Genomic DNA, 57,671 nt, shown 5'->3' on the forward strand with positions numbered 1-57,671 from the left:
TCGTCGGGGCCCGAGCTGTTCGACGCGCTGCTGGTCGCCGGCTACACCCGGGTGTCGCTTGGCATGCAGTCGATCGCCCGTCACGTCCTCACGGTGCTCGACCGGCTGCACTCACCGGGGCGGGCGCTGGCAGCCGCGGGCGAGGCGCGCGCGGCCGGATTCGGCCACGTCAACCTCGACCTCATCTACGGGACGCCGGGGGAGACCGACGACGACCTGCGCCGGTCGGTCGACGCCGCCGTCGGGGCCGGGGTCGATCACGTGTCGGCCTACGCGCTGGTGGTCGAGGACGGGACCGCGCTGGCGCGTCGGGTGCGCCGCGGTGAGGTGGCCGCACCCGACGACGACGTGCTGGCGGCGCGCTACGAACTGCTCGACGCGCGGCTGGCGGAGGCCGGGTTCGGCTGGTACGAGGTGTCGAATTGGGCGCGGCCCGGCGGGGAGTGCCGCCACAATCTCGGCTACTGGGCCGGTGGTGAATGGTGGGGTGTCGGACCGGGCGCGCACGGGTTCCTCGGCGACACCCGGTGGTGGAACGTCAAGCACCCCAACACCTATGCGGCCGTACTGGCCGAGAACTCGCTGCCCGTCGCCGATTTCGAGGTGCTCGACCGAGCCACCCGGCACACGGAGGACGTGATGCTGCGGGTGCGGCTGCGCAGCGGGCTGCCGTTGGAGATGCTCACCGCCGACGAGCGAGGCCGCGTCGGCACCGTCGTCGCCGACGGTCTCGCTGTGGTTGCCGGGGCCCGGCTGATCCTCACCGAGCGCGGACGGCTGCTGGCCGACGGGGTGGTGCGCACGCTGCTCGCCGATTAGACCCGAAGGTGGATCACCCCGGATCGGGCCGGCTGTGCGAATATTGTCCGCATGTCGACTGAGTTAGGCAAGGCTAACCAGACACCCGGCCCCGAGCCTGTCGCCATCGTCGGCATCGGCTGCCGCCTGGCCGGTGACATCACCACCCCCGCAGACTTCTGGACGTTCCTGCTCGACGGCGGCAGCCATGTGCGCGAGGTGCCTGCCGAGCGCTGGGAGCCGTACCTGCGGCGCGACCCGCGCAACGCCGCGGTACTGCGTGAGACGACGCCGTGGGGCACCTTCCTCGACGACCTCCCCGGATTCGACGCAGAGTTCTTCGGCGTCTCACCGCGCGAAGCGGAACTGATGGATCCGCAGCAGCGGCTGGCCCTCGAAGTGTCCTGGGAGGCACTCGAACACGCCGGCGTGCCGCCGCGGTCGCTTGCCGGCAGCGACACCGCGGTGCTGATGGGCGTGAACTCCGACGATTACGGCAAGTTGATCATGGAGGACCTCCCGGGCATCGAGGCATGGACCGGGATCGGCACCGCGCTGTGCGGGATCGCCAACCGCGTCTCACACCTGCTCGATCTGCGCGGCCCGAGCGTCGCGTTGGACGCGGCGTGTGCAGCCTCGCTGGTGGCCGTCCATCACGCGTGCCAACTGCTGCGGGCGGGGGAGACGTCGCTGGCGCTGGCCGGGGGCGTCAGCGCACTGATCGGGCCCGGGCTGACCAGGGTCCTCGACCAGGCCGGCGCCACCGCACCCGACGGCCGCTGCAAGAGCTTCGACGCGGAGGCCGACGGCTACGGGCGCGGGGAGGGTGCCGCGGTCGTGGTGCTCAAACGCCTCGCCGACGCCCTGCGCGACGGCGACCGTGTGATCGCCGTCGTGCGCGGCGGCGCGGTGGCACAGGACGGGCGCACGGTGGGCATCATGTCTCCCAACGGCACCGCCCAGGCGGACCTGTTCCGGCACACCTGCGAGATCTCCGGAATACCTCCCGCCACAGTGGAATTCGTCGAGGCGCACGGCACAGGGACGCCGACCGGTGATCCGGTCGAGCTCAACGCGCTGGCCGCCGTCTACGGTGCGGACCGCGCCGGCGGCCAGGCGTGCCGCGTCGGATCGGTCAAGCCCAACACCGGTCATCTCGAGGGCGGCGCCGGGGTGGTGGGGCTGATCAAGGCGGCGATGGCGCTGCAGCACGAGGTCATCCCGCCCACCGCCGGTATCCGTGCGCTCACCCCCGCCGTGGACTGGCCGACCAGCGGACTGCGGGTGCCGACGCAGATCGAGGCATGGCCCCGTCGCGATGACAGCCCGCGGCGCGCAGCGGTGTGCAGCTACGGCTACGGCGGCACCATCGCGCACGTCCTGCTCGAAGAGGCGCCCTCCCGTGACCGTGCCGAGCATGCGGACGGGCCGGCGCCGTCGGTGATCCCGCTGTCCGCGCGGTCGTCGGCGCGTCTGGCCCGTCAAGCCAGTGTACTCGCCGATCACGTTCGGACATCGGCACATTCGATGGACGAGGTGGCTGCGACACTGTGGGCGCGACGCTCACACGAGCCCGTGCGGGCCGCGGTCGTCGCGGCCGACGGCGACGAACTCGTGGCCGGACTCGAGGCGCTCGCCGACGAGCGCCGCAGCCCGTCGGTGGTCACCGGTTCCGTACTGGCCGGCGCGGCCGACGGCGCGGTGTGGGTGTTCTCCGGACACGGGTCCCACTGGTCCGGGATGGGCCGCGAACTGCTCACCGCGGAGCCGGCGTTCGCCGCGGTCATCGATGCGGTCGAACCGGTGTTCACCGCCGAACTCGGGTTCTCGCCGCGGGAGGCGCTGCGCACCGGCGAACTCGGCGGCACCGACCGGGTACAGGCGCTGACGTTCGCGATGCAGGTCGGCCTGGCCGCGGTGTTGCGCGAACACGGTGTGCGTCCGGCCGCCGTGATCGGCCACTCCGTCGGCGAGGTGGCCGCCAACGTCGTCGCCGGCGTCTTCGACCTCGCCCACGGCGCCGCGGTGGCCTGCTACCGCGCGCGTGGCTTCCGGTCGGTGGCGGGCGCGGGGGCGATGGCCCTGGTCCGGCTGCCGTTCGCGGAGGCCGAGGAGCGCCTGGGGGAGCGCACCGATGTGGTGGCGGCCATCAGCGCGTCACCGGAGTCGACGGTGATCTCGGGCAGCGTCGCGGCGGTGGAGGACATGTCGGCGCGCTGGACCGACGAGGGTCTGATGGTGCGCCGGGTGAACACCGACGTGGCGTTCCACAGCCCGGCAATGGACACGCTGACCGCCGAACTCGCCCGTCTCACCGCAGGATTGGGGCCGTCACGGCCCGCCGCTGTGCCGCTGTACACCACCGCGCTGACCGATCCTCGGTCGGACGCACCGCGCGATCAGCACTACTGGGTGGCCAACCTGCGCGGGCGGGTGCGCTTCGCCGAAGCCGTCACCGCCGTCGCCGAGGACGGACACCGGTTGTTCCTCGAGGTGTCGGCACACCCCGTGGTGGCACACTCCGTCGTGGAGACGTTGAGTCACATCGGGATCGGCGACCACGCGGTGGTCCCCGTCCTGCGCCGCGGCCAACCGGAGCTGCCCGCCGTCGCCGCCGCCGTCGGATCGCTGTACTGCCATGGCGCTCCGGTGGCGCACGGGTTCACCGCCATACTTCCGTGGGCGGCAGACCTTCCCGGGACACAGTGGGCGCACCGGCGGCACTGGCGCACACCCACCGCACCGCCGGGCGGTCGGGGTGTGCACGAGCCGGACACCCACACGCTGCTCGGCGGTCCGATGGAGGTGACCGGAGCCGTCCCCGCCCGGGTGTGGCAGACGCGACTGGACTTCTCGACGCGGCCCTATCCCGGTGACCATCCCGTGCAGGGCACCGAGATCGTCCCCGCGGCGGTGCTGCTCAACACGTTTCTCACCGCCGCCGGAACCGATCTGGCCGACGTGCGGCTGCGCACGCCCGTACCGCCGGGCCGCGCCCGCGACATCCAGGTGGTGTCCCAGGACCGCTCGCTTGCCCTGGCGTCCCGGCTGGTCGACGACGACGATGCGGCCGAGGGCGGTTGGCTGACCCACTGCACCGCGCTGGCCGCGCCCGGCGGGGAACCGGCGCTCACCGTGCTCGACGAGGACGACATCCGCTCGCGCTGCACCGAAGCGCTGCCGTCCACCCGCGTCGTGGACACGCTGGCGACACTCGGTGTGGCCGCGATGGGCTTCGGCTGGCAGGTGCTCGAACTGCACCGCGGCGACGGTGAACTCTTCGCGCGCGTGGCGGCCGACGCCGACGGTTCGACGCCGGCGACCTGGGCTGGGCTGCTCGACGCGGCGACGTCGGCGGCTTCGACGATCTTCGACGGCCCGCCGCGGTTGCGGATGCCGGCCCGGATCGAGCGGGTGCACGTCCACGACAAACCCCCCGCCGTTGCGCTGCTGCACGTGCGGCGCCGCGCCGCCGGCACCGTCACCGACGTGGTACTCGCCGAGGAGTCCGGCGCGGTCTCGGTGTCGTTGACGGGCATGGCATTCGAGGAACTCGAGAACCCCAGCGGCCGCGACACCGTGCGTCTGCTGCACCACGTGGTGTGGCAGCCGGTCGAGTGGCCGGACAGCGATCCGCCCGGCGAGGTCGCGCTCGTCGGCGGTGACGCGACGACGCTGGACTTCGTGACCCGCGATCTCGCAGAAGCCGGCGTCCCGCATCGGAACATCAGCGACCCAACGGATCTCGGTGAGCTCGCAGCGGGTTCGGTGGTGCTCGTGCTGCCCCGCGCCGACGAAACGCCGCAGGCGTCGGCCGAAACCGTGCTGCACACCCTGCAGCATCTCGACGCGTCGGGAAGCCGGGCCCGGATGTGGGTGCTGACCTCCCAGGTGCACGAGGGTGACAACCCGGCCCACGCACCGCTGTGGGGGATGGCCCGGGTGGCCGCCGCCGAACATCCGCAGCTGTGGGGCGGCGTGCTCGACGTGGCTGGAGACCGGTTGCCGGTGCGGGCCCTGACCGCGCTGGCCGGGCACGGCGTGGTGGTGGTGCGTGACGGTGTCGCGTACGCCGCCCGGCTGGCCAACGCCGCTGCGGGCGAGGCGGCGCCGATGCAGTGCTCCCCGGGGGGCACCTACGTGATCACCGGTGGCACCGGGGCACTGGGCCTGCGGCTGGCGCAGCGCCTGGCCGACCTGGGAGCACGGCGGCTGGTGCTGGTGTCGCGGTCCGGTATCCCCGAGCGCAGCACCTGGCGTGCCAACAGCGACCGCGAGGCCGTCGCGGTGGTCTCCGCACTCGAACAGCGGGGTGTGACGGTGCGGGTGGCGGCCGTCGACGTCAGCGCGCCCGGCGCGGCCGCGGCACTGCGCGCGACGCTGGCCGACCTGCCGCCGGTGCGCGGGGTCATCCACGCCGCCGGGGTGGAAGCCGGTGCGCTGCTGATCAATACGACACCGGCAGACCTCGGCGCGGCGATGCGGCCCAAGGTCGACGGGATGTCCACACTTCACGAGCTGTTCCCGCCGGGTGAGCTCGACTGGATGGTGCTGTTCTCATCGTGCGGTTACCTCGCGGGTTTCCCGGGCCAGGGCGCGTATGCCTGCGGCAACGCCTATCTGGACGCATTCGCCCGCTATCGGCGCCGTCTCGGTGACCGGACCACGAGCGTGGCGTGGACGGCGTGGCGCGGTATGGGCATGGGGTCGGCCTCCGGTTTCGTCGCCGCCCAACTCGACGCGCTTGGTATGGGCACCGTCGGCGTCGATGATGCGATGCGGGCACTGGACTCCGCACTGCGCGACGACGACGCCAATGTCGTGGTGCTGCCGGTGCTGCCTGCGGCGGCCGCGGTGCCGATCCTCGCCGACGTCGCACCCACCGATTCCGGTGAGGCGCCCACTGAGGTCGAGGACCGCGGCGATGTGGACGTCGCGGTCTGGGCGGCGCGGCAGGTGCTCACCGCGGTGGCGGCCGAACTGGGTTGCGCCACAGATGGTGTCGACACCCGTCTCCCGCTGGTGGAGATCGGCGTCGACTCCATCATGACCGTCTCCCTGCGGAGGCAACTGGAGAAGCAGACCGGGCTCGCCCTGCCGCCGACGCTGCTGTGGGAATACCCCACCGCGGCGGCGGTGACCGAGCGGATCGCAGAATTGCTCGCTCTCGCAGACGAATCTGCCGCCTGACCGGAAGGGTGGTTGGTCGAAGTCATGTCGGTGACGTCAGAGGCCGTTTCAGATGACGACAGACAGATCCACCCTGTCGATATCGCATTGCCACTAAAGGGTTTCAGACCGGCTTGACATCTTGCTGCGGTCCACCCACCTGCGGTCTAGTTGGACCTTGACGGCGCCGTAGGACTCTGCACGTCTGCGTCGCGCGGCGGCAGTGCAGCGGGGGAACTCACCCGTCGCGAAGTCATGCGGTGCGGGTGTGGTGTCGAGGATGTGCGGCGGTCAGGCCGCCCGAGTTTCCGGGGGTGCAGGGCCGCCGGGTTCACCGGCGTTGTCTGTGGACTGGGTCGGTGAGCTCGGTTCTGCAGGGCGGTTCCCGTCGCCGTCGGCTAGTGATGTGGTCGCCTGCTCCAAGCGGACCGTCTCGTGGACCCCGTCGGCCACAGAGGCGGCGACCGTCACGTGGCCGGTCTCCTCAACGTCGGCAGCCAGCTCAGCGTTCAGTTCCGTGTCGTCGATGTCGATGTCGATGTCGTTGGCGTCAGCCGGCTCCGTTGAGGCAACCGGTTCGCCGCCGATGTCCGGGTCATTCGGCGGGCGTAGTAGCCGTTCGGGGCGGTGGTAGTGGTTGAGTCGGGCTTGGCCGGTATCCAACTGTGCCGGCGGTATCCATTCGACCTCGCAGTGGTCGTTCATGCGGGTGGTCCAGCCGTCGTCCTGGTCGACGCTGCGGTTGTCGGGCCCGCAGGCGAGGCCGTTTTCGTCGACGTTGGTGTTGCCGCCGTCGCCCCAGTCGGCCGATGCGTGATGCACCTGGCAGCCGTAGGCGCCGACGGTGCAGCCGGGTTTGGTGCATCCGCCGTCGCGTGCGGTGAGCATGATCCGCTGCGCCGGGGAGGCGATCCGTTTGGCGCGGAACAGATTCAGAGCCGATCCGGTGGCACCGTCGAACACCGCCAGGTAGTGGTTGGCGTGGCTGGCCATCCGGATCGCATCGGCGATCGGCACGACCGTGCCTCCACCGGTGACACCGACCCCGGCGCGGGACTCCAGGTCTTGCAGGGTGGTGCGGATGATGATCGACACCGGCAGCCCGTTGAGCTTCCCGAGTTCACCGCTCATCAGGGCGATGCGCCCGACGGCGACCATGGCGTCGTGTTGACGCTGGGCGAGGCTGCGGTGGTCATTGTCGATCCGAGCCTGAGACGGCGTCCCCGAGGTGCAGGGTTCGGGATCGTCGGGATTGCACATCCCGGGCGCGGCGTACTTGGCGAAGAGCACCTCCCACACCGCCCACCCTTCGGGAGTCAACGTTGCGCTCAGATCGGCCATTCCGTCACCGCGTTGCTTGTGCTTGCTGACGCCGCGCTTGCGCGCCCGTTCGGTGTCGTCGGGCTCGGGCCCGTCCTGATCGAGCAGGAACAAAGTCAGGTCAGCCGCGTCTTTGAGTTCCTTCGGACCGACACCGACTGCCGTGCGGACGAGGTTGACCTCGAACTGCTCACGGGTGACCGCGTCCACGAAACCCGGTAACTTGTCGACGGCCTTGCGAATGACCTCGGCGTGCTCACCGTTGATCAGCCCGTGGGCTTGGGCGGCGGCGGTGGCGGGCAGCACCGGCGGCAGCGACGGTCCGGTCAACGCCTGACGCGGCGCCAACAACGCGGCTTCGGTCAACCGGCGGTTGGCTTCAGAGGTGGATATCCGCCAGCGGATCGACAGCACGTCCTTCCACGATTTGGCGCCCATTTCTTTCGGTGTGGCCTCGTTCTGCAGGCGGGCCAGCAGGCGGTGACTGATCGTGGGCAGCTGGCACCCAAGGGTTTCGAGTTCATCGAGGGCTTCGACAAGGTCGGACCGGGCCAGCAAGTCGACATTGCAGGCGGCCACCTCGTCGAAGGCGGCACGCAAAGCCGCCACCGCGGCCTGCAGGTCGTTTCCCGACATAATTCGAACATACATTCGACCACCGACAACTTCGGTCCACCCGCCAGGGTGTGATGGCCTGACACATCACAGCTGCCCGCATCGACTCGCTTGACTGCGTCGAATGGGCTGTCCGGTGTTTCACCGAGAAAGCGCGCGTGGGGAGCTCAGCCGGCGATGTTCACCGGGGGGTCGGCGAAGTTGGGATCCGCAGGCGGCCGGCCGGGGCCCATCAGCTGGCAGTTCCTCGCGGGCACAAGGTAGGAACTGGCGCCGCGAGGAATCAGCTGAGCGACTGTGACGCACCGTTCCCAGGTGCCGTCCGGCTGGATCGGTCCGTCGCACTTGCCGAGGACGGGCCCGCCGTACACGCAACCGGCGCCGGCCGGCGGCGCCAGGGCGATCACCGGCGCAGCCATCAGCAGGGCAGCCAATCCTCCGACGATGCAGCGCTTCATGGTCGTCTCCCGCCCAGCTCGTGAGGCAGACGCTACCGCTTGTGGCCCGGGTCCATGGCGCGTTTGGCTCAGGATGTCAGCTGCGCGACGATCTTCTTCTTGTCCACCTTGCCGACCGCGGTCAGCGGCAGCGCGGGTATCGGCACCACCACGTCGGGCCGGGCGTGCGTGGACGCCCCGCGCTCGTCGAGGAACGCGTTCAGTTCGGCCAGCGTAACCGGCTTGCCGCGGAAAACCACTGCCGCACAGATCTTCTCGCCCAGATAATCGTCGGGCAGCGCGACCGCCGCGGCCGAGTAGACGCCGGGGTGGGCGAGGAGGTGGTCCTCCAGGTCGGTGGCCGAGACCGTCTCACCGCCACGGTGGATGACGTCCTTGATGCGCCCGGTCACCTCGACGTTGCCGGCCAGCGGACCATCGGCGAAGATCCGGACCCGGTCACCGGTGCGGTAGAAACCGTCGGGGCTGAAGGAGCGGGCGTTGGCCTCGTCGGCCCGGTAGTACCCGTTGAGCGTGTAGGGCCCGCGCACGAGCAGTTCACCTTCTTCACCCGGGCCGACCTCGACGCCGGACTCGTCGACCACCCGCATCTCGTCGTGCGGCGACACCGGCCGGCCCTGGGTGTGCACGACGACGTCGACCGGGTCTCCCGGCCGGGTGAAGTTCAGCATGCCTTCGGCCATCCCGAAGATCTGCGACAGGCCGGGGGTCAGGCGGTCGAGGATGAACCGCGCCTCCTCCGGGCTCATCCGTGACCCGCCCACCTGCACCAGGCGCAGCGACGTGGGCAGCACGGGTTCCCATTCACACGCCTGCGCCCACAGTTTGCCCAGCGCGTTGACCAGTCCGGTGACGGTGACCGTGTGTTCGTCGATGAGCGCGAACGCCGCCTCCGGGCTGGGATCGGCGGTGAACACCGTCGTCGCCGCCACGGTCATCGCTCCCAGCATGCCGGGACAGGCCAGCGGGAAATTGTGACCGGCAGGCAACGCCACCAGGTAGACGTCGTCTGAGGTGAAGTGACATGCCTGCGCGCTCGACACCGCGGTGTAGACGTAGTCGTCGTGAGTGCGCGGGATCAGCTTGGGCAGCCCGGTCGTACCGCCGGACACCAGCAGTAGCGCGGGCAGCGAGGTGTCGACGGGTCCGCGCTGCGGCGTCCGGCCGCCGCCGTCGGCCAGTGCCGTCCAGGACAGGAACGGCCCCGGATCGCCGTCGACGATGACGTGCCGCAGCGCCGGACGGTCCGCCACGAGTTGAGCGGCCATCTCGCGGTAGTCGAATCCGCCCACTTCGTCGGGGATCACCAGGGCCACCGCGCCGCTGACCTCGGCGAAGTGCCCGAGTTCGGCCGTGCGGTGGCCCGGCAGGCACATCACCGGAACCGCACCCGCCCGGAGCAGACCGAAGAACGCGACGGCGAACCGCACGGAGTTGGGCAGCTGCAACAACACTCGGTCCCCGGGGCGGATACCCAGTCCGGCCAGCGCCGCCGCGGCCGTGTCGGCGCGGGCCACCAACTCGGCGTAGGTGAGCGAGTCGTCGACGTCGACGACCGCGGGGTGGTCGGGTCGCTGCACGGCCGCGTCGATCAGCAGGGACTCCAGGGGGCGTCCCGTCCAGTAGCCCGCCTGCCGGTACTGCTCGGCGCGGTCTTCGGGAAATGGCACGAAACCCTCGGTGAGGTCATTCGGCACATGCTGGAATCCGGTGCTCATAGCGCGGAAAGGCCCCTCTGGGTAGGAGTGTTCGGCTCCTTGAATATAGGATAGCCTTCACGAAGTTAGGGCAGCCTACGTTGACTTGGAGGAAACGCGGTGGAGGCCGTTGTGACGAGTTCACAGTCCGTACGCGCCGAGGTTGCCGAGCTTCTCGGAGTCGACGAGTCCGAACTCGATCCGAACGCCGACCTCATCGCCACCGGGCTCGACTCCATCCGCATGATGTCACTGTCCGGACGCTGGCGGAAGCAGGGCATCGATGTGCGTTTCGCGGCGATGGCGGCGAACCCGACCGTGGCCGCGTGGGCGCAGCTCGTCGGCGAACACACCGTCACCGAAGAACGCGTCGCCGAAGAACCCGTCGCGCAGCAGCCGCGTGACGCCGGCGACCCCGATGCGCCTTTCCCGCTCGCACCGATGCAGCACGCACTGTGGGTGGGCCGCAACGAACTGACCGAACTCGGCGGGGTGGCCGCACACCTCTACGTCGAATTCGACGGCTCCGGCGTCGACCCCGAACGGCTGGGCACCGCGGCCGCCGCACTGGCTGCGCGCCACCCGATGCTGCGGGTCGACATCCTCGGCGACGGGATGCAGCGGATCAGCGACCGCGGCCTGCCCGTCAAGGTGACCGACCTGCGCGAGCTCGACGACACCGCCGCCGCCGCGCAGCTCGAGATCATTCGCGACGCCAAATCCCATCAGCTCCTCGAGGGGGAGATGCTCGAGCTGGCGCTCACGCTGCTGCCGCACGGGCGCACCCGGCTGCACGTCGACCTCGACATGCAGGCCGCCGACGCGGTCAGCTACCGCAATTTCATGGCCGATCTCGCCGCTCTCTACCGCGGCGCGCAGCTGCCCGAACTGCAGTACACCTATCGCGAATACCGCAGTGCGCTCACCGCCACACCCCCGCCCGCGGCCGACGAAGACCGCCGCTGGTGGTCCGAGCGCATCCCGGAACTGCCCGAACCTCCCGCGCTGCCGCTGGTTCCGCGCGCCGAGCAGCGCAACCCCCGGCGCGGCACCCGGCGCTGGCAGTTCCTCGACGCCCGCACCCGCGACCGGCTGTTCGCCGCGGCCCGTAAACGCGGCATCACCCCGGCGATGGCGTTCGCCGCGTCTTACGCCGGAACGCTGGCCCGGTGGTCGACGAGCCGGCACTTCCTGCTCAACCTGCCGATGTTCGGCCGGGAGCCGTTCCACTCCGATGTCGACAGACTGGTCGGCGACTTCTCGTCGTCGCTGATGCTCGACGTCGACTTCACCGACGCGCACACACCGGCGCAGCGGGCGCGGGTGATGCAGGAGGCGCTGCACACCTCCGCCGGCCACGCGACCTATTCGGGTCTGTCGGTACTGCGCGATCTCAGCCGCCACCACTGCACGCCGACGCTGGCGCCGTTCGTGTTCACCAGCGCGCTGGGGCTCGGCGATCTGTTCGCCGGCGACGTCACCGACCAGTTCGGTACGCCGGTGTGGCACATCTCCCAGGGGCCGCAGGTGCTGCTGGACTCGCAGGTGACGCCGTTCGACGGCGGCCTGCTGGTCAACTGGGACGTGCGCGAGGAGGCGTTCCGCCCCGGGGTCATCGATGCGATGTTCGCCTATCAGCTCGCCGAACTCGACCGGCTCGCCACCGACGACGCGGCGTGGGACGCCGTCGATCCGCCCGCGGCGCCGGCCGCGCAACTGGCAGTGCGCGCCGCGCTCGGGACCGGTGCCGAGCGCAGTGCGGAAGCCCTGCACGACGGCTTCTTCCGCAGCGCCGCAACGACTCCCGACGCGACCGCGATGGTGAGTTCGACGGGAACACTCACCTACGCCGAACTGCGCGAGCGGGTGCTCGCCGTCACCGGTGCGCTGCAGGTGGCCGGCATCAAACCGGGCGACACGGTCGCGGTGATGGGACCCAAGTGCGCCGATCAGGTGACCGCGCTACTGGCGATCCACGCCGCCGGTGCGGTGTACGTGCCGGTCGGCGCCGACCAGCCCGCCGACCGCGCGGAGAGCATCCTGCACACCGCCGGCGTGCGCATGGCCCTGGCGTGCGGTGACGGACCGCCGACGTTCCTGCCCGCGTTGACGATCGCCGAGGCCGTCCGCGTCGGATCGCGGGCGCCCGAGGTCACTCCCGCGACCATCGCTCCCGACGAGGTCGCCTACGTCCTGTTCACGTCGGGCTCGACCGGTGCGCCCAAGGGGGTCGAGGTCACCCACGCCGCCGCCATGAACACCCTCGAATTCATCAACGGCCACTTCGCAATCGGGCCCGCCGACCGGTGCCTGGCGCTCTCCACGCTCGAAGGCGATCTGTCTGTGCTCGACATCTTCGGCATGCTGCGCGCCGGCGGATCGCTCGTGGTGGTGGACGAAGAGCAGCGCCGCGACCCCGACAGCTGGGTGCGGATGATCAACGAGCACGGGGTGAGCGTGCTGCACTTCATGCCGGGGTGGCTGGAGATGCTGCTCCAGGTGGGTGGTTCGCTGCCCTCGGTGCGCGTGGTCCCCACCGGCGGCGACTGGGTGCGCACCGAGATGGTGCGCGAATTGCGCAGGGCGGCACCGCACGTGCAGTTCGCCGGATTGGGCGGCGCCACCGAGACCGCGATCCACAACACCATCTGTGAACCGGGCGAGCTGCCGGCGGAGTGGTCGGCCGTTCCCTTCGGCCGTCCGCTGCCCAACAACGCCTGCCGCGTCGTCGCGGCCGACGGTACGGACTGTCCCGACTGGGTGCCCGGCGAGTTGTGGGTGGGCGGCCGCGGCATCGCCCGCGGATACCGCGGCCGTCCCGACCTGACCGCCGAACGCTTCGTCGTCCACGACGGGCGCACCTGGTATCGCACCGGCGACCTCGTCCGCTATCTGCCCGACGGGCAGATCGACTTCGTCGGCCGCGCCGATCACCGCGTGAAAATCAGCGGCTATCGGATCGAACTCGGTGAGGTCGAAGCCGCGCTGCGGCGCATCGCCGGTGTCGACGCCGCCGTGGCCTCGGTGCTGGCCGCGCCCGGCGACGGGCGAACCGAACAGCTGGCCGCCATCGTGCGGGCCGCGAATGACCGGCTGACCCTGCACGACATGACCCGAGGGATGGCCGAACTCGTTCCGCCGCACATGGTTCCGAGCCACATCGCGTTCGTCGAGGCCATTCCGTTCACGGTGGGTGGCAAGATCGACCGCAGGGCGGTCGCCGCGGCGTTGACCCGGAGCATGGCCGAGCGGGCCCAGGGTCAGGCGCCCACGTACCGTGCACCGGCCACGGCACTGGAGCGGGCGCTGGCCGACATCGTCGCCACCGTCCTGGACCGCGACAGCGTCGGCGCCGACGACGACTTCTTCGAGCTGGGCGGTGATTCCGTGCTGGCCACCCAGACCGTGGCGCGGATCCGCGAGTGGCTCGACGCGCCGGGTGTCATGGTCACCGACATCTTCGCCGCGCGCAGCGTCGGCGCACTGGCGCGCCGGCTCGCCGACCACGAGTCCGGCAGCGACCGGCTCGAGGGCGTCGCCGAGCTCTACCTCGAAGTCGCCGACATGAATTCCGCCGACGTGGCATCCGCACTCGATTCGGCCCAGGCGCGATGACCACCCAGCAGCTCGAATTCGCCCCCTGGGTCAAACACTTCCCTGCGGCGGGTGGTTCGACGGCTGTCGTGTTCCCGCACGCCGGTGGCGCCGCCGCGGCGTACCGCAGGCTGGCGAAAACGTTCGCCGACAAGGGGATCGACACCTACATCGTGCAGTATCCGCAGCGTGCGGACCGGCTGCGGCACCCCGCGGCTGCCAGCATCGGTGACCTGGCCACCCAGTTGTTCGAGGCCGGTCCGTGGGACCGCGTCGGCCCGCTCGACCTGTTCGGCCACTGCATGGGCGCGGTGGTGGCCTTCGAGTTCGCGCGCGTCGCCGAGCGTCACGGCGTTCCGGTGCGCACGCTGTGGGCGTCGGCCGGCCAGGCGCCGTCGACGGTCGCGGAATCGTCACCGCTGCCCAGCACCGACCGCGACGTCCTCGCCGACATGGTCGACCTCGGCGGCACCGACCCGCGACTGCTCGACGACGAGGACTTCGTCGAACTGCTCGTCATGGCGGTGCGGGCCGACTACCGCGCGCTGAGCGGATACACCTGCGGGCGCGACGAGCGCATCACCGCCGACATCCACGCCCTGCGCGGCGACCGCGACCACCGGATCAGCCGGGAGTGGTCGCAGCGCTGGGCCTCCCATACCGCGGGCCGGTTCACGCTGTCGACTCTGCCGGGCGGTCACTTCTACCTCGATGAGCACCTGGACGCGGTAGCTGCGCTGGTGAACGGCGGATGACCCGCGGGGACCGTGTCGTCGCCGACGAGGACCCCGTCGTCATCGTCGGTATGGCGGTGGAGGCACCTGGCGGGATCGACACGGCCGAGGACTACTGGACACTGCTCTGCGAAGAGCGGGAGGCGCTGAGCCCTTTTCCCACCGACCGTGGCTGGTCGCTGCGGGAGTTGTTCTCCGGATCGCGGCGCGAGGGGTTCACACCGATCCAGGACCTCGGCGGGTTCCTCAGCAGCGCTGCGCATTTCGACCCGGAATTCTTCGGCATCTCTCCCCGCGAGGCGGTGGCGATGGACCCCCAGCAGCGGGTGGCCCTGCGGCTGGCGTGGCGTGCGCTGGAGAACAGCGGCATCAACCCCGACGACCTGGCCGGCCACGACGTCGGCTGCTACCTCGGCGCCTCGGCCCTGGAGTACGGCCCCGCGCTGAGCGAATTCTCCCACCACAGCGGCCATCTGATCACCGGTACCTCACTCGGTGTCATCTCCGGGCGCATCGCTTACACGCTCGACCTGGCCGGCCCGGCCGTCACGGTCGACACTTCCTGCTCCTCGGCGTTGTCCGCGTTCCACCTCGCGGTGCAGGCGCTGCGGTCGGGCGACTGCGACATCGCACTGGCCGGTGGCGTATGCGTGATGGGGTCACCGGGCTATTTCGTCGAATTCTCCACACAGCACGCGCTGTCCGACGACGGGCACTGCCGGCCCTACAGCGCGCACGCCGGCGGCACCGTGTGGGCCGAGGGCGCGGGACTGTTCGTGCTGCAACGCACGTCACGTGCGGTGCGCGACGGCCGCGACATCCTCGCCGAGGTGCGCGCCAGCTGCGTCAACTCCGACGGCCGCACCGTCGGCCTCACCGCCCCGAGCGAGCGGGCCCAGACCCGACTGTTCGCACGGGCGATGGAACAGTCCGGGGTGACCCCCGAAGACGTCGGCATGGTCGAAGGTCACGGCACCGGAACACGACTCGGCGACCGGACCGAATTGCACTCGCTCGCGGCCACCTACGGCGCCGCCACCCCGAGCCGCGGGCCACTGCTCGGGTCGGTGAAATCCAACATCGGGCACACCCAGGCCGCCGCAGGCGCCCTCGGGCTGGCCAAGGTGCTCGTGTCCGCCGACCGCGCCGCCGTCCCACCGACCCTGCACGTCGACGAGCCGAGTCGCGAGATCGACTGGGAGACCAGCGCTCTGCGGTTGGCGAACAAGCTCACACCGTGGCAGGCACGCAACGGCGAACGCGTGGGCGCGGTGTCGGCGTTCGGGATGAGCGGCACCAACACCCACCTCGTCGTCGCGGTGCCGGACCGGCCCCGGGAAGCGAAGTGAACCGGTCGAACCGGTGGCCCGACGGTCGCATCCCGGTGCCGCTGAGCGCCCATGCCGGTGATCTGCTCGCCGACGACGCGCGTGCGGTGCTGAGCTACCTGGACCGCAACCCGGCGGCGTCGGTGGCTGAGGTGGCCGGGCAGCTGGTGACCACCCGCCGGGTGCGGCGGCACCGCGCGGTGATCCGGGCGGGTGGCCGCGACGAACTGGCCGACGGTCTGCGGGCGGTCGCCGACGGTGCCGACCATCCGCTCGTCGCCCGCAGCGCCGACGGTTCCGCAGCGCGCATCGCGTTCGTCTTCCCCGGGCAGGGCACCCAGTGGCCGTCGATGGGCGCAGAGGCCTACCGGGAGCTCGACGAGTACCGGGCGGCGGTCGACGCGTGCGCCGCGGCGTTCGTCGCGGCGGGGGCGGCGTCCCCGGTCCGCTACCTGACGGGGTCCGACGCCGTGAACACCTTCTCGGAAACCGAGATCGAGGGCGCGCAGTTCACCCACGCCGTCGCGCTGGCCCACGTCTGGCGGTCGTTCGGGGTGCTGCCCGACGTCACCGTCGGCCACAGTCTCGGTGAGATCGGCGCGGCCTACATCGCCGGTGCGATGACGCTCCCGGATGCGGTGTCGGTGGTGATCGCCCGCGCCGGCGTCGTGGACCGATTGCCCGGTGACCACGCCGTCGCCGTCCTGGGGGTCGATCCCGACGCCGCACAGCAGGTCATCGCCGCCACCCCGGGCTGGCTCGAGCTGGCCGTGGTCAACGCCCCGACCTCGGTAGCGGTCTCCGGTGACCGGGACGCGGTCTCGGCTGCGGTCGCACTGGTGCGCGAGCAGGGCCGGTTCGCACGGGAGATCACCGTCGGCTTCCCGGTGCACACCAGCATCCTCGAACCGCTGCGCGACGATCTGCTGCGCCGGCTCCCGCAGCAGGTGTTCGCCGAAACCCCGGTGCGGTTCATCGGCGGCGCCACCGGTGACGTCGTTCCCGCGGGCACCGCATTCGGTGACTACTGGTACGGAAACCTGCGGAACATGGTGCGCTTCGACCGCGCCTTCCAAGCCGCGTTGCGTTGTGGTGCAACGACCTTCGTCGAGCTGTCGGCGCATCCGCAACTACTGTTCGCGATGGGCGACATCCTCGGCGACGCCGCCGCCACGCTTGTCGGATCGGGCCGGCGCGACGAGCCGATCACCGAGGCCCTCTCGGCGCACCTGTCCGCTGCCGTCGTCGCCGACCCCGGCTACGGCTGGCGCGACGCCGTCGGTCACCCCGCGAATCGGCTGCGCGGATTCCCGAACGCCCCCATGCGGGCCACTCCCATGTGGGCGCGTCCGGAACCGCTGCCCGAAACGGCGAACCTGACTGTCGCGCAAGAGGTATGGCAACCGGTCACGGGTGTGCGGACGAATCACGCCGCGCCCGTCGCGGTGGCCGTGACCGACCTCGGTGCCGCCGGTGCCCTCTTCGAGCGGGTGCGCGCTGCCGCCGAACGCCACCCCGGTGTGACACTGACGGCGCCGGACACCGCGGAGCTGATGGTCGTCGTCGCACCGCAGCCCGATGCCGCCGACGCCGACACCGCGGTCGCGGCGCTCACCGACCTGGTCGGTGCCGGGGCCTTGCGTTACCCCGCAGCGGCCGGCCCGCGGTGCCGGGACGTATGGCTGATCACCGCCGCCGGCGAGCAGGTGCGGACCGGTGAGACGGTGGCGTTCACCGCGGCCGCACTCGCGGCGATGCACCGCAGCCTCGGCCTGGAGAACCCCGAACTCGGCTTCCACCATCTCGACGTCTCCGCCGACACCTCGATTGACCCGGCGCTGATCGACCCGGCTCTGATCGACACGCTCCTGACCGGTGCGGGGGAGTTGGCCCTCCGTGACTCCGGGTCCGAACCGACGCTGTACCGGCGCACCATGCTCGACGCGCCTGTCGCGCAGCCGTTGTCGCTGCAGTCGGGGGTGCTCGACAACGTGGTGATCACCGGTGGTGCGGGCGCGATCGGTCAGCACTATGCGCGCTACCTCGCCGACCGCGGCGCCCGACGCATCGTCCTGCTCAGCCGCCGCGCCGTCGAACCCGCGGTGCTGGCAGAACTGGCGCGACCACACGGCGCCGAGGTGCTCTCGGTACCGTGCGACCTCACCGATCGGGAGAGCGTCGCCGCCGCAGCTGCCCGGGCGGACGGTGCGTCGATGCTGATCCACGCCGCGGGTGCCGCCACCTTCGCCGGCGGTGACCGCCTCGACGCGGCGGACGCGGCGAACACGTTGGGCGCCAAAGTCACCGGACTCGCCCACCTGGCCGCACTGTGGCCGCTGCGCCCGGACGCCCGCATCCTGCTGTGCTCGTCGGTGTCCGGACTGTGGGGTGGCACCGGCCACGCCGTGTACTCGGCCGCCAACCGGATGCTCGACGCGATGGCCCAGCAGCTGCGCGCCGACGGCCGCCGTGCCGTGGCGATCCGGTGGGGGCTGTGGCAATCCGAGGGCGGCGCCGGCATCGTCGACGCCGCCGAAACCGCCCGCATCGAACGGTCCGGGCTACGGCCGATGGCCCCGGAACCGGCGATCGAGGCCAGCCTGTGCGAGCACACGGTCGACCCACTGGTGCTCTCGGCGGATATGCACCGGATGCGGATGTTCTTCGGCAGCGCTGAGCCCGAGCGGGGGCACGATGGGCCGGCGACACTCGCCGCCGCGGTGGACACCGTCCACGCCGTCCGCGGGGAACTCGCGGCCGTTCTCAGCATCACCGACCCCGGCGCGATCGACCTCGACGCGTCGCTGTTCGACCTCGGGGTCGATTCGCTGCTCGCCCTTGATCTCCGTAAGAGATTCAGACGTGTCATCGGCCGAACCGTCCCGCTCGCCACCCTGCTGGGCGGCATCACCGGCGGCGAACTGGTCGCCGAGCTCGACGAGAAAGTAGATATCCCGCGTGACTGACACCACCGAATCAAGGCTTGCCGGCCCGGATGACACAGCACGCCTGGAACTGCTGCGCCGCAGGCTCAGCGAGCGCGGGCTTTCCTCGCAGCACGCCACAGCCGGCGAGGCGGCTCCCCGCGAACTGTCCGACGGTCAGCTGCGGATGTGGTTCGTGCAAGCCGCCGACCCGTCCGGCGCGCTGCTCAATGTCTGCCTCTCCTACCGCATCAGCGGTGACATCGACCTCCCCGCCCTGCGCAGTGCCCTCGACGCCGTCGCACGCAGACATCCCGTGCTGCGGACCACCTACGCCGCCGGCGACACCGGCGAACCGCGCCCCACCGTGCACGCCGACCTGCGTCCCGCGTGGTCCGAACACGACCTGACCGTCGCGAGCCAGTCCGAGCAGGCGCAGCGGCTGCGCCTCGAAGTCCTCGCGCAGCGGGAGTTCGCCGCGCCGTTCGACCTGTCAAGCGACGCTCCGCTGCGAATCACCATGGTGCGCACCGGTGCTCAGGAGTACGTCATGCTGCTGGTCGCCCACCACATCGCGTGGGACGACGGCTCGTGGGAGGTGTTCTTCGCCGACCTCACCCGCGCCTACACCGGCGCCGACCTGGGGGAGGACCTCACCCCGCACGTACCCGCCGGTCCCCGGGACGCCGAGGCCGACCTCGCGTACTGGCGCACGGTCATGGCCGATCCGCCGGAGCCGCTCGAACTTCCGGGGCCGACCGGTTCGGCGGTGCCGACGACCTGGCGCTCGGCGCGCAGCAGCGTGGCGCTGGGCGCCGACACCACACGCCGCGTGGCCGATCTGGCGCGCGAGACCGGATGCACCCCATACGCGGTTTTGCTCGCCGTGTTCGGCACCCTGATCCACCGCTACACCCACGCCGACGATCTCCTGGTGGCCACCCCGGTGCTCAACCGCGGCACCGGCACAGAGGACCGGATCGGCTACTACGGGAACACCGTCGCGATGCGGTTGAAGCCGGGACCGTCGATGTCGTTCCGCGACATGCTGATCCACGCCCGCGACACCGCGCTCGGCGCATTCGCCCACCAGGGCGTCAACCTCGATTTGGTGGTCCGCGAGCTCAACCCGGACCGCCGCCACGGCACTGAGCGGATGACCAGGGTCAGCTTCGGATTCCGCGGTCCCGACCGATTCGGGTTCACCCCGCCGGGTGTGCGCTGCGAACGCGCCGAGCTGCGCAGCCACATCACCCAGCTGCCGTTGGGCATCATGGTCGAATTCGACGCCGATCGGTCCGGCGGGGGCGCGCGGGTCGAGATCGAGCACCTGGTCGAGATCATCGAACCGGCACTGGCCCACCAGCTTCTCGACCACTTCGTCGTCCTACTTCACAGCGCACTGGACCGTCCCGACACACCGCTGTCGCGCCTCGACCTGATGGATGCGGCCGACGCCGCCTGGCTGCACGACGTCGCCTGCGGGGAGCGGTTCGACACCCCACCCAGCACACTGCCCGACGTGATCGCCGCGCAGGTGGCCCGGACACCGGACGCCGTCGCGGTCGTCTACGAGGGCAGGCACTACTCGTACCGCGAGATCAACGCGGCCGCCAATCGGGTGGCCCACTGGCTGATCAACCAGGGCATCGGCACCGAGGACCGCGTCGCGGTGCTGCTCGACAAGTCGCCGGAGCTGATCATCACCGCGCTGGGGGTGGTGAAGGCCGGTGCGGTGTACGTACCGATCGATCCCACCTACCCCGAGGACCGGCTGGCGTTCATCCTGGGCGACTGCGACGCGAAAGTGGTTCTGCGCGAACCGCTCGCCGGTATCGACGGGCTGCCCGCCGATGACCCCACCGACACCGACCGGGTGCGGCCGCTGCTGCCCGACAACACCGCGTACCTGATCTACACCTCAGGCACCACCGGCCTGCCCAAAGGTGTGCCCGTACCGCACCGCCCGGTCGCGGAGTACTTCGTCTGGTTCAAGAACGACTACCAGGTCGACGGGAACGACCGAATGCTGCAGGTCGCCTCGCCCAGTTTCGACGTGTCGATCGCCGAGATCTTCGGCATGCTGGCATGCGGCGCGCGCGTGGTCATCCACCGGCCGGGCGGACTCAACGACATCGGCTACCTCACCGACCTGCTGCGCGACGAAGGCATCACCGCCATGCATTTCGTGCCGTCACTGCTGGGTCTGTTCCTGTCGCTACCCGGGGTCAGCCAGTGGCGCACCCTGCAACGCGTGCCGATCGGCGGCGAACCCCTGCCGGGCGAGGTGGCCGACAAGTTCCACGCCACCTTCGACGCGCTGCTGCACAACTTCTACGGACCGACCGAAACGGTGATCAACGCCAGCCGCTACAAGGTGGAAGGCAAGCAGGGCACCCGCATCGTGCCGATCGGCCGCCCGAAGATCAACACGCAGATGCATCTGCTCGACGATGCGCTGCAACCGGTGCCCGTCGGCGTCATCGGCGAGATCTACATCGGCGGAACACATGTCGCCCACGGCTACCACCGCAGACCCGGCCTGACCGCGGAGCGCTTCGTCGCCGATCCGTTCACGCCGGGCGGGCGGTTGTACCGGTCGGGTGACCTCGCCCGCCGCAACGCCGACGGTGACATCGAGTTCGTCGGGCGCGCCGACGAACAGGTGAAGATCCGCGGGTTCCGCATCGAACTCGGTGACGTGGCGGCCGCGATCTCGGTGGACCCGAGCGTCGGTCAGGCCGTCGTCATGGTCGACGATCTGCCGGGGGTCGGCAAGAGCCTGGTGGGCTACCTGACCCCGGTGAGCGGTGAGGACCGGGAGTCGGTCGCCGTCGACCGCATCCGCGCGCGGGTGGCCGCGGCGCTGCCCGAGTACATGGTGCCCGCCGCGTACGTCGTCATCGACGAGGTCCCGATCACCACCCACGGCAAGATCAACCGTGCCGCGCTGCCGCAACCGGAGCTGAGTTCGACGATCGAGTTCCGTGAACCCGCGACCGACACCGAGCGTGAGATCGCGCGACTGTTCGGCGATCTGCTGGGCCGGGACGGGGACATCGGCGCCGACGATTCCTTCTTCGACCTCGGTGGGCATTCGCTGCTGGCGACGAAACTGGTTGCCGCCGTGCGGACCTCGTGCGGTGTCGACATCGGCGTGCAAGAGGTCTTCGAGCTGGCGACCGTCTCGCAGATCGCCGGACACGTCGACACCCTGCGCGCCGGTGGCGGCGGACCGGTGCGACCGCGCCTGGTCCCGCTGCACCTCGACGGGCCTGCGCCGCTGTCGTCGGCACAGCTGCGGTCGTGGTTCGCCTACCGGGTCGACGGGCCCAGCGTGGTCAACAACATCCCGTTCGCCGCGCGTCTGCGTGGGCCGTGTGACGTCGATGCTCTGGTCACCGCGATCGGTGACGTGATCGACCGCCACGAGATCCTGCGCACCGTCTACCGCGAGATCGACGGCGTGCCCTACCAGGTCGTCCTTCCGCCCGAACCGGTGACGGTGCGCCGTGCCCGCGGGGACGGCGACGAGTGGCTGCGCGCAGAACTCGACCGGGAACGCACCCACGTGTTCGACCTCGAAGGCGACCGGCCGATCCGCCCGGCGATCCTGAGCGTGCAGGACGGCCACGTGCTGTCGGTGGTGATGCACCACATCGCCGGTGACCACTGGTCGGCCACCGTGCTGTTCGCCGATCTGCTGACCGCCTACCGGGCCCGGACCGCGGGCGAGGCGCCGGCCTGGGCGCCGCTGCCCGTGCAGTACGCCGACTACGGCGCCTGGCAGGCGGCACTGCTCGCTGACGACACCGGTATCGCCGGGCCCCAGCGCGCCTACTGGACCGAACAACTCGCCGGTCTGCCCGAGGAGACCGGGCTGCGACCCGACTTCGCGCGCCCACCCGTGCCCAGCGGGCTCGCCGAGGCGGTCGAATTCCACATCGATGGCGCCACCCGGGACAAGCTGGCGGTGCTGTGCCGCGAACTCGGAGTCACCGAGTTCATGCTGCTGCAGGCGGCGGTCGCCGTCGTGCTGCACAAGGCGGGCGCCGGCGCCGACATCCCGCTCGGCACCCCGGTGGCCGGCCGGTCCGAGCCGGAACTCGACCAGCTGGTCGGCTTCTTCATCAACATCCTGGTGCTGCGTAACGACCTTCGCGGCAACCCCACCCTGCGGGAGGTGTGCCGCCGCGCCCGTGAGATGGCGCTCGCGGCCTACGCCCACCAGGACCTACCGTTCGATCAGGTCGTCGACGCGGTCAGCCCGGTCCGCACGCTGGCGCGCAACCCGCTGTTCAGCGTCGTGGTGCACGTCCGCGAACAGCTCCCCGAGAATCGGGTGATCGGCCACGGCCCCGACGGCGACACCACCGTCACGGTGCTGGAGCCGACCTTCGACGCCGCGCATGCCGACCTGTCGCTGAACTTCTTCGCCCACGAGGACGGTGGTGGGTACCGCGGACACGTCATCTACCGACCCGAGCTCTACAGCCGCGAGACCGCGCAGCGGTTCGTCGGCTGGCTCGGCCGCGTCGTGACGGCATTCGCCGAGCAGCCCGACCTCACGGTCCGCGACCTCGAGATCGGTGCGCCCGGCGAGCGGCGGCGCATCCTCGAACAGTGGGGTGGCGGAAGCCTATTCGTCCTCGACCAGGCGTTGCAGCCGGCGCCGGTCGGCGTGGTCGGCGACGTGTACACCGCGGGCGGACCACTCGCCGCCGCCCACTGGAACGGGGCAGGCCTGACCGCGACCCGGCTCGTCGCCCACCCCTACGGGGCGCAGCCGGGGGCGCGGTTGCACCGCACCGGTGACCAGGCCCGGTGGAGCGCCGACGGTGTGCTCGAACTCGTCGGCTCGGACTCGCGTGCCGCCGAACCGGCCACCCGCGCGGCGGGTCGGACCGGTGAGCCACCCACCACCGACACCGAACGCGCCCTGGCAGCACTGCTCGGCGAGGTACTCGACGTCGAGGTCACCGGCCGGTACGACGATTTCTTCAGCCTCGGCGGGGACAGCATCCTCGCCGTGCAGCTGGCCGCCCGCGCCCGCGATGCGGGGCTCACGCTGACCGCGCGGATGGTGTTCGAACAGCCCACCCTGCAGGAGCTCGCCGCCGCCGTCGACGACAAGGCCGCTGCCGCCGGCGCCGACGATGAGGCCGACACCAGCCACGCACCGATGAGCGCCTCGGGTCTGTCCCCGGACGAACTCGCCGCACTGACGGCGTCGTGGGGTGCATCGCGGGGGGATGCGCCGTGACACAGACCGAGGCCGCAGACGCCGCCAACGCCGTCGAGGACGTGATGGCGTTGAGCCCCCTGCAGCAGGGGCTCTACTCGATGACGATGCTCACCGGCCCGGAGCACACGGACGGCGATCCCTACGTGATCGCGATGGCCGCCGACGTCACCGGAACTCTGGACACCGACCTGCTGCGCCGGTGCGCGGCGGCGATGCTGACCCGGCATCCCAACCTGCGGGCCAGCTTCTTCCGCGGCGACCTGCCCCGCCCCGTCCAGGTCATCCCCGCCCGCGTCGACGTGCCGTGGCGCCACGTCACCGCGCAGACCGCCGAGGAGGCCGCGGAGCTCGAGCACCGCGAGCGCACGCGCCCCTTCGACCTCGGACACGGACCGGTGATCCGTTTCCTGCTGATCGACATGCCCGGTCCGCGATGGCGGTTCGCGATCGTCGCCCATCACATCGTCATCGACGGCTGGTCGCTCCCGCTGTTCGTCGGCGAACTGATGACGCTCTACCGTGCGGGCGGGGAGCTGGGTGCGCTCGGCGGCCCGCCGCGGCCCTACCGGGACTACATCGGCTGGCTGGCCGGCCGCGACCAGGACGCCGGCCGGGCACTGTGGACCGAACACCTAGCCGGCCTCGACGGCCCGACGCTGCTGACTCCAGCGCTGTCGGCCGTCGAACCCGCGCCTGGACTGCCGCGGCGCACCGAGGTGAGGCTGGACGCCGCCGCCACCCACCGGCTGACCGAGGCGGCCCGCTCGCGCAGCGTCACCGTCAACACCCTGGTGCAGATGGCCTGGGCGGCAATGCTCTCGGTGTTCACCGACCGCCGCGACGTCACCTTCGGGATGACGGTCTCAGGACGCCCCGGTGAACTCGCCGGCGTCGAGACCATGGTCGGTCTGTTCATCAACACCGTGCCGTTGCGGGTACGGCTCGACCCGGTGAACACCGTTGCACGTCAGTGTCTTTCGCTGCAGCGCACCGCTGCCGCGCTGCGTGACCACAGCTATCTCGCGCACGCCGAGCTGCGCTCCCTTGCCGGTGTCGGTGAGATCTTCGACTCGCTCCTGGTGTACGAGAATTTCCCGCCGGGTGGGATCGTCGGCGGTGACCACCGGTTCGAGGCCGACGGCGCCACCTTCATCCCCGCGGCGCTGGAGAGCCTGTCGCACTTCCCGGTCACCATCGCCGCACACATGGCCGACGAGCAGTTGACCGTGCTGGTGGAGACCCTCGACGGCGCCCTGGGCGCCCTCACCCCGCAGGGCGTCGGACAGACCCTGCTGGACACCGTGCAGCGGCTGATCACGCTGTGGGACCGGCCGTTACGCGAGGTGCGCATCTCCGACGACGGCCCGGACCAGGTCGAGGCGCCCGCTGCGCCGGCCCACGGGTCCGGTGTGCACACCGCATTCACCGAGGCCGCGCGCAGGACGCCGGACGCGATCGCGATCAGCTGGGAGGGTGGCGCGCTCAGCTATCACGAGGTCGATACCGCCGCCGATCGGCTGGCCGCGACACTGACCGTTCAGGGCGTGAAGTCGGAAACCCCGGTGGCCGTCCGGCTTTCGCGCGGTCCCGACTACGTCATCGCCATGCTCGGGGTGCTCAAGGCGGGCGGCATGATCGTCCCGCTCGACCCCGCGATGGCCGGTGAGCGCATCAGCGAGATCCTGCGCCAGACCGCGGCCCCCGTCGTCGTCGACGATGCGCTGCTGGCCACCGTCGGAGCACCCGACGAGTCGTGGTCACCGGCAGCGGTCGCCCCTGGACAGGCCGCCTACGCGGTGTTCACCTCCGGCACCACGGGGCTACCCAAGGGCGTCCTCGGCACCCACGACGCGGTGCTGGCCTACGGCGACGACCACGCTCGGCATGTGCTGCGCCCGGCCGCCGCCCGCCTCGGCCGACCGCTGCGCATCGCGCACGCCTGGTCGTTCACCTTCGACGCCGCGTGGCAGCCGCTGGTCGCGCTGTTCGAGGGCCATTCGGTGCACATCATCGGCGACGACGTTCAACGCGACGCCGAGGCGCTGGTCGACACCATCGACCGGCACGGCATCGACATGATCGACACGACCCCGTCGATGTTCGCTCAGCTCAAGGCTTTCGGATTGCTGACACGGGTGCCGCTGACGGTGCTGGCCCTCGGCGGCGAAGCGGTGGGCAGCGGTACGTGGCGGTTCATCCGCGACGAATGCGCACGCACCGGTATGACCGCGTACAACTGCTACGGGCCCACCGAGACGACCGTGGAGGCCGTCGTCGCCGCGTTCCCACAGCATCCGCATTCGGTGATCGGTCTGCCGACCCGTCACACCCGCGCCTACGTACTCGACGCGTGGCTGCGTCCGGTGCCCGACGGGGTGGCGGGGGAGTTGTACCTGTCCGGGGCCCAGCTCACCCGCGGCTACCTGAACCGCTCAGGCGAGACGTCCGGTCGGTTCGTCGCCGATCCGCTCCAGCCCGGACACCGGATGTACCGCACCGGCGACGTGGTGCGACGCAACGCCGACGGCGCCCTGCAGTATCTGGGCCGCAGCGACGATCAGGTCAAGATCCGCGGTTTCCGCGTCGAACCGGGCGAGGTGAGCGCGGTGCTGCAGACCCACCCCGCCGTGCGCGCCGCGCACGTCGCCGTCCGCACCCATTCCAGCGGACCGAGGCTGATGGCGTACGCGGCCACCGCGGGCACCGCCGTGGAGGTCGCCGAGCTGCGCCGCCTGCTCAGTACCCGGCTTCCGCGCTACCTCGTCCCACACCACATCGCGGTCGTCGACGAACTGCCGCTGACAGCTCACGGCAAGATCGACGACGCGGCCCTGGCGGCCCACGACGCCGCCGCGACGGGACCGGCGGCCGCACCCGAGACCCCCACCGAGACGGCACTGGCCGAGGCGGTCGCCGAACTGCTCGGGACCGCGGCGGTGGACGTGAGCGCCGACCTGCTCACCCTCGGGATGGACAGCATCGTGGCGCTCTCGGTCGTGCAGGCCGCCCGTCGCCGCGGCGTCGCGCTGCGCGCCCGGCTGATGTTGGAATGCGGCTCGATCCGCGAACTCGCCGCCGCGATCGACGCGGAGGCGGGCGCGGAACCCGCATCGGACGCACCCGAAGTGGCCGGGCTGGAGCCGGTTCCGGTGCTGCCCAACGTGCACTGGCTCTACGAGTACGGCGACCCGCGCCGGCTGGCGCAGACCGAGGCGATTCCGCTGCCCGACGGCATCACCGCCGACGCGCTGCGCGCCCTGTTCGGCACCGTCCTCGACTGTCACGAAGTGCTGCGCGCGCGATTCGACCGCACCACCATGACGCTTGTGCCACAAGCGGATACGTCCGCCGACGAGCTGTTCTCGGAGGTCGCGGTGGGCGGTGACCTCGCCGCCGCGGTGGGCGAGCACACCGAGAACGCCGTGCAGACACTGGATCCCGAACGCGGCCGGATGTGGTCGGCGGTGTGGCTGCGCCCGGAGCGGGGCGCGGGTGTGCTCGTGCTGACCGCGCACGTGCTGGCGATCGATCCGGCGTCGTGGCGGGTCGTCCTCGGTGAGCTCGACGCCGCCTGGCACTCGCTTCGGGCGGGGCGCGCGCCCGTGCCGACGCGTGAACACACCACCTACCGCCGGTGGTCGGCGCTCCTGCACGAGCGGGCCCACCGCCTCGACACCGCCGACTTCTGGGCGGCACAACTCGACGGCGCCGACCCGGAGCTCGGAGCGCGCCGTATACGGCCGGACACCGACCGCGCCTGCGATCTCGCGGTCAGCGTCGCGATCACCGACCCCGACCTCACCGCGCGGCTGATCGCCTCAGCGGAAGCCATGCCGGCGCTGCTGGCCACGGCGGCGGCGCGCACGGTGACCGCCTGGCGCCGGCGACGCGGACAACCCACCCCTGCACCGCTGCTGGCACTCGAGACACACGGCCGCGCCGACAGCATCGTCAGCGACGGCGCCGACACGGGTGACACCGTCGGACTGCTCAGCGCGATATATCCCGTCCGCGTCGACCCCGACACCGGGCCGGTCGAGATCCCCGGCGACGGAATCGATTTCGGCCTGCTGCGGTATCTGCGGCCCGACACCGCCGACCGGTTGTCCGCCTACCGGCCACCGCAGCTCCTGCTGAACTACCTGGGCCGTGCCGACGTGGGCGGCGCCGGGGCGTTCGACGTCGACAAGGGACTCCTGCACGCGGTGTCGGTGCTGCCCGAACCGGAACTGGCCGTCCGTCACGAGGTGACCGTGATGGCTGCCGTCCTCGGCGAGTCCGGTGCACCCGTACTGGCCACCCAGTGGCGGACGCTGCCCGACGTGCTGTCCGCCGACGACGTCGCCGTCCTGCAGTCTCTGTGGCAGGACGCGCTGCAGGAGGTCGCCCCATGACCGCCACACTGGCCGTGATCGGTGCCGGCCCCAAGGCCGTCGCCGTCGCCGCGAAGGCGGCCGAGCTGCGCAACATGGGCGTCGACGCACCAGAGGTGGTGGCGGTCGAACGCACTGCGGTGGGGGCGAACTGGACCGCCGCAGGCGGGTGGACCGACGGACAGCACCGCCTGGGCACCAGCCCGGAGAAGGACATCGGTTTCCCGTACCGCTCCGCGCTCGTGCCGCGGCGCAACGCCGAACTCGACGAGCGGATGACCCGGCACAGCTGGCAGGCCTACCTCGTCGCCACCTCGCAGTTCGCCGAGTGGATCGACCGCGGCAGGCCGGCGCCGAACCACCACAGGTGGGCGGCCTACCTGCGCTGGGTCGCCGACGCCATCGGTATGGACGTGGTGCACGGCGAGGTGGAACGCATGTCGGTTGGCGGTCGGGGCTGGGAGTTGCGCACCCGGGACTCGACCGTCGTCGCCGACGCGGTGATGATCACCGGACCCGGCCAGGCCGAACGGACATTGCTGCCGGGCCATCCGCGGGTCATGTCGATCGCTGACTTCTGGCGCCGCGCCGCCGGGCACGAACTGATCGTCGCCGAGCGCGTCGCGATGATCGGCGGTGGCGAGACCGCCGCGTCGATGCTCAATGAGCTTTTCCGGCACCGTGTTTCGACGATCACGGTGATCTCGCCACAGGTCACGCTGTTCACCCGGGGGGAAGGGTTCTTCGAGAACACGTTGTTCTCCGACCCCACCGGCTGGACGGGCCTGACGCTCACCGAGCGTCGCGACGCGATGTTCCGCACGGACCGCGGCGTGTTCTCCGCCCGTGTGCAGGAGGCGCTGCTGGCCGACGACCGCATCCGGCACCTGCGTGGCCGCGTCGCGCACGCGGTGCCGCGCGACGGGCGGATCCGGCTGACCCTGCACACCGAGCGGGGCGGTGAACGCGTCGAGACCGTGCACGGTTTCGACCTGGTGATCGACGGTCAGGGCGCCGACCCGCTGTGGTTCATGCCCCTGCTCGGCCAGGACGCACGCGACCTCCTCGAACTCGGACTGGGCGGGCCGCTGACCGGCGAACTGCTGCAGGAGTCGATCGGACACGACCTCGCCGTGGCGGGCGTCGCGCCGAAACTGTTCCTGCCCGGCCTGGCCGGGCTGAACCAGGGACCCGGCTTCCCCAACCTCAGCTGCCTCGGCCTGCTGTCCGACCGCGTCCTCGGTGCGGATCTCGGGGCGGCCACCGCGAAGACGAACAGGAGAAACAGTGAGCACCAATCCATTCGATGACGACAACGGCACCTTTTACGTGTTGGTGAACGATGAGGAGCAGCACAGCCTGTGGCCCACGTTCGCCGACGTGCCCGCGGGTTGGCGCGTCGTCTACGGCGAGGCCACGCGTGCGGACTGCCTGGCCTACGTCGAGGAGAACTGGACCGATCTGCGGCCGCGCACCCTGCGCGAGGCCATGACGTCGGACTGAGCTGTCCCACCTCCTGAGGAGGGCTTCAAGAATGCTGCGTCCGACTCGAAGCCCGATGCGAAGTCCGACTCCACGTCCGGCGCTTGCCGAGTGACAGCCCCAACGAGGCGGGCCCCCTCCACATGGAGGGGGCCCGGTTTCTTCGTTGAGTGCTTACTCGGAAGCAGACGCGGATCCCGCGCCGGCCTTCGAGCCGCTGTCGCCCTTGTCGCTGTCGCCCTTGTCGGCGTCGGCCTTGGGAGACTCCGGCTTTGAGTCAGACTCGCTGGGGGTCTCCTTCTTCGGGGACTGGCCACCGCTGAACGCCTTCTTCAGGGTGAGCCGGGTGTCGTTGACCGCCTTGGCAACTCCGTCGTTGAACGCCTTGAAGGTGTTCGGACGGGTGGTGACCTTCTCGTCGGCCTCCTCGTCGACGACCGGGGTCTCCTCGACGACGGGGAGGATTTCGTCGGTGGTGGTGTCAGTCACCTCGGGAGTGATGACCGGCGCGTCAGCCTTGGCCGGGATGTCCAGCGTCACCGTGTCATCCGCGGGAGCAACCTCGGGCGAGGTCACCTTCTTCAGCGCGGGATCCTCCGTGCGCAGGAGCGCGGGAGCCGTCGCAGGCTTGAGCGCGTTGCCGATGATGCGGGGGAGATCGACGGCGAAGTAGTCGATCGGGCCACCGTCGCTGAACACGCCCGGGAAGGTCGAGCGTGACGGGAACGGCGGGACGAAGCCGTTGAAGAACGCATTGGTCACATAGCCCGGCAGAGAAGCCAGCCCGGTCAGCGCGGTCGCGGTGTCGCCGGCCTCGTATGCCGCCCGGACCTCGTCGAGGATGACGGCGCCCTGCAGGGTCGCGGTGATAATAGGCGAGAGCGCCGCCTTGGTGATGCCGTTGATGCCACCGCGGGTGAACAGGGCATCGAGCACGTTGCCTGCGGTGTCCGCGCCCAGGGCGTCGGCCAGATCGGCCGGCAGGCCCAGCGTCGGGAGAAGCGGGACGAACGGCCGCTCCAGGAGCTGGACGAGGAACCAGATGTTGACCTCGCTGAAGGCCTCGACGAACTGGCCCGTCTGCAGGTAGCCCAGCGTGTTCTCGATGATCGTCGGGAGGTTCTCCAAGGCCGTCAGCAGGGCGGTGTTGGAAGCCGCGCTGCCCGACTCGATGATCGGGCCGTAGGTGTCGAAGACCCCCTGCAGTGCGGCCAGGGTGCCGAACGGGTTGACCGCGCCCGAGGCGATCGTCTCGAGGAATTCCTGCGCGAGCGCCGGGCTGCCCTGAAGGATGTTGCCGAGTGCCGGCACGGTCACCGTCGACAGGTTCGTACCCAGCAGGTTCAGGTTGGTGAGCGTCGCAGCGATGCTCTGCTCGAACTGGGTGATCGGGTCGACGACCGCCGACAGTTCGACCGCACGCACCTGGATATCGGGAAGCGTCGGCATCACCTGCACCGGGGTCACGGCCATCGCGCCGGCGCCGACCACGGCCGCACCGGCGACCAAGAACTTGTTGCGACGCGACGGTGAATGTGTGGCTTCGGCGGCGGTGTCCCAGCCGAAATCGTCGCGTAGTGCTTCTTGCACGGATTCTCCTCGTTTATCTGCGTTGAGTGCCGCTTGCGGCGAGCGCAAACGCTAGCTGAGGATTACCTAAGTATCAATAGGTTCGCCTAACTTAACTTAGTCAACCCTTACGCGGCATCTTCGCTGGTGAGGCCACACTGGGAACAATCTGAGCAGAAACTCAGGAACGCGGTTGGTTATTCCGATAGTTGCCAATGAACAGACAACGACTTTGCCACGCGCCAGAAACCGGTCAGATCTGCTGGGTGTACGGCACGTCCATGTCGTAAAGCCGGGCGTGCAGCACCGTGCGGTTTCGAAGCGCCGAGCGCACCGCGCGATGCAGCCCGTCCTCGAGATAGATCACGCCCTGCCACCGCACCGCGTGCGGGAAGAGGTCGCCGTAGAAGGTCGAATCCTCCGAGAGCAGCCGGTCCAGCGCGAGCACCGTCGTGGTGGTGACGATTTCGTCCAAGCGGATCTGCCGGGGCGGGATGCGGGACCATTCCCGATAGCTCAGACCGTGTTCGGGGTAGGGCTTCCCGTCGCGGACACCCTTGAAGATCATCGACGCGCCTTCGGTTGCTCTGCCCCCTCACGACGAAGGTTAGCCGAGCCTCGGTCGCGCGGTCGCCCTGCGTACCGCCCTTGATGGGTAACACAGCAGTTGAGCACCGTAAACTGAGGACGAACTGTGCCATGGTGCGCGTGAAGAGGTAGGTGAACACAATGGGTAGTGCCGACGACCGTCGCTTCGAGGTGCTGCGTGCCATCGTTGCCGACTTCGTCTCCACCAAGGAGCCGATCGGTTCCAAGACGCTGGTAGAACGACACAACCTCGGGGTGTCCAGCGCGACGGTGCGCAACGACATGGCCGTATTGGAGGCCGAGGGGTACATCGCCCAGCCGCACACCAGCTCCGGACGGGTGCCCACCGAGAAGGGCTATCGCGAATTCGTCGACCGCCTCGACGACGTCAAGCCGCTGTCGTCGGCCGAGCGGCGCGCGATCCTGAAGTTCCTCGAAAGCGGTGTCGACCTCGACGACGTGCTGCGCCGCGCGGTCCGGCTGCTCGCGCAGCTGACCCGCCAGGTCGCGATCGTGCAGTACCCGACCCTGTCTACCTCCACGGTGCGCCATCTGGAGGTGGTCGCACTCACGCCGGCGCGGTTGCTGCTGGTGGTCATCACCGACACCGGACGCGTCGACCAGCGCATCGTTGAACTGGGCGACGCCATCGACGAACACGAGCTGGCGACCCTGCGCGATCTGCTGGGCCAGGCGTTGGAGGCCAAGCGCCTCTCGGCCGCGTCGGTGGCGGTGTCGGACCTGGCCTCGCACCTCAACGGGGCTCCAGGGATGTCCCACCGGCTCGCCGACGCCGTCGGACGCTCGGCGACGGTCCTCGTCGAGACGCTGGTCGAGCACACCGAGGAGCGGCTGCTGCTGGGTGGTACCGCGAATCTGACCCGCAACACTGCCGACTTCGGCGGCTCGTTACGTTCGGTCCTCGAAGCGCTCGAGGAGCAGGTGGTGGTGCTGCGGTTGCTCGCCGCCCAGCAGGAGGCGGGCAAGGTGACCGTCCGGATCGGTCACGAGACCGAGGCCGAACAGATGGCCGGCACCTCGGTGGTCACCACGGCATACGGCAGTTCGGGCAAGGTCTACGGCGGCATGGGTGTGGTGGGCCCCACTCGAATGGACTATCCGGGAACTATCGCTAATGTCGCGGCGGTTGCTCTCTACATCGGCGAGGTCCTGGGCACCCGATGAACACAGCGAAGAAGAACATTCTGGTCAGCCGGTAGCACCGGCACTGACAGCCGGAAGCACCGGCACTGAAAGGTCAAGCGTGGCACGCGATTATTACGGCCTGCTCGGGGTGAGCAAGGGCGCGAGCGATCAGGAGATCAAACGCGCCTATCGCAAGCTGGCTCGCGAGCTGCACCCCGACGTCAATCCCGACGAGGAGGCGCAGGCCCGGTTCAAGGAGATCAGCGCCGCCTACGAGGTGCTGTCCGATCCGGAGAAGCGGCGCATCGTCGATCTCGGCGGTGATCCGCTGGAGAGTGCGGCCTCCAATGGGGGCGGCTTCGGCGGGGGATTCGGCGGCCTCGGCGACGTGTTCGAGGCGTTCTTCGGCGGCGGCGGCGGTTCGCGCGGACCCATCGGGCGGGTCCGGCCCGGCTCGGACTCCCTGCTGCGGATGCGTCTCGACCTGAGCGAATGTGCGACCGGTGTGACCAAGCAGGTCACCGTCGACACCGCCGTGCTGTGCGACCTGTGCCACGGCAAGGGCACCCACGGTGACTCCACCCCGACGGCGTGTGACACCTGCGGCGGCCGCGGCGAGATCCAGACCGTCCAGCGGTCCCTGCTGGGTCAGGTGATGACGACGCGGCCGTGCCCGGTGTGCGGTGGCGTCGGCGAAGTGATCCCCGACCCGTGCCACCGCTGCGGCGGCGACGGCCGTGTGCGCGCCCGGCGCGAGATCAGCGTCAAGATCCCGGCCGGGGTCGGTGACGGGATGCGTGTGCGGCTGGCCGCCCAGGGTGAGGTCGGGCCCGGTGGCGGTCCTGCGGGTGACCTCTACGTCGAGGTTCACGAGAAGCCGCACGACGTCTTCGTCCGCGACGGCGACGACCTGCACTGCACGGTGTCGGTGCCGATGGTCGACGCCGCACTGGGCACCACGGTCAGCGTCGAGGACATCCTCGGCGGCCCGATCGAACTGACCGTCGCGGCCGGTACCCAGCCCGGTGCGGTGACGACGATGCGCGGGCACGGAATGCCGCACCTGCGGTCAGGTGTGCGTGGCGATCTGCACGCCCACATCGACGTGGTGGTGCCGTCCCGGCTCGACCACACCGACATCGAGCTGCTGCGCCAGCTCAAGGAGCATCGCGACCGCGATGTCGCCGAGGTACGCACCAGCAGCTCGCCCGCGTCGTCGAACGCCGGAGGCCTGTTCAGCCGACTGCGCGAGACGTTCACCGGCCGCTGACCTTGAGTCGGCCGCTTTTCTACATCGACGCGGTTCCCGAGCCGGGACAGCTGGCACTCCTCGACGGTGACGAGGGCTTTCACGCCGCCAACGTGCGGCGCACCAGGCCCGGTGAGCACCTCGACCTCGGTGACGGCGCGGGTGCCGTGGCGCACTGTCTCGTCGAGGAGGTCGGCAAAGGCCGGCTGACCGCACGGGTGCTGGAGCGCCGGATCGTCGCGCCGCCTCACCCCGCCGTCACCGTCGTCCAGGCGATCCCCAAATCCGACCGTTCCGAACTCGCGGTCGAGCTGGCCACCGAGGCCGGGGCGGACGCGGTGGTGGCGTGGCAGGCCGCGCGCTGCGTAGCGCGCTGGGACGGCGCCAAGGTCGAGAAGGGTGTGCGGCGCTGGAGCGCGGTGGCCCGGTCGGCGGCCCGCCAGTCGCGGCGCGCCCACATTCCACCCGTCGACGGGGTGGTGACGACGGCCGAGTTGGTGCGGCGGGTGACCTCTGAGGTCGCCGGTGGTGCGACGGCGCTGGTGCTGCACGAATCCGCGACCGGACCGCTCACCGGGTTGTCGCTGGCGGGGACGACGTCGCTGATGCTGATCGTCGGGCCCGAGGGTGGTATCGCCGACGACGAGGTCGACGCGCTGACGGCGGCGGGGGCGGTGGCGGTGCGACTGGGTCCGACGGTGTTGCGCACCTCGACCGCGGCGGCCGTCGGGCTGGGTGCGTTAGGCGCGCTGACGCCGCGCTGGCAGTGAGGCGCGCAGCATCGCGGTGGCGGCGCACAGCTGCCACGCCAGGATGGGGTAGACGCTCGCACGTTCCCACACCGGTGCGGGCAGCACCTCGACGCCGGCCCATGCCTGCACCACCAGCGCGGTGAGGCTGACCAGTCCGGCCACGCCCAACAGCCGGGAGACCAGCCGATAGCGGGCCCCGGGGTGTAGCGACGCGCCGGCGATGGCCGCCGCGTTGCCCCCGGCGATCGCGAGAGCCGCCCCGACCAGATGCAGCGCGCCGTCGCCCGCGTGCACGGTCGCGACCAGCAGGTTGCCGACGGCATTGGCCGCCGCGAACGCCAGTAGTGGGCGGTGGTGACGCCGGCCCGCCGCCAGCACCGCGCCCAGAAGGAAGAGGCACCCCTGGGCGGCGAATGCCACGTTCATCAGGGCCGCGAGCGGTTGGCCGGGCACGCCCAGGTCGCTGATGTAGTCGCGGGCGTAGCTGTAGGTCGGCCGGAATGCGGCGGCGGCGGACGCCTCGGCGGTCAGATATGCCGCCGCGCCGAGGATCCACGCGCTCGCTGCGGCACGGGGTCGAGGGGTCATCGGCGCTCACCAGGTTAACCATTGGGGCGGTGTCGTACCCGGCGGTAGACTGGGATTAGCAACAACATGGCCGTCGGGCCGAAGAGCACGCCGAAGTGAACACAGAAAGCAGGCAGAAAGCAGCACGTGACGCCCCGCGAAACGAACGCTGACTCGTCCGGGTCTTCGCCGGCCCACTCGACGGGCTCCTCCAGCACCGGCACCCCGGTACGCATCAGCAGCAGCAGCAGCAGGATTGACGTGCCGCCCGACCTCGTCATGGGCCTGCTCGGCTCGGCCGACGAGAACCTGCGCGCGCTCGAGCAGTTACTGGCGGCTGACGTCCATGTGCGCGGCAACGCGCTCACCCTGACCGGTGTACCCGCCGACGTCGCCCTCGCCGAGCGCGTGGTCTCCGAACTGGTCGCCATCGTCTCGGGTGGCCAGGCGCTGAAACCGGACACGATCCGGCGCAGTGTCGCGATGCTCACCGGCACCGGCAACGAGTCCCCGGCAGAGGTGCTGACGCTCGACATCCTGTCGCGGCGTGGCAAGACGATCCGGCCGAAGACGCTCAACCAGAAGCACTACGTCGACGCGATCGACAAGCACACCATCGTGTTCGGGATCGGTCCCGCCGGCACCGGCAAGACCTATCTCGCGATGGCGAAGGCGGTCAGCGCGCTGCAGACCAAGCAGGTCAGCCGCATCATCCTCACCCGCCCCGCGGTGGAGGCCGGTGAGCGCCTCGGCTTCCTGCCCGGGACGCTGAGCGAGAAGATCGACCCCTATCTGCGGCCGCTCTACGACGCGCTGCACGACATGATGGACCCCGAGCTGATCCCGAAGCTGATGAGCGCCGGGGTGATCGAGGTGGCGCCGCTGGCGTACATGCGGGGCAGAAGCCTTAACGATGCGTTCATCATTCTCGACGAGGCGCAGAACACCACCGAGGAACAGATGAAGATGTTCCTCACCCGGCTGGGCTTCGGTTCGAAGATGGTCGTCACCGGTGATATCACCCAGATGGACCTGTCCGGCGGTGCCGAGTCGGGGCTTCGGGCGGCGATGCGGATCCTGGACAACATCGGTGACATCAGCTTCGCCGAACTCACCAGTGCCGACGTGGTCAGACACCGGCTGGTGTCCGAAATCGTCGACGCCTACGCCAGATTCGAGGAGCCCGAACAGCTCAACCGGGCCCAGCGGCGTGCGTCCAGCGGCCGGCCGCGGCGGTAGCGCGGCATGAGTATCGAGGTGTCCAACGAATCGGGCATCGACGTCTCCGAAGAGGAGTTGATCAGCGTCGCCCGATTCGTCATCGACAAGATGAACGTCAACCCCGCCGCCGAGTTGTCGATGGTGCTGCTCGACACGTCGGCGATGGCCGACCTGCACATGCGTTGGATGGACCTGCCCGGGCCCACCGACGTGATGAGCTTCCCGATGGACGAGCTCGAACCCGGCGGGCGCCCCGACGCGCCGGAACCGGGTCCCGCGATGCTCGGTGACATCGTGTTGTGCCCCGAGTTCGCCGCGAAACAGGCGGAGACCGCGGGCCATTCGATGGGCCACGAACTGGCGCTGCTGACCGTGCACGGCGTACTGCACCTGCTGGGCTACGACCACGCCGAACCCGACGAGGAGAAAGAGATGTTCGCGTTGCAACGTGAACTGCTCGGCGAATGGGTGGCCGACCAGGTCGAGGCATATCACCTCGACCGTCAGACCGAACGGGACCGGCGGCTGCTGGACAAGTCCCGGTACTTCGACGAATGAGCGGACTTCCCCAGCTGATCGGCGCCATCGCACTCGTCGCATTCGGCGGTCTGTTCGCGGCGATCGACGCCGCCCTGAGCACGGTGTCGATGGCCCGCGTCGAAGAACTCGTGCGCGACGAACGTCCAGGCGCCGTGCGGTTGTCGCGGGTGATGAACGAGCGGCCCCGCTACATCAACCTCATCGTGCTGCTGCGGATCACCTGCGAGGTGACCGCCACGGTGCTGCTGGTCGCCTACCTCGACGGCCACCTCGGCGTGAGCTGGGGGTTGACCGCGGCCGCGGGCATCATGGTGGTCGCCAGCTTCGTCGCCGTCGGCGTCGGGCCGCGCACCATCGGGCGGCAGAACGCCTATCCCATCGCTTTGTACACCGCCCTACCGATGCAGGCGATCTCGACGTTGCTCACCCCGATCAGCCGCCTGCTGGTGTTGATCGGAAACGCCCTCACCCCGGGTCGCGGGTTCCGCAACGGTCCGTTCGCCTCGGAGATCGAACTGCGGGAGGTCGTCGACCTCGCGCAGCAGCGTGGGGTGGTGGCCGACGACGAGCGCCGGATGATCCAGTCGGTCTTCGAACTCGGCGACACCGCCGCGCGCGAGGTGATGGTGCCGCGCACCGAGATGGTGTGGATCGAAAGTGACAAAACGGCCGGCCAAGCCACCTCACTCGCGGTGCGCAGCGGGCACTCCCGCATCCCGGTCATCGGGGAGAACGTCGACGACGTCGTCGGGGTGGTGTACCTCAAAGACCTTGTCCAGCAGACGTACTACTCGGTCAACGGCGGCCGTGACACCACCGTCGTGCAGGTGATGCGCCCCGCGGTGTTCGTACCGGACTCCAAACCGCTCGACGAACTCCTGCGGGAGATGCAGCGCGACCGCTACCACATGGCGTTGCTGGTCGACGAGTACGGCGCGATCGCCGGGCTGGTGACGATCGAAGACGTGCTCGAGGAGATCGTGGGCGAGATCGCCGACGAGTACGACACCGACGAGGTGGCGCCCGTCGAGGAACTGGGCAACCGGGAGTACCGGGTGTCTGCGCGGCTGCCGATCGAGGATCTCGGCGAGCTCTATGACATCGAGTTCGCCGAAGATCTCGACGTCGACACCGTCGGCGGCCTGGTCGCCTTCGAACTCGGCCGCGTGCCGCTACCCGGGGCGGAGGTCACCTGGGACGGGTTGCGCCTCAAGGCCGAGGGCGGCCCCGACCATCGCGGCCGGGTGCGGATCGGCACCGTCCTGGTCAGCCCCACCGAACCCGAACCCGACGACGAGAACGAACGCGAGGAGCGCGGTGACTGAACTCGACCCCGAGGACGACAAACTCGTGGTGCTGGCTCGCGGCGCCATGGCGCGTGCCGAGGCAGCCAGCGGCGCGGCGGTCCGCGACCTCGACGGTCGTACCTATGCAGGTGCCCCCGTCGGGCTGACCGCGCTGCCGCTCACCGCGCTGCAGGCCGCGGTGGCCGCGGCGGTGTCGAGCGGCGCCGCGGGATTCGAGGCGGCGGTGCTGGTCGGCGGCTCAGCCGACGATGCGGGAGTGGCCGCCGTGCGTGAGTTGTCCGCCGGTGCCGCGGTGATCCTCACCGACCGTGCCGGGACGGTGGTCGCGTGAGCGAATTCCGTTCCGGCTTCGTGTGTTTCGTCGGCAGGCCGAACACCGGCAAGTCAACGCTGACCAACGCGCTCGTCGGCGCCAAGGTGGCGATCACGTCGAACCGGCCGCAGACCACCCGGCACACCATCCGCGGCATCGTGCACCGCGAGGACTTCCAGATCATCCTGGTCGACACCCCGGGGCTGCACCGGCCGCGGACCCTGCTCGGTCAGCGGCTCAACGACCTGGTGAAGAACACCTACTCCGAGGTCGACGTGATCTGCCTGTGCATCCCCGCCGACGAGCCCATCGGGCCGGGGGACCGGTGGATCCACGAGCAGATTCGGGCCGTCGCGCCGAGGACCACGCTGGTCGCGCTCGTCACCAAGATCGACAAGGTGCCCAAGGACCGGGTCGCCGCCCAGCTGATGGCGGTCAGTGAACTGGTGGGCGAAGACGCCGAGATCGTCCCCGTGTCGGCGACCACCGGGGAACAACTCGACGTGCTGACCGATGTGCTCGCCGGGAAGCTACCGCCCGGGCCGGCCTTCTACCCCGACGGCGAACTGACCGATGAACCCGAGGAAACACTGATGGCCGAACTCATCCGCGAGGCCGCTCTCGAAGGTGTGCGCGATGAACTGCCGCACTCACTCGCGGTGGTCATCGACGAGGTGACTCCGCGCGAGGGTCGTGACGACCTGATCGATGTGCACGCCATCCTCTACGTCGAGCGGGACAGTCAGAAGGGCATCGTGATCGGCAAGGGCGGTGCACGGCTGCGTGAAGTCGGCACGGCCGCGCGTGCGCAGATCGAGAAGCTCCTCGGCACAAAGGTCTACCTCGACCTCCGGGTAAAGATCGCCAAGAACTGGCAGCGAGACCCCAAACAGCTTGGGCGCCTGGGCTTTTAGCTGATCGACGTGCCTATGCGCTGATCGCTAGTGGCACGGGAACTGTCCGATGATGGGCAGTTCGGTTCCGCACAACGGGTGCTGCGCGGGCGGCGGGGCCGGAGCGGCCGGAGCGGGCGCGGGTTGATTGGCCACCTTGCGTGAGGCCGCTTGGGCGTTGTCGGCCTTGGTGGCCGCGCGGATGTCCGGTGTCACGCACACGACGTCGCCGTCGAAGGCCTCCCGCCAGACGAAGCCCTGTTTGCAACTGTTGGATCCGTAGGCGCCGTTGGGATCGCGATTGGCGATGGACTGGCCGTTCTGTGCTGCGGTGGCATCGCGCACCGCGGGGGTGACGCAGACGTTGTCGCCGGGCGCCGCCTCGCGCCAGACGAATCCGTTGATACAGGTGTCGGGCCCGTACGGCTGCGCCGAGACCGTCGGGGCAGGCGCCAGCGCAACCATGGCGATGGCGGCGGCCGACAGCGGCAGGAAGCGTATCGCTTGTGCTGTGAACATCAGTGGTCCTTTCAAGGTGTCGAGGCGAAACTCGTTGCGGACCAGACGCTAAAGGCGTGTGAGGCGACGGGTCAGCGTGTGCACTACCTCATTTGGTCGCGTTGTTGATCTACCGGTGAGGTAACGCTAAGCCCGGCGTCGGCACGACAAATCGGGTGTTTCCCTCTCATCGGCCCCTCAGAGGAGCCGGGGGGTCAGGACGACGTGGTCCACCACGCCGGAGGTTGGCGCGTCGCCCACCCGTTGATCGCCTCGAGTTCGGCGGCCAGCGAGATCAGCAGGGGCTCGCTGGCCTCCGGGCCCATCAGCTGGACGCCGATCGGAAGGCCTTCTTTCGTGAAGCCGGCGGGCACGTTGATCGACGGCCAGCCCAGCAGATTCCACGGCCAGGTCACCGGGCAGGCCTTGATCATCGCGCGGTCGGTGGAAAGCCCTCCGCGCCGGTCGAAGGCATCGACGGGCGGTGCGGGTAGGGCGGTGGTCGGTGCCAGCACCACGTCGGCGATGTTGAAGATCCACCCGATTCGCTGATGCGCCGCGGCCTCCCGGGCCCGCGCCTTGCGTAGAACGTGTTCGGACAGCAGCCGGCCGGTGCGCAGGTTCGCCTTCGTGCGCTTGTCCAACTCCACGCCGGGGCCGAGCCGCTCGACCCAGTCCAGCAACCCGGATGTGGAGCGCGACAAGAAGTTCCACGACATCCCGACGGTGTAGTCGGGGTTGAGGGGCCGGACGGTGTGGCCGAGTTCGCGCAGTTGGCCGGCGACGGTGTGCATCGCGGCGCGGATCTCGGGGTGCAGTTTCGCCCGGAACACCGTGAACGGGAACTTCGTCGACATCGCGACCCGCAGCGTGCCTGGTGCGCGTGCGACATAGTCCGACACCTGGACCGGTGCGGGCCGGTGCAGGTCCCCGGGTGCATTGCCCGACGCCGCGTCGAGTACGAGTGCGGCGTCGGTGACGGTACGCGCCAGCACGCCGTTGACGGTGATGCCGTTGAACGCTTCCGGCAGCGGCCAGGTGGAGATGCGGCCGCGCTGCGGTTTGATGCCGACCAGATGGCACCAGGCCGCGGGAATGCGCACGCTGCCCGCGCCGTCGGAGCCGATCGCCGCGGTCACCAGGCCGGCCGCCACGGCTGCGGCACTACCGCCCGACGAGCCGCCGGGAGTGTGGTCGCGCGACCACGGATTGCGGGTGTGGCCGAACGCCGGCCCAGTGGTGAAGGGCCACTGACCGAGTTCGCATGTATTGGTCTTGCCGACGATGACCGCACCGGCGGCCCGCAGTCGGCGCACCGCCTCGGAGTCCTCCCGCGCCGGGTGTACGGCGCCGTCGGCGCCGAAGCGGGTGGGTACCCCGGCGATGTCCACGTCGTCCTTGACGGCGATGGGGATGCCGAGCAGCGGCTGCTGCCCACCGGCGGCGCGCACGCGGTCGGCTCGCGCGGCGTCGGTCCGGGCCTGCTCGGTCAGCACCACCCGAAAGGCGTTGAGGGAGGGCTGGCTGGCGGTGATGGCATCCAGCGATCGACCAACCAGGTCGACCGAGGTGACCGCACCACTGGCCAACTGATACAGCTGGTCGGTCAGGGTCGGGAAGGCGGTGCGGGGCGGGCGGGAGACGGGCGAGTCGAGCATCACTGCCGAGAGTAATCGGCGTGCTTACCGACCTCTGTCACAGTGCGGTGAGAGACTCTACGAATGCGGCTGTACCGGGACCGCGCGGTCGTGCTGCGCCAACACAAGCTGGGCGAAGCCGACCGGATCGTCACTCTGCTGACCCGTGACCACGGCCTGGTCCGCGCGGTCGCCAAAGGGGTGCGCCGTACCCGCAGCAAGTTCGGTGCACGGCTGGAACCGTTCGCCCACATCGACGTCCAACTACATCCGGGCCGCAACCTCGACATCGTCACGCAGGTACAGGCGATCGATGCGTTCGCCTCCGACATCGTCAGCGACTACGGCCGCTACACGTCGGCCTGCGCGGTGCTCGAGACCGCCGAGCGCCTCGCCGGTGAGGAGCGCGCCCCGATGCCTGCCCTGCACCGGTTGACCGTCGGCGCGCTGCGCGCGGTCGCCGACGGCAACCGCCCCCGCGAACTGGTGCTCGACGCGTACCTGTTGCGTGCCATGGGAATCGCGGGCTGGGCGCCGGCACTGACCGAATGCGCCCGCTGCGCCACCCCCGGCCCGCACCGGGCGTTCCACGTCGCGGCAGGTGGCAGCGTGTGTGTGCACTGCCGGCCATCGGGGTCGGTGACTCCGCCGCAGGGTGTGCTGGACCTGATGACGGCGCTGCACGACGGCGACTGGCCGGCCGCCGAGGCGTCCCCGTCGTCGCACCGCAGCCAGGCCAGCGGACTGGTGGCCGCCCATCTGCAGTGGCACCTGGAACGGCAGTTACGGACATTGCCGCTGGTGGAGCGCGTCTACCGGGTCGATCATGTGGTCGCTGAGCACCGGGTTTCGCTGTTGCGGCAGGATGTGCACCGTGGTGACGAACCGGGTGACCAGCTCGCGGCGGGGAGCTGAGCGCAAGAAGTCGCAATTCCCGCAGCTCGACCCACCTGCCGACGACTATCCGACCTTCCCCGACAAGTCGTCGTGGCCGGTAGTTTTTCCCGACCTGCCACGCAACACCAATGGCAGGTTCGCCCGTCCGCCGCAGCACACCAGTAAGGCCGCCGCACCCAAGATTCCCGCCGATCAGGTACCCCAGCACGTCGCGGTGGTGATGGACGGTAACGGCCGCTGGGCCACCCAGCGCGGGCTCGGCCGCACCGAGGGTCACAAGATGGGCGAGGCCGTGCTCATCGACATCACCTGCGGGGCCATCGAGATCGGCATCAAACACCTGACGGTGTACGCATTCTCCACCGAGAACTGGAAACGCAGCACCGAAGAGGTGCGCTTCCTGATGGGGTTCAACCGCGAGGTGGTCAAGCGCCGCCGCGAGAACCTCAACGACATGGGCGTGCGCATGCGCTGGGTCGGGTCCCGGCCGCGGATGTGGCGCAGCGTGAGCAAGGAATTCGACATCGCCGAGGAGATGACGGTCGACAACGACGTCATCACCATCAACTACTGCGTCAACTACGGCGGGCGGACCGAGATCGTCGAGGCTGCGCGTCAGCTCGCGCAGGAGGCCGTCGACGGCACGGTGAACCCGAGCCGGATCAGCGAGGCGGCGTTCGCCAAACACCTGCACCGGCCCGACATCCCCGATGTGGACCTGTTCATCCGGACGTCGGGGGAGCAGCGGGCGAGCAACTTTCTGCTGTGGCAGTCGGCCTACGCCGAATACGTCTTCCAGGACAAGCTGTGGCCGGACTACGACCGGCGTGACCTGTGGGCGGCGTGCGAGGAGTACGTGAGCCGCAACCGGCGCTTCGGCAGAGCCGAATGATAAGCCTGAGCGGCAGAGCCGAATGATAGGCCTGATCGGCAGAGCCGAATGACGGACATGGAGCCGCGGCTGGCGGCGGTCCTCGACGGGTTCGTCGACGCGGTGACCCGCGAAGCCGACGGCGCGCTCACCGTGCGCCACGACGGGACCATCGCCTCGCTGCGGGTGGTCATGATCGCCGAAGGCCTCGAGCTGGTATCGCTCACCCAGATCCTGGCGTGGGATCTCCCGCTGGACGCCAAGCTGCGCACCGCGGTCGCCGACCATGCGCACGGCACGCTGCTGGGAACGGTGTCGCTGGCCACCAAGAGCGGCTCCAGCGAGATCGCGGCAGGCGCCAAGCGCAACTCCAAGAAGGCTGCGGATGTGTTGCTGCGCTACAACTTTCCGGCCGCCGGCCTCTCCGATGAGGCGCTGCGCACGCTGATCCTGCTGGTGCTCGGCGCCGGCGCCGACATCCGTCGCGCGCTAACGTCCTGACCCGGCCGCGCAGTCGCCGCACACCCCGAAGATCTCGATGGTGTGGCTGACCTCGGAGAACCCGTGTTCGCGGGCGACTTCGGCGGCCCACGTCTCCACCTGTCCGCCCTGGATCTCGACGGTGGCACCACACGCCCGGCACACCAGGTGATGGTGGTGGTCGGTCGAGCAGCGTCGGTACACCGACTCGCCGGTATCGGTGCGCAGGGTGTCGACCAGGCCGGCTTCCGCCATCGACTGCAGGGTGCGGTACACCGTCGTCAGCCCGATGCCCTCCCCGCGCTGTTTCAGCGCATCGTGCAGTTCCTGGGCTGAGCGGAATTCGTCGAGTCGGTCGAGCAGTTGGGCGATCGCGGCCCGCTGCCTGGTGGAGCGAACCTGGGCCGGGCTCACCGGGTGTCCTCACCGGCGTGTGCGACGGCGTCGGTGACGATGTGCACCAGATGCGCGTCGACGAGCCGGTAGAGCACCTCGCGGCCCGACCGCTCGCTGGCCACCACGCCGGCCTGCTTCAGGATCCGCAGGTGCTGGCTGACCAGGGGTTGCGGTACGCCCAGCACATCGACGAGCTCATGCACGCAGCGCGCAGAATGCTGCAGCTGCAACACGATAGCGATGCGCACCGGCGCGGCCAGCGCCCGCAGCAGCTCACCGGCGGTGTCGAGGACCTCGCGCGCCGGCAGCTCCGGCAGCGGTGACGAGCCGTGCTGGTGGGCGGATTCCGATTCCGCGGTGGTGGAAACGATTTTCATTATGGCAGCCACCATACATGCATCGATCTGCATGTCAACGGCTGCCGACGCGGTGCGGTGGCCGCGTTCGGCAGCCCACTACGCTGTTGCACCGTGGCATCCATCATCGACACCGTTGCGAACCTGGCGAAACGCCGTGGACTGGTCTTCCAATCCGGCGAGATCTACGGCGGCACGAAGTCGGCGTGGGACTACGGGCCGCTCGGGGTGGAACTCAAGGAGAACATCAAGCGTCAGTGGTGGCGGTCGGTGGTCACCGGCCGTGACGACGTCGTGGGCCTCGACAGCGCGATCATCCTGCCGCGCCAGGTGTGGGTGGCCTCCGGGCATGTCGAGGTGTTCAACGACCCGCTCGTCGAATGCCTGAACTGTCACAAGCGGCAACGGCAGGACCACATGCAGGAGGCGTACGCGGAGAAGAAAGGTGTCAGCGACCCGGACTCCGTGCCGATGAGCGACATCACCTGCCCGGACTGCGGCACCAAGGGCCAGTGGACCGAACCGCGCGACTTCAACATGATGCTCAAGACCTACCTCGGCCCGATCGAGACCGAGGAGGGGTTGCACTACCTGCGCCCCGAGACCGCGCAGGGCATCTTCGTCAACTTCGCGAACGTGGTGACCACGGCACGCAAGAAGCCGCCGTTCGGAATCGGCCAGATCGGCAAGAGCTTCCGCAACGAGATCACGCCCGGCAACTTCATCTTCCGCACCCGCGAGTTCGAGCAGATGGAGATGGAGTTCTTCGTCGAACCGTCTACCGCCAAGGAGTGGCATCAGTACTGGATCGACACCCGGCTGCAGTGGTACGTCGACCTCGGGATCGACCGCGACAACCTGCGCCTCTACGAACACCCGAAGGACAAGCTGTCGCACTACTCGGATCGCACGGTCGACATCGAGTACAAATTCGGCTTCGCCGGCAACCCGTGGGGTGAGCTCGAGGGGGTGGCCAACCGCACCGACTTCGACCTGTCCACACATTCGAAGCACTCCGGCACCGACCTGTCGTTCTACGACCAGGCCACCGAAAGCCGCTTCACGCCGTACGTGATCGAGCCCGCGGCGGGGTTGACCAGGTCCCTGATGGCCTTCCTGGTCGACGCCTACACCGAGGACGAGGCGCCCAACGCCAAGGGGGGTGTCGACAAGCGCACGGTGCTGCGCCTCGACCCGCGGCTGTCGCCGGTCAAGGCGGCCGTGCTGCCGCTGTCGCGCCACGCCGACCTGTCACCGAAGGCGCGTGACCTGGCCGCGGAGCTGCGCAAGAACTGGAACGTCGAATTCGACGATGCCGGCGCGATCGGCAGGCGCTACCGCCGCCAAGACGAGATCGGCACGCCGTACTGCATCACGGTCGATTTCGACTCGCTCGACGACCACGCCGTGACCATCCGCGAGCGCGACACGATGACGCAGGACCGCGTGGGGATCGACGCGGTCAGCGACTACCTCGCGGTGCGGCTCAAGGGCGCCTAGTCCTGCTCGCCAGAGGAACGGGACGCTAGAACCGGCCGCCGCCGCCGAGCATCCCGCCGCCCCCGCCACCGGATCCGCCGAAGGATCCCGGCCCGAAGCCGCCACCGCCGAAGCCGCCGCCACCGAACCCGCCGCTGAGGACGTTGCCGATCAGGATCCCGCCGATCATCGCGCCCATGTTCCCTCCACCGCCGCCGCCGTAGCGGCCCGTGTACGCCTGCTGCGCGTACTGGACATCGGTGTTGGCGAGCTGCTGCGCCTGAGCGGCCAGCATCGCCGCCCCGTTCGCGTGCGCGATCGCCTCGGACGGGTTGGTCGAACGCTTGGCGTCCGCGGCGCTGATCTGACGGACCGCCTCGGCCAGCCGGGTTCTGGCTTCGGGTCCGATGCTGCCCCTGCGGGTGTCGATGAAATCGGACACCGAACGCACCCGTGACCGGGCCACGAACAGCGCCTCCTCGAGCGCGCGGTTGAGCCGGTCGGCGGCTTCGCGTTGTTCTTCAACGGCGGCGAGCAGCCGGTCGAGGTCGGCATCGGCCTTGGTCAGGTGGGTGAAGGCGCCGAGCGGGTCGGTGGCGCCGGACCGCTGCGCCTCGGCGACAGCCTGCGACGCGGCGTCCCGGGCGGTTTCGAGCTGTGCGCCCTGCGGCACGTTTCCGCCGGCCAGCAGCTCACCGGCCTGGCGGATACCGGACTGGGTGTCCTCGATCACCGCGGGCAGCCGCGCGGCCGCTCGCCGGATGTCGCCGGCGGCGCTGTCGACGGCGTCGAGCAGCGAACCGGCTTGGCTCAGCGCGGATTCCGCCGCCCGCACCGAGTCGACCAGATCGGACTGCTGACCGGCCACCGGCCGGGCGGCCAATTCCCGGCCGCGGGTGATGTTCTGGTCGGCGAAGGTCAGCAGTTCCCTGGCCGCATCGACGTTGCCCGCCACCGACGACAAAGCGGCAGTGTCGAACTCGGCGTGCAGCGCGGTCAGCTTCTGCTGGGACGGTTCGATGCGGGCGGTGATGTCGACGACCCGCTGGGTCAGCCCATCCAGCCGCGACGGCGCGTTGATGACGAGCTCCCGCAGCGTCTCGAAGGCCTCGGTCTGCGCGTCGAGCTCCCGGTCGGCCTTCGCGGCGGAGACGATCACGCGGGTCAACAGCTCGCGGCGCTGAGTGGGGGTCTCGGGGATCGCGTCGTCGAGCTGGTGGCGCACGCTGAACGCCTGCGCCAGCGCCTCTTTGGCGTTGTCGACCGCGCGGGTGAACGGTTCGGTGCGCTCGTCGCCGAACTCCTCGACGGCCAGCGCGAGTTCGTTGCTGCTGGTGCGCACCGCGTTGTCGACCTCGACCACGATCGATTTGGACAGTTCGTCGAGGGCGTCGAGCGAGACCGACGCCAACGCGTTCGCATCGCTGGGGTCCACCCGTCGCGCCGCGGCGATCTCGGCGGCGCGGCGCTTGCGGCGCCGTCGCTGCGCCCACACCCAGAGCAGGAGCACGCCGACGGCGATGACACCCAGGGCGATCAGCAGCCCGCCCCAGGCGATCCCGCCGCCGGGCGCGGCCGCGTTGTTCAGTCCGTCGGCGGCCGCCACTGCGCCGGCCGCCCAGTCGCCGCTCCGCAGCGCGGGTTCCACCTCGTCGCGACGCACCTCGTCGACCTCCGCGGCGGTCAGGTCCGACACCGAGGGGGGGACCTGCAGTGCGTAGGCCCGGTCGACGGTCGCCACGGCCAACAGCGCGTCGTAGCTACCCAGATCGCTGATCTGCATGGTGCTGCGCGCCCAGTTGACCGCACCCTGACCGGAGAAGTCGTCGACGAACACCACCCACAGCCGGATCTTGCGGTCGTCGTAGAGGCGATCCACCGCCGATTGGACCTGGCCCCGCTGCGCCGCGGACAACGCACCGGCCTGATCGGTGACGTACCCGGGCAGCCGGAACGGCGGCTCCGCGGCGGTGACCGGCGCGAGCAGGACGCCCGCCGTCATCAGCGTGGCCAGCGGGGCGAGCAGTCGCGTGAGGCGCATGGTCGTCAATGTAGTGCCGCGCACAGCCCGACCTGGAGTAGACCGGCGGACGGTCCTGGCAGACTGTGCCTCGGTGAAACCACGACTGCAGGACAGCTACGACGAGTTCGATCACGAGCGCCGGGTGGCCGAACCGGCGAAGAGCGCTGTCCTGCCGGGAACGGGCACCGAGCGCCGCACCGACTTCGCGCGTGACCGCGCCCGGGTGCTGCACTGTGCCGCACTGCGCCGGCTCGCCGACAAGACCCAGGTCGTCGGCCCGCGCGAGGGTGACACCCCCCGCACCCGGCTCACCCATTCGCTCGAGGTCGCCCAGATCGGCCGGGGCATGGCGGTCGGCCTGGGCTGCGACCCCGACCTTGTCGACCTGGCCGGGCTCGCCCACGACATCGGCCATCCGCCCTACGGGCACAACGGCGAACGCGCGCTCAACGAGATCGCCAACGCCTTCGGCGGCTTCGAGGGCAACGCGCAGAACTTCCGCATCCTCACCCGCCTGGAGCCCAAAGTGCTTGACCCGCGAGGGCGCAGCGCCGGGCTCAACCTGACCCGGGCCGCCCTCGACGCGGTGACGAAGTATCCGTGGCCACGCGGCGACCGGACCAAGTTCGGGTTCTACGGCGGCTTCCGCGGGGACGACATGGCCGCCGCCGACTGGGTGCGTGACGGCGCACCGGCCGAGCGGCCGTGCCTGGAGGCCCAGGTGATGGACTGGGCCGACGACGTCGCCTATTCGGTGCACGACGTCGAGGACGGGGTGGTCTCCGGACGCATCGACCTGCGGGTGCTGGCCGACGACGACGCGGCCGCCTCGCTGGCGCGGCTGGGGGCCGACGCCTTCCCGACCCTGGCTCCCGACGATCTGCTGGCCGCCGCCGACCGCCTCTCCGAGATGCCGGTGGTGGCCGAGGTGGGCAAGTACGACGGAACGCTGACGGCGTCGGTCGCGCTCAAGCGGATGACCAGCGAACTGGTCGGCCGCTTCGCCAACGCGGCGATCACCGCCACCAGGTCTGTCGCCGGTGACGGCCCGCTCCGGCGCTTCGACACCGAGCTGGCGGTGCCGACGCTGGTGCGCGCCGAGGTGGCCGTGCTGAAAATGCTGGCGCTGCAGTTCATCATGTCCGACCACGGCCATCTGCGGGTCCAGGCCGACCAGCGCACGCGCATCCACGAGGTGGCGCTGATCCTGTGGGCGCAGGCACCGGGCAGCCTCGACCCGCTGTTCGCACCCGAGTTCGCGGCCGCCGAGGACGACGGCGCCCGGCTGCGGGTGGTGATCGATCAGATCGCCTCCTACACCGAGGGGCGGCTGGAGCGAGTGCACGAGGCGCGCTCGCCCAGACCACTAGACTGACCCGGTGGCCGGGCGGATTCCAGATCGCGACATCGCGGCCATTCGCGAACGCGTGCGGATAGAGGACGTCGTCGGCGACTACGTCCAGCTTCGCCGCGCGGGCGCCGATTCGCTCAAGGGGCTGTGCCCGTTCCACGACGAGAAGTCGCCGTCGTTCCACGTGCGGCCCAACCACGGCCACTTCCACTGCTTCGGATGCGGTGAGGGCGGCGACGTGTACGCGTTCCTCCAGAAGATCGAGCACGTCAACTTCGTGGAATCGGTGGAACTGCTCGCCGACCGCATCGGCTACACCGTCACCTACACCGGGGCTTCCACCGCCAACGTGCAGCGCGACCGGGGCAGCCGCAGCCGGCTGCTGGCCGCCAACGCCGCCGCCCAGGAGTTCTACGCCGAGGCGCTGGCCTCCGACGAGGCCGCCCCGGCCCGGCAGTACCTGATCGAGCGCAACTTCGACGCCCAGGCAGCGGCCCGCTTCGGCTGCGGATTCGCCCCGTCCGGCTGGGACAGGCTCACCAAACACCTGCTGCGCAAGGGATTCGAGTTCAAGGAGCTCGAGACGGCCGGGCTGTCGCGGGAGGGCAAGCGCGGGCCGATGGACCGCTTCCACCGCCGGTTGCTGTGGCCGATCCGGGCCGCCGGGGGAGAGGTCATCGGGTTCGGCGCTCGGCGCATCTTCGACGACGACCAGATGGAAGCCAAGTACGTCAACACCCCCGAGACGGTGCTGTACAAGAAGTCCGCGGTGCTGTTCGGGCTCGACCTGGCCAAACGCGATATCGCCAAATCTCACCGTGCGGTCGTCGTCGAGGGCTACACCGACGTGATGGCGATGCACCTGGCAGGAGAGACCACCGCCGTCGCGTCCTGCGGCACGGCGTTCGGCGACGGCCACCTCGCGCTGCTGCGCCGGTTGATGATGGACGACAACTGGTACCGCGGTGAACTGATCTTCGTGTTCGACGGTGACGCCGCCGGGCAGGCCGCGGCGCTCAAGGCGTTCGACGGCGATCAGCAGGTGGCGGGCAAGTCGTTCGTGGCGGTCGCCGCCGACGGGATGGATCCCTGCGATCTGCGGCTCAAGTCCGGAGACAACGCGCTGCGCGATCTGGTGGCGCGGCGGATCCCGATGTTCGAGTTCGCCATCCGCAGCGTGATCCCCGACGGTGACGTGCTCGACAACGACCCGGCCGCGCAGGTCGAGGCGCTGCGCCGCTGTGTGCCGCTGGTGGCCCGGATCCGTGACTACGCGCTGCGCGACGAGTACGCGCGCCGGTTGGCGGGTTGGACAGGGTGGGCGGACGAGGCGCAGGTGCTCAGCCGGGTGCGGGAAGAAGCGCAGAAACGCGGGATGCCGGACCGGGGCCGTCGTCGCAACGGTGCGGACCCGGCTCAACCGCGTCGCGCCCCCGACCCCGCCGTGCGGCCTGATCCGGCCGATCCGACGCTGTGGCCGCAGCGCGAGGCGCTGAAGTCGGCGCTGCAGAGCCCGGCGCTGGCGGGCCCGGTGTTCGACGCCCTGGCCGTCGACAGCTTCACCCACCCCGGCTACCGGGCCGTTCGCGCCGCGATCGAGGCGGCGGGCGGTGCGGCCGCCGGCCTGTCGGGTGCACAGTGGATCGAGGCGGTGCGCGAGCACACCGCGAGCATGCAGGCGGCCAACCTGGTCAACGAGTTGAGCGCGGAGGCCGTCCGCGTCGAGGACGACGACAAGCTGCCCCGCTACGTGGCCGGCGTGCTGGCCCGGCTGCAGGAAGTATGGGTGGGTCGGCAGATCGCCGAGGTGAAGTCGAAGCTGCAGCGGATGTCGCCGGTGGAGCAGGGCGACGAGTACCACGCTCTGTTCGGCGACCTGGTGGCGATGGAGGCCTACCGCCGGAGCCTGCTGGAACAGGCCAGCGGGGACGACTTGACTGCATGAGCGCGCGTAACGCGATATGGTTGGCGCGCTATACAACCGTTGGGGGCAACGGCGAGGGAAGGCAGCTTCTGTGGCAACCATGATTCGGATCCGGCGCTCGGTCGCGATCGGCGCGTTCGCTGCCGCGGCGGTGGCTGCGCCGCTGGCCGCCACACTGACCGCCACGCCTGAGCAGGTGACGCAGGCCGGTCCGGCGTGCCTGGCATGGTTCGGCAACAAGGACGACGGCAAGTGCCTGTCCTACTCCAACGGCAACGGGGTCGGTGTGGGCACCCCCGGGATCGCCTTCGGCGGTGACGGTGGACTTGGGCTCACTACGGGCCCGCTGCTCCCCGGCACCACCATCGACCGGGGTATCGGCCAGCCCTAGGCGCCTCGCGCCTCACTTTTCGGTGTGCGCCTCCGGGTGCAGCACCGTGGTCTTGTCGTCGATCGGCGTCAGCGTCGTGAGCTGCGGATCAGGCGACACTCGTTCGGCGATCTTGCGCCGTGACGTCTCGATCACCGCTCTGGCGGCTGGGCTGCTCGTCACCGCGCGATAGGTGCCCGAGATCTGCTCGTAGCGGCGTCGGCCTGCCTTGGTGCCCATGACATAACCGACCGCCATCACGGCGACATACCCGATCACGAAGCCCCTCCCGGTCCACGGTGCGTGCCACCCATCCTGCCTCATGTCGGGCGGTTCGCGCCGTGCCGGGGAGCGCGTTGGCGAGGGCGCCGGTGCATAGGCTAGAGTCATCCCTCGGCCGCGCGGAAAGCTCACGCGGACACCGCAGTCCCCTGTAGCTCAATTGGCAGAGCATTCGGCTGTTAACCGAAGGGTTGCTGGTTCGAGTCCAGCCGGGGGAGCCCACGTGGTTCAGGTAGACCGTGCTCTGACGGCCTGGTTGTTTTCAGCCTGAGGAATCGTCGCTCGAATCGTCTGTCTCGGAGTCATCCTCGTCCTTCGAATCGTCTTCATCGGACGACGACTCGAGCTTGTCGGCGTGCTTGGTCAGAAGTGCGGCCAATTCGCGAGCTTCGTCGACCTCCAGCACATCTTCGGACACGCGCTCATCGCTGTCATCGAATCGCTCGAGGGTAATCGCGTTGTCCTTTGTACCGACATCCCACCGGCTGCCTTCTTCACGGGCCATTGTGATGCTGCCTTTCCGAACGGAGTGACCTTGATACGGCCGAATACCCACTGAAGCCGACTGGCCAACCGGACACGTCTCTGCGCCAGTCGATGATGCGGAGCAAAAGGTCGAGAAAGACACCACCGGCGTAGACCAACCCCAAGAATGGGAACGGTCCGCAACCGAAAGAGAAATCCATGACCGGCACACCCGACGACTTGCCCTCGCCCGACGAGTTCCGCAGGAAGATGGCCCACGTCGACCGGGAGTTCGCGGATGCCCGGCGGTACCTGTCAGCATTGCGCGCCGAAGACAATCAAGCGCTCTATGCGCTGATGACGGAGATCTACCACGGCGGACGGGCCATGAAAGTGTTGGCAGCCATGGCAGTACAGGCCCTCGACTTCGCTGACCTGTCCGCGGACCGCCTCGGCGGCGACGTCCAGAAGTGGCTCGACGAGTCGGTGATGGCGCAAGACACCGCGGAGAACGAGCGGGACAGATCCGAGCTCGGTGGCGAGGGATGACCTTCGAAGCCACACCTGTCCAACCGGGGCGATTCACCGTGGTGGTGTGGCTCCGGCTCCGAACGGGCCGATGAATCTGGCGCACGGCCCCAACAGGTCGGGCCGGAAGACCTTGGCTGCGACGCACTCGCCGTCGACCCCGGGGTTCTGCGCAGACACGGTACTCGCGATGAGGCCGCGCACGTCGCGGTAGAGGTTGGTCGTCGCCGCCGTGGCGAGCCTCGCCGCGAGCTGGTACATCGTCATCGTGGTCCCGGGAACCGGTTGCCTACCGCGCGGCGTGTTCGGGCCGTCCTTGTTCAACGCTGAGTGGCACTCCTGGAAGCCGGGTGGCGGCCCGCCGGGAGGGCACCCGTCGAGCGGGGATTGGCGCGCGAACAGGATGTTGAAGAAACCGGTGTGCAGGTCGGCCGGGAAGGCGCCTGGGGCGCACGACGGGAAGAGCGCGGGAGCCGGCCGCTCCGGCTGCCCCGCGGCGATGTTGGACTCCACCCAGTTGGAGTGGGCGTGGAAGTCTTGCAATGCGTGCGCCAGTCCACCGAACGCCGCCCGGGCGGACGGACCGTCCCTGAGCGCCGTGGCGCCCGGTCCGACCGGTTGCGAGCCCCGCAGGATGACCGGTGAAAGAATGTTCCACGCCTGCGTGGCGCGCGCACAGATGTCGGCCGGGTTCTTCGCGTTGTCGATGTGCCGCCATAGATCCACCGCATATGCGTCGCTCCCCATGGCGCCACCTCCTGGCGGAGGGCCGTTGAGAATCTGCAGGACGGCGACCTCGTTGACCTGATCTCGTGGCAGCGCCGCACGGGTGATGTTCGCGTGGTCCTGGATGGAGAACGCCTGCGCGTTCGGTGCGGACCAGCACATCGCACCGACGAGACCGGCCACCGCCATCACGGCCAGTGGGGCACGTCGCAGTCGCCGCGCGACGGTGAAGGACACGACCATGGGACTCCTCGCAGTTGCTGGCACAGTGGAACTACTCACCTTCGTTGCCCCGACGAGCAGCGTCGTACCCGCGGGGCGACGCCAGCAAACATGGCACTCGATCTGGTTCGGTGCCGCCTCCCTATCGCATACGAACGCCGCAGCGCGGACGAACTCAGCCCAGCGGGTTCTGGCCCAGACCCTGACCACGACCCGTCTGACCCGCCTGCTGCTTGGCCGCTTGCGCCAGCGCGTTGACCAGCGGGTTGGCCGCCAGCATCTGGCGCCGGTCTTCTTCGGACATCTCGTAGAACGCCCACACCCCCCACGCCGCGGGACGGACGTAGAGCGTCACCTCCTGGCGCTGCCCGCCGAACAGGGCCGGGACGGGCACGACCCGGTCCAGCGTCGCGGCGCTCGACATCTCCTCGGCCAGCTTCGTCCGGTCGGCCGACTCGGCCAGCTCGTAGATCAGCGACTGACCGAGCTTGCTGGGCGGTCCTTGCATCGCCAGGAACCACGCCATCTGTACTCCTTCTATCGGGGGATATGCCGTGCGTCAGAGTAGGAGATCGCCCCACGATGGGGGTGCGTAGGCTCGACGCATGCGGCTGGTCCTGGCAGTACTCATGTCCGCAGGTCTGCTCACGGCGGGGTGCGGCTGGAGTCCGCCCGGTGCCGCGCCACCCAAACCCGACACCTGCACACCGGCCGACGGGCCGACCCCGGACACCGTGCAGCGCGAGATCACTGGTACTCCACCGGCTGCGCCGGGTGCGACGTGGACCGAGGTGGCCAACGGCCACACCACCGACTGCCGGCTGTACTGGGTGCAGATCGGCCCGACGGCCCCGCAGCCCGACAGCCCGCAACAGGTGCTCTTCTTCTCCGGCAACACGCCGCTGGGGCCCGCCACACCCGAGCCGCGGCCCTACATCTCGGTGCTATCGGGAGGCGAAGACACCGTCCAGGTGCAGTACCAGTGGCGGGAGGGCGACGAGGCGCCTTGCTGCCCAACGGGTATCGGCACCGTGCGCTTCCGGATCGGGCAGGACGGCAAGCTCGAGGCCGTCGACCCGATTCCGAACAGTTAGGCCGGCTCCGGCGACAACAGCTCCTTGGGATCCATCATCGCGGCGTAGCGCAGTTGCTCGGGCACGCCGAAGCCGTCCACCAGCAGCTCCGCGTGGGGCCGCAGCGCGCGGCACCGCTCGTTGATGCCGCGGGTGACCGCCTTGGCGCGCTCGGTGGACAGGAAGCGGTGCTCGATGAACCAGGCCTTGTCGTCTTCGATCACCGACAGGGCGAATAGATCGCAGACCATGCCGAGGATGCGCCGAGCCTCCTCGTCCGGGGACGCGTCGATGCCGGCGACGAACGCTTCGAGGACGATCCGGTCGATGTGGGCCTGCGCGGTGTGCATCACGTGGTCCTGCACGGAGTTGAACGCGTCGAACGCCGACATCTCCTTGGACTTGCTCTGCAACCGGCGCGCCACCGAGGACAGTAGGTACTCCTCGCGGTCCTCGAACATCTGCACCTGGGTGCCGCGGTTGAACAGGCTGCCCTCTTCCTCGTTGTCCTGGCGGGTGTCGAGGATGGTCTGCATGATCGTCTCGGCCGCAGTGCGTTTCATCACGCGGGTACCGACGGTGTTGGCCGCGAAGCGCACCCACTCCACAGGGCTCATACCCTTGACATCGTCGGCGTAGGCGGTCAGCAGTTCCTTGGCGACCAGCTGGGTGAGCACATGGTTGTCGCCTTCGAACGTGGTGAAAACGTCGATGTCACCGCGCAGGCCGATCAGCCGGTTCTCGGCGAGATACCCAGCGCCGCCGCAGGCTTCGCGCGCCTCCTGGATCGCGCGGCTGGCGTGCCAGGTGTTGGCCGCCTTCAAGCCGGCGGCACGCGCCTCGAGTTCGCGCTGCTCCTCGGCGTCCGGGCTGTCCGAGCTCTGCAGTTCATGGCATTTGGCGACGAGCTCGTTCTGTGCGAACTGCAGCGCATACGAGCGGGCGATCAGCGGCAGCAGCCTGCGCTGGTGCACCAGGTAGTCCATGATCAACACCTCGTCGCCGCCGGGTGCGGAGAACTGCTTGCGCTGCAAGGCATACCGGGTGGCGATGTCGAGGGCGACGCGGGCGGCGGCGGCGCCGCTACCGCCGACGGTGACCCGGCCGCGGATCAGGGTGCCGAGCATCGTGAAGAACCGCCGGTTGGGGTTCTCGATGGGTGAGGTGTAGGTGCCGTCCTCGCTGACGTCGCCGTAGCGGTTCAGCAGGTTCTCCCGCGGGACGCGCACGTCGTCGAACACGATGCGGCCGTTGTCGACACCGGGCAGACCGCCCTTGTAGTCGCAGTCAGAGGTGGTCACGCCGGGCAGGTCGTTACCGTCTTCGTCGCGGATCGGCACCAGGAGGCAGTGCACACCGTGGTGCACGGGCTCACCGTCGACGTGGGTGATCAGCTGCGCGAAAACCGATGCCATCCGGGCTGTTTGGGCCGCGCCGCCGATGTAGTCCTTACGCGCGGTGGGGGTGGGGGAGTTGACCACGAATTCCTGGGTCTGGGGGTCATAAGTCGCGGTTGTCTCGATGGACTGCACGTCACTGCCGTGGCCGGTCTCGGTCATCGCGAAACAGCCGAGCAGTTCGCAGTCGATGATCTTGCGAACGTACTGCTGGTGATGGCGCTCGGTGCCCAGGTTCTCCACTGCGCCACCGAACAGGCCCCACTGCACGCCCGCCTTGACCATCAGCGACAGATCGCTCATCGCGAGCATCTCGATCTGGGTGATCGCGGCGCCGACGTTGCCGTTGCCCCCGTGCTCCTTGGCGAAGCCGTCCTCGGCCGCCCCGGCAGCGGCCATGATCCGCAGTTGCTCGTTCACTTTGGTCCGGGCGATGACGGTGTTCGGCGTGTAGTGCGGTTTGAAGACCTCGTGGGAGAGCTTGTCCCGCATGGCGTTCTTCACGTCGCGCCAGCGGCCGTCGAGGGCGTTACGCAGATGCTCCGCAGTGGTGGTCATACCTGACGGTAACCCGCTGTCCATTGCGCGAAACTGTGATGTGCCGAACCCAGGTCGACCTATGTTGTCCGCGCCCATTTCGGGAGCGTTGAATCGGAGGATGGCAGACAGCGAGCCCCCGGCCGGCGCGCGGGCATGGCGGCCGCACGAGATCGATCACCGGCACGGCGACGTCAGTGGCGGCTGGCTGCGGGCCGCGACGTTCGGGGCGATGGACGGGCTGGTCTCGAACACCGCGCTGATCGCCGGGATCGGG

44 protein-coding genes and 1 tRNA gene (2 of these 45 running past the window's edge) are annotated in these 57,671 nt (G+C 69.7%); 29 read left to right on the forward strand and 16 right to left on the reverse strand.

Annotated elements, in window-relative coordinates; all coding sequences use genetic code 11:
• Positions 1 to 819 carry the 3' portion of a radical SAM family heme chaperone HemW gene (hemW, locus tag I7X18_RS10540; RefSeq protein WP_193047211.1) on the forward strand. It extends 360 nt beyond the left edge of the window, so only the last 819 of its 1,179 coding nucleotides appear in the window; the start codon falls outside the window, past its left edge; the stop codon is at positions 817 to 819.
• Between the two features lie 51 nt (positions 820 to 870).
• A complete protein-coding gene (locus I7X18_RS10545) occupies positions 871 to 5,988 on the forward strand; it encodes a type I polyketide synthase (RefSeq protein ID WP_193047212.1) in 5,118 nt (1,705 codons plus the stop codon).
• Positions 5,989 to 6,258: 270 nt separating this feature from the next.
• Here the strand turns inward: I7X18_RS10545 and I7X18_RS10550 are convergent, their stop codons facing one another.
• From I7X18_RS10550 to I7X18_RS10560, 3 genes are all read right to left on the reverse strand, one after another.
• On the reverse strand, positions 6,259 to 7,938 hold the full coding sequence (locus I7X18_RS10550; RefSeq protein WP_193047213.1) for an HNH endonuclease signature motif containing protein: 1,680 nt from the start codon (positions 7,936 to 7,938) through the stop codon (positions 6,259 to 6,261).
• A 131-nt stretch (positions 7,939 to 8,069) separates the two neighbouring features.
• A complete protein-coding gene (locus I7X18_RS10555) occupies positions 8,070 to 8,360 on the reverse strand; it encodes a CDGP domain-containing protein (RefSeq protein ID WP_193047214.1) in 291 nt (96 codons plus the stop codon).
• A 68-nt stretch (positions 8,361 to 8,428) separates the two neighbouring features.
• Positions 8,429 to 10,078, reverse strand: coding sequence for a (2,3-dihydroxybenzoyl)adenylate synthase (locus I7X18_RS10560; protein WP_193047215.1), 1,650 nt, complete (start codon positions 10,076 to 10,078; stop codon positions 8,429 to 8,431).
• Between the two features lie 99 nt (positions 10,079 to 10,177).
• On the opposite strand from I7X18_RS10560, the gene I7X18_RS10565 reads away from it, so the two are divergent.
• From I7X18_RS10565 to I7X18_RS10600, 8 genes are read left to right on the forward strand one after another with little or no spacing between them, the layout of a single operon-like run.
• Positions 10,178 to 13,672, forward strand: coding sequence for a non-ribosomal peptide synthetase (locus I7X18_RS10565; RefSeq protein WP_193047216.1), 3,495 nt, complete (start codon positions 10,178 to 10,180; stop codon positions 13,670 to 13,672).
• Positions 13,669 to 14,406 carry a thioesterase II family protein gene (locus I7X18_RS10570; RefSeq protein WP_193047217.1) on the forward strand — a complete coding sequence of 246 codons (738 nt, stop codon included), beginning with the start codon at positions 13,669 to 13,671 and terminating at the stop codon, positions 14,404 to 14,406. Before I7X18_RS10565 ends, I7X18_RS10570 begins: the two co-directional genes overlap by 4 nt.
• Positions 14,403 to 15,734, forward strand: a complete 1,332-nt coding sequence (locus tag I7X18_RS10575) for a beta-ketoacyl [acyl carrier protein] synthase domain-containing protein (RefSeq protein WP_193047218.1) — start codon at positions 14,403 to 14,405, stop codon at positions 15,732 to 15,734. Before I7X18_RS10570 ends, I7X18_RS10575 begins: the two co-directional genes overlap by 4 nt.
• Positions 15,731 to 18,679: a mycobactin polyketide synthase MbtD gene (gene mbtD / locus I7X18_RS10580; protein WP_193047219.1), complete on the forward strand. Its 2,949-nt coding sequence runs from the start codon at positions 15,731 to 15,733 to the stop codon at positions 18,677 to 18,679. The genes I7X18_RS10575 and mbtD overlap by 4 nt, the downstream gene beginning before the upstream one ends.
• A complete protein-coding gene (locus I7X18_RS10585; RefSeq protein ID WP_193047220.1) occupies positions 18,672 to 23,900 on the forward strand; it encodes a non-ribosomal peptide synthetase in 5,229 nt (1,742 codons plus the stop codon). Before mbtD ends, I7X18_RS10585 begins: the two co-directional genes overlap by 8 nt.
• Entirely contained in the window at positions 23,897 to 28,276 is a 4,380-nt protein-coding gene (locus tag I7X18_RS10590) for a non-ribosomal peptide synthetase (RefSeq protein WP_269751309.1), read from the forward strand. Before I7X18_RS10585 ends, I7X18_RS10590 begins: the two co-directional genes overlap by 4 nt.
• Entirely contained in the window at positions 28,273 to 29,565 is a 1,293-nt protein-coding gene (gene mbtG / locus I7X18_RS10595; protein WP_193047221.1) for an NADPH-dependent L-lysine N(6)-monooxygenase MbtG, read from the forward strand. The genes I7X18_RS10590 and mbtG overlap by 4 nt, the downstream gene beginning before the upstream one ends.
• Positions 29,543 to 29,758: an MbtH family protein gene (locus I7X18_RS10600; RefSeq protein ID WP_193047222.1), complete on the forward strand. Its 216-nt coding sequence runs from the start codon at positions 29,543 to 29,545 to the stop codon at positions 29,756 to 29,758. The genes mbtG and I7X18_RS10600 overlap by 23 nt, the downstream gene beginning before the upstream one ends.
• Positions 29,759 to 29,911: 153 nt before the next feature.
• Here the strand turns inward: I7X18_RS10600 and I7X18_RS10605 are convergent, their stop codons facing one another.
• Both I7X18_RS10605 and I7X18_RS10610 read right to left on the reverse strand, forming a co-directional pair.
• Entirely contained in the window at positions 29,912 to 31,327 is a 1,416-nt protein-coding gene (locus I7X18_RS10605; protein WP_226863898.1) for a hypothetical protein, read from the reverse strand.
• 232 nt (positions 31,328 to 31,559) lie between these two features.
• On the reverse strand, positions 31,560 to 31,874 hold the full coding sequence (locus I7X18_RS10610; protein WP_193047223.1) for a type II toxin-antitoxin system VapB family antitoxin: 315 nt from the start codon (positions 31,872 to 31,874) through the stop codon (positions 31,560 to 31,562).
• A gap of 161 nt (positions 31,875 to 32,035) precedes the next feature.
• On the opposite strand from I7X18_RS10610, the gene hrcA reads away from it, so the two are divergent.
• The 3 genes from hrcA to I7X18_RS10625 all read left to right on the forward strand — a co-directional run bounded on the left by hrcA (position 32,036) and on the right by I7X18_RS10625 (position 35,059).
• On the forward strand, positions 32,036 to 33,079 hold the full coding sequence (hrcA, locus tag I7X18_RS10615) for a heat-inducible transcriptional repressor HrcA (RefSeq protein WP_193047224.1): 1,044 nt from the start codon (positions 32,036 to 32,038) through the stop codon (positions 33,077 to 33,079).
• A 79-nt stretch (positions 33,080 to 33,158) separates the two neighbouring features.
• Positions 33,159 to 34,310, forward strand: coding sequence for a molecular chaperone DnaJ (gene dnaJ / locus I7X18_RS10620; protein ID WP_193047225.1), 1,152 nt, complete (start codon positions 33,159 to 33,161; stop codon positions 34,308 to 34,310).
• A gap of 2 nt (positions 34,311 to 34,312) precedes the next feature.
• Positions 34,313 to 35,059 (forward strand): 16S rRNA (uracil(1498)-N(3))-methyltransferase, encoded by a 747-nt coding sequence (locus I7X18_RS10625; protein WP_193047226.1) that lies wholly within the window; start codon positions 34,313 to 34,315, stop codon positions 35,057 to 35,059.
• On the opposite strand, the gene I7X18_RS10630 is transcribed toward I7X18_RS10625, so the two are convergent.
• The gene (locus tag I7X18_RS10630) at positions 35,030 to 35,629 is read right to left on the reverse strand and encodes a DUF998 domain-containing protein (protein ID WP_193047227.1); all 600 of its coding nucleotides are present in this window, start codon (positions 35,627 to 35,629) and stop codon (positions 35,030 to 35,032) included. The genes I7X18_RS10625 and I7X18_RS10630 overlap by 30 nt on opposite strands.
• Before the next feature lie 213 nt (positions 35,630 to 35,842).
• On the opposite strand from I7X18_RS10630, the gene I7X18_RS10635 reads away from it, so the two are divergent.
• Genes I7X18_RS10635 through era form a run of 5 tightly spaced genes read left to right on the forward strand, consistent with a single transcriptional unit; the run spans position 35,843 to position 39,903 of the window.
• Complete coding sequence (locus I7X18_RS10635; protein WP_232375494.1) at positions 35,843 to 36,847, forward strand: PhoH family protein; 1,005 nt, start codon at positions 35,843 to 35,845, stop codon at positions 36,845 to 36,847.
• Between the two features lie 6 nt (positions 36,848 to 36,853).
• Complete coding sequence (gene ybeY / locus I7X18_RS10640) at positions 36,854 to 37,387, forward strand: rRNA maturation RNase YbeY (protein WP_193047229.1); 534 nt, start codon at positions 36,854 to 36,856, stop codon at positions 37,385 to 37,387.
• Entirely contained in the window at positions 37,384 to 38,694 is a 1,311-nt protein-coding gene (locus tag I7X18_RS10645; RefSeq protein ID WP_193047230.1) for a hemolysin family protein, read from the forward strand. Before ybeY ends, I7X18_RS10645 begins: the two co-directional genes overlap by 4 nt.
• Positions 38,687 to 39,007, forward strand: a complete 321-nt coding sequence (locus I7X18_RS10650; protein WP_193047231.1) for a cytidine deaminase-like protein — start codon at positions 38,687 to 38,689, stop codon at positions 39,005 to 39,007. Before I7X18_RS10645 ends, I7X18_RS10650 begins: the two co-directional genes overlap by 8 nt.
• Complete coding sequence (era, locus tag I7X18_RS10655) at positions 39,004 to 39,903, forward strand: GTPase Era (protein WP_193047232.1); 900 nt, start codon at positions 39,004 to 39,006, stop codon at positions 39,901 to 39,903. The genes I7X18_RS10650 and era overlap by 4 nt, the downstream gene beginning before the upstream one ends.
• Positions 39,904 to 39,930: 27 nt before the next feature.
• Here the strand turns inward: era and I7X18_RS10660 are convergent, their stop codons facing one another.
• Both I7X18_RS10660 and I7X18_RS10665 read right to left on the reverse strand, forming a co-directional pair.
• Positions 39,931 to 40,401: a hypothetical protein gene (locus I7X18_RS10660; RefSeq protein WP_193047233.1), complete on the reverse strand. Its 471-nt coding sequence runs from the start codon at positions 40,399 to 40,401 to the stop codon at positions 39,931 to 39,933.
• Positions 40,402 to 40,595: 194 nt separating this feature from the next.
• A complete protein-coding gene (locus I7X18_RS10665) occupies positions 40,596 to 42,038 on the reverse strand; it encodes an amidase (protein ID WP_193047234.1) in 1,443 nt (480 codons plus the stop codon).
• 63 nt (positions 42,039 to 42,101) lie between these two features.
• On the opposite strand from I7X18_RS10665, the gene recO reads away from it, so the two are divergent.
• The 3 genes from recO to I7X18_RS10680 are packed head-to-tail and all read left to right on the forward strand — an operon-like array spanning position 42,102 to position 44,286.
• Positions 42,102 to 42,932 (forward strand): DNA repair protein RecO, encoded by an 831-nt coding sequence (recO, locus tag I7X18_RS10670; RefSeq protein WP_193047235.1) that lies wholly within the window; start codon positions 42,102 to 42,104, stop codon positions 42,930 to 42,932.
• Entirely contained in the window at positions 42,907 to 43,806 is a 900-nt protein-coding gene (locus I7X18_RS10675; RefSeq protein ID WP_193047297.1) for a decaprenyl diphosphate synthase, read from the forward strand. Before recO ends, I7X18_RS10675 begins: the two co-directional genes overlap by 26 nt.
• A 48-nt stretch (positions 43,807 to 43,854) precedes the next feature.
• Positions 43,855 to 44,286, forward strand: coding sequence for a hypothetical protein (locus I7X18_RS10680; RefSeq protein ID WP_193047236.1), 432 nt, complete (start codon positions 43,855 to 43,857; stop codon positions 44,284 to 44,286).
• Here the strand turns inward: I7X18_RS10680 and I7X18_RS10685 are convergent.
• A complete protein-coding gene (locus I7X18_RS10685; RefSeq protein WP_193047237.1) occupies positions 44,275 to 44,679 on the reverse strand; it encodes a Fur family transcriptional regulator in 405 nt (134 codons plus the stop codon). The two genes, I7X18_RS10680 and I7X18_RS10685, sit on opposite strands and share 12 nt — an antisense overlap.
• Entirely contained in the window at positions 44,676 to 45,038 is a 363-nt protein-coding gene (locus I7X18_RS10690) for an ArsR/SmtB family transcription factor (protein WP_193047238.1), read from the reverse strand. Before I7X18_RS10690 ends, I7X18_RS10685 begins: the two co-directional genes overlap by 4 nt.
• 93 nt (positions 45,039 to 45,131) lie before the next feature.
• On the opposite strand from I7X18_RS10690, the gene I7X18_RS10695 reads away from it, so the two are divergent.
• Positions 45,132 to 46,517, forward strand: coding sequence for a glycine--tRNA ligase (locus I7X18_RS10695; protein ID WP_193047239.1), 1,386 nt, complete (start codon positions 45,132 to 45,134; stop codon positions 46,515 to 46,517).
• A gap of 25 nt (positions 46,518 to 46,542) precedes the next feature.
• Here I7X18_RS10695 and I7X18_RS10700 read toward each other — a convergent pair whose 3' ends face one another.
• Entirely contained in the window at positions 46,543 to 48,537 is a 1,995-nt protein-coding gene (locus tag I7X18_RS10700; protein WP_193047240.1) for a TPM domain-containing protein, read from the reverse strand.
• A 73-nt stretch (positions 48,538 to 48,610) separates the two neighbouring features.
• Between I7X18_RS10700 and I7X18_RS10705 the strand changes: the two genes are divergently transcribed.
• The 3 genes from I7X18_RS10705 (at position 48,611) to I7X18_RS10715 (ending at position 52,185) form a co-directional block, all read left to right on the forward strand.
• A complete protein-coding gene (locus I7X18_RS10705; RefSeq protein WP_193047241.1) occupies positions 48,611 to 49,894 on the forward strand; it encodes a deoxyguanosinetriphosphate triphosphohydrolase in 1,284 nt (427 codons plus the stop codon).
• Positions 49,895 to 49,898: 4 nt separating this feature from the next.
• Positions 49,899 to 51,815 (forward strand): DNA primase, encoded by a 1,917-nt coding sequence (gene dnaG / locus I7X18_RS10710; protein ID WP_193047242.1) that lies wholly within the window; start codon positions 49,899 to 49,901, stop codon positions 51,813 to 51,815.
• A gap of 70 nt (positions 51,816 to 51,885) precedes the next feature.
• Positions 51,886 to 52,185, forward strand: coding sequence for a DUF7155 family protein (locus tag I7X18_RS10715; RefSeq protein WP_193047243.1), 300 nt, complete (start codon positions 51,886 to 51,888; stop codon positions 52,183 to 52,185).
• Between the two features lie 12 nt (positions 52,186 to 52,197).
• Here I7X18_RS10715 and I7X18_RS10720 read toward each other — a convergent pair whose 3' ends face one another.
• The gene (locus tag I7X18_RS10720; RefSeq protein ID WP_193047244.1) at positions 52,198 to 52,443 is read right to left on the reverse strand and encodes a hypothetical protein; all 246 of its coding nucleotides are present in this window, start codon (positions 52,441 to 52,443) and stop codon (positions 52,198 to 52,200) included.
• A gap of 148 nt (positions 52,444 to 52,591) precedes the next feature.
• Here I7X18_RS10720 and I7X18_RS10725 point away from each other — a divergent pair.
• Positions 52,592 to 52,664: transfer RNA gene (locus tag I7X18_RS10725), tRNA-Asn, on the forward strand.
• Positions 52,665 to 52,708: 44 nt separating this feature from the next.
• Here I7X18_RS10725 and I7X18_RS10730 read toward each other — a convergent pair.
• Positions 52,709 to 52,951: a hypothetical protein gene (locus I7X18_RS10730; protein ID WP_193047245.1), complete on the reverse strand. Its 243-nt coding sequence runs from the start codon at positions 52,949 to 52,951 to the stop codon at positions 52,709 to 52,711.
• A gap of 179 nt (positions 52,952 to 53,130) precedes the next feature.
• On the opposite strand from I7X18_RS10730, the gene I7X18_RS10735 reads away from it, so the two are divergent.
• Positions 53,131 to 53,460, forward strand: coding sequence for a hypothetical protein (locus tag I7X18_RS10735; protein ID WP_193047246.1), 330 nt, complete (start codon positions 53,131 to 53,133; stop codon positions 53,458 to 53,460).
• A 33-nt stretch (positions 53,461 to 53,493) separates the two neighbouring features.
• Here the strand turns inward: I7X18_RS10735 and I7X18_RS10740 are convergent, their stop codons facing one another.
• On the reverse strand, positions 53,494 to 54,408 hold the full coding sequence (locus I7X18_RS10740; RefSeq protein ID WP_193047247.1) for a hypothetical protein: 915 nt from the start codon (positions 54,406 to 54,408) through the stop codon (positions 53,494 to 53,496).
• Between the two features lie 154 nt (positions 54,409 to 54,562).
• A complete protein-coding gene (locus tag I7X18_RS10745; protein ID WP_193047248.1) occupies positions 54,563 to 54,913 on the reverse strand; it encodes a hypothetical protein in 351 nt (116 codons plus the stop codon).
• A gap of 79 nt (positions 54,914 to 54,992) precedes the next feature.
• Here I7X18_RS10745 and I7X18_RS10750 point away from each other — a divergent pair, with 79 nt between their 5' ends.
• Positions 54,993 to 55,481, forward strand: coding sequence for an LppP/LprE family lipoprotein (locus tag I7X18_RS10750; RefSeq protein ID WP_193047249.1), 489 nt, complete (start codon positions 54,993 to 54,995; stop codon positions 55,479 to 55,481).
• On the opposite strand, the gene I7X18_RS10755 is transcribed toward I7X18_RS10750, so the two are convergent.
• Entirely contained in the window at positions 55,478 to 57,415 is a 1,938-nt protein-coding gene (locus tag I7X18_RS10755; protein ID WP_193047250.1) for an acyl-CoA dehydrogenase family protein, read from the reverse strand. The two genes, I7X18_RS10750 and I7X18_RS10755, sit on opposite strands and share 4 nt — an antisense overlap.
• 100 nt (positions 57,416 to 57,515) lie before the next feature.
• Between I7X18_RS10755 and I7X18_RS10760 the strand changes: the two genes are divergently transcribed.
• A protein-coding gene (locus I7X18_RS10760; protein ID WP_193047251.1) for a VIT1/CCC1 transporter family protein crosses the window boundary here: on the forward strand, positions 57,516 to 57,671 show its beginning. It continues 579 nt past the right edge of the window; 156 of the gene's 735 nt are visible here — the first part of the coding sequence; its start codon is at positions 57,516 to 57,518; the stop codon falls past the right edge of the window.

The organism is Mycolicibacterium baixiangningiae (genome assembly GCF_016313185.1).
In the GTDB taxonomy this organism is placed as follows: domain Bacteria; phylum Actinomycetota; class Actinomycetes; order Mycobacteriales; family Mycobacteriaceae; genus Mycobacterium; species Mycobacterium baixiangningiae.

Bases quoted from the DNA above. Each gene is read 5' to 3' on its own strand.
- I7X18_RS10570 (WP_193047217.1), top strand. From the start codon at position 13,669: ATGACCACCCAGCAGCTCGAATTCGCCCCCTGGGTCAAACACTTCCCT.
- ybeY (WP_193047229.1), top strand. From the start codon at position 36,854: ATGAGTATCGAGGTGTCCAACGAATCGGGCATCGACGTCTCCGAAGAG.
- I7X18_RS10740 (WP_193047247.1), bottom strand. From the start codon at position 54,408: ATGGTCGTGTCCTTCACCGTCGCGCGGCGACTGCGACGTGCCCCACTG.
- recO (WP_193047235.1), top strand. From the start codon at position 42,102: ATGCGGCTGTACCGGGACCGCGCGGTCGTGCTGCGCCAACACAAGCTG.
- I7X18_RS10665 (WP_193047234.1), bottom strand. From the start codon at position 42,038: ATGCTCGACTCGCCCGTCTCCCGCCCGCCCCGCACCGCCTTCCCGACC.
- I7X18_RS10660 (WP_193047233.1), bottom strand. From the start codon at position 40,401: ATGTTCACAGCACAAGCGATACGCTTCCTGCCGCTGTCGGCCGCCGCC.
- I7X18_RS10755 (WP_193047250.1), bottom strand. From the start codon at position 57,415: ATGACCACCACTGCGGAGCATCTGCGTAACGCCCTCGACGGCCGCTGG.
- I7X18_RS10700 (WP_193047240.1), bottom strand. From the start codon at position 48,537: ATGCGCCTCACGCGACTGCTCGCCCCGCTGGCCACGCTGATGACGGCG.
- I7X18_RS10645 (WP_193047230.1), top strand. From the start codon at position 37,384: ATGAGCGGACTTCCCCAGCTGATCGGCGCCATCGCACTCGTCGCATTC.
- I7X18_RS10610 (WP_193047223.1), bottom strand. From the start codon at position 31,874: ATGATCTTCAAGGGTGTCCGCGACGGGAAGCCCTACCCCGAACACGGT.
- I7X18_RS10730 (WP_193047245.1), bottom strand. From the start codon at position 52,951: ATGGCCCGTGAAGAAGGCAGCCGGTGGGATGTCGGTACAAAGGACAAC.
- I7X18_RS10560 (WP_193047215.1), bottom strand. From the start codon at position 10,078: ATGAGCACCGGATTCCAGCATGTGCCGAATGACCTCACCGAGGGTTTC.
- I7X18_RS10735 (WP_193047246.1), top strand. From the start codon at position 53,131: ATGACCGGCACACCCGACGACTTGCCCTCGCCCGACGAGTTCCGCAGG.
- I7X18_RS10550 (WP_193047213.1), bottom strand. From the start codon at position 7,938: ATGTATGTTCGAATTATGTCGGGAAACGACCTGCAGGCCGCGGTGGCG.
- I7X18_RS10555 (WP_193047214.1), bottom strand. From the start codon at position 8,360: ATGAAGCGCTGCATCGTCGGAGGATTGGCTGCCCTGCTGATGGCTGCG.
- I7X18_RS10750 (WP_193047249.1), top strand. From the start codon at position 54,993: ATGCGGCTGGTCCTGGCAGTACTCATGTCCGCAGGTCTGCTCACGGCG.
- I7X18_RS10680 (WP_193047236.1), top strand. From the start codon at position 43,855: ATGACGGACATGGAGCCGCGGCTGGCGGCGGTCCTCGACGGGTTCGTC.
- I7X18_RS10630 (WP_193047227.1), bottom strand. From the start codon at position 35,629: ATGACCCCTCGACCCCGTGCCGCAGCGAGCGCGTGGATCCTCGGCGCG.
- I7X18_RS10745 (WP_193047248.1), bottom strand. From the start codon at position 54,913: ATGGCGTGGTTCCTGGCGATGCAAGGACCGCCCAGCAAGCTCGGTCAG.
- I7X18_RS10575 (WP_193047218.1), top strand. From the start codon at position 14,403: ATGACCCGCGGGGACCGTGTCGTCGCCGACGAGGACCCCGTCGTCATC.
- mbtG (WP_193047221.1), top strand. From the start codon at position 28,273: ATGACCGCCACACTGGCCGTGATCGGTGCCGGCCCCAAGGCCGTCGCC.
- hrcA (WP_193047224.1), top strand. From the start codon at position 32,036: ATGGGTAGTGCCGACGACCGTCGCTTCGAGGTGCTGCGTGCCATCGTT.
- I7X18_RS10690 (WP_193047238.1), bottom strand. From the start codon at position 45,038: ATGAAAATCGTTTCCACCACCGCGGAATCGGAATCCGCCCACCAGCAC.
- I7X18_RS10545 (WP_193047212.1), top strand. From the start codon at position 871: ATGTCGACTGAGTTAGGCAAGGCTAACCAGACACCCGGCCCCGAGCCT.